The organism is Collimonas sp. (assembly GCF_035566555.1).
Lineage (GTDB): Bacteria > Pseudomonadota > Gammaproteobacteria > Burkholderiales > Burkholderiaceae_D > Collimonas.
The window spans coordinates 57,229-113,766 of sequence record NZ_DATMRB010000045.1; the positions used below are offsets into that span (position 1 = coordinate 57,229).

51 protein-coding genes (2 of these 51 cut by a window edge) are annotated in these 56,538 nt (G+C 61.9%); 25 read left to right on the forward strand and 26 right to left on the reverse strand.

Features of this window, described 5'->3' with window-relative positions; genetic code table 11:
* A protein-coding gene (purL, locus tag VNZ65_RS07055; protein WP_325667419.1) for a phosphoribosylformylglycinamidine synthase crosses the window boundary here: on the forward strand, positions 1–1,290 show its end. 2,742 nt of this gene lie to the left of the window's left edge; 1,290 of the gene's 4,032 nt are visible here — the last part of the coding sequence; its start codon lies beyond the left edge, outside the window; it ends in the stop codon at positions 1,288–1,290.
* 127 nt (positions 1,291–1,417) lie between these two features.
* Here the strand turns inward: purL and VNZ65_RS07060 are convergent, their stop codons facing one another.
* The 8 genes from VNZ65_RS07060 to VNZ65_RS07095 form a co-directional block, all read right to left on the reverse strand.
* On the reverse strand, positions 1,418–2,719 hold the full coding sequence (locus VNZ65_RS07060) for an ABC transporter permease (RefSeq protein ID WP_325667421.1): 1,302 nt from the start codon (positions 2,717–2,719) through the stop codon (positions 1,418–1,420).
* A gap of 54 nt (positions 2,720–2,773) precedes the next feature.
* On the reverse strand, positions 2,774–3,715 hold the full coding sequence (locus tag VNZ65_RS07065) for an ABC transporter ATP-binding protein (protein ID WP_325667423.1): 942 nt from the start codon (positions 3,713–3,715) through the stop codon (positions 2,774–2,776).
* 153 nt (positions 3,716–3,868) lie between these two features.
* Positions 3,869–4,660: a peptidylprolyl isomerase gene (locus VNZ65_RS07070; protein WP_325667425.1), complete on the reverse strand. Its 792-nt coding sequence runs from the start codon at positions 4,658–4,660 to the stop codon at positions 3,869–3,871.
* Between the two features lie 114 nt (positions 4,661–4,774).
* Complete coding sequence (locus tag VNZ65_RS07075; protein WP_325667427.1) at positions 4,775–5,053, reverse strand: BolA family protein; 279 nt, start codon at positions 5,051–5,053, stop codon at positions 4,775–4,777.
* Positions 5,037–5,669, reverse strand: a complete 633-nt coding sequence (locus VNZ65_RS07080; RefSeq protein ID WP_325667429.1) for a septation protein A — start codon at positions 5,667–5,669, stop codon at positions 5,037–5,039. Before VNZ65_RS07080 ends, VNZ65_RS07075 begins: the two co-directional genes overlap by 17 nt.
* Positions 5,670–5,708: 39 nt before the next feature.
* Entirely contained in the window at positions 5,709–6,110 is a 402-nt protein-coding gene (msrB, locus tag VNZ65_RS07085; RefSeq protein WP_325667431.1) for a peptide-methionine (R)-S-oxide reductase MsrB, read from the reverse strand.
* A 15-nt stretch (positions 6,111–6,125) separates the two neighbouring features.
* Positions 6,126–7,622 (reverse strand): protein adenylyltransferase SelO, encoded by a 1,497-nt coding sequence (locus VNZ65_RS07090; protein ID WP_325667433.1) that lies wholly within the window; start codon positions 7,620–7,622, stop codon positions 6,126–6,128.
* 76 nt (positions 7,623–7,698) lie between these two features.
* A complete protein-coding gene (locus tag VNZ65_RS07095) occupies positions 7,699–8,310 on the reverse strand; it encodes a DUF2239 family protein (protein ID WP_325667435.1) in 612 nt (203 codons plus the stop codon).
* A 205-nt stretch (positions 8,311–8,515) separates the two neighbouring features.
* On the opposite strand from VNZ65_RS07095, the gene VNZ65_RS07100 reads away from it, so the two are divergent.
* From VNZ65_RS07100 to VNZ65_RS07115, 4 genes are read left to right on the forward strand one after another with little or no spacing between them, the layout of a single operon-like run.
* Complete coding sequence (locus tag VNZ65_RS07100) at positions 8,516–9,460, forward strand: branched-chain amino acid ABC transporter permease (RefSeq protein WP_325667437.1); 945 nt, start codon at positions 8,516–8,518, stop codon at positions 9,458–9,460.
* A gap of 5 nt (positions 9,461–9,465) precedes the next feature.
* On the forward strand, positions 9,466–10,527 hold the full coding sequence (locus tag VNZ65_RS07105) for a branched-chain amino acid ABC transporter permease (protein WP_325667439.1): 1,062 nt from the start codon (positions 9,466–9,468) through the stop codon (positions 10,525–10,527).
* On the forward strand, positions 10,524–11,297 hold the full coding sequence (locus VNZ65_RS07110) for an ABC transporter ATP-binding protein (protein WP_325667442.1): 774 nt from the start codon (positions 10,524–10,526) through the stop codon (positions 11,295–11,297). The genes VNZ65_RS07105 and VNZ65_RS07110 overlap by 4 nt, the downstream gene beginning before the upstream one ends.
* The gene (locus VNZ65_RS07115; protein ID WP_325667444.1) at positions 11,294–11,989 is read left to right on the forward strand and encodes an ABC transporter ATP-binding protein; all 696 of its coding nucleotides are present in this window, start codon (positions 11,294–11,296) and stop codon (positions 11,987–11,989) included. The genes VNZ65_RS07110 and VNZ65_RS07115 overlap by 4 nt, the downstream gene beginning before the upstream one ends.
* Before the next feature lie 6 nt (positions 11,990–11,995).
* On the opposite strand, the gene VNZ65_RS07120 is transcribed toward VNZ65_RS07115, so the two are convergent.
* The 3 genes from VNZ65_RS07120 to hutC form a co-directional block, all read right to left on the reverse strand.
* Positions 11,996–12,796 (reverse strand): ferredoxin--NADP reductase, encoded by an 801-nt coding sequence (locus tag VNZ65_RS07120; RefSeq protein WP_325667446.1) that lies wholly within the window; start codon positions 12,794–12,796, stop codon positions 11,996–11,998.
* Positions 12,793–14,298 carry an MFS transporter gene (locus tag VNZ65_RS07125; RefSeq protein WP_325667448.1) on the reverse strand — a complete coding sequence of 502 codons (1,506 nt, stop codon included), beginning with the start codon at positions 14,296–14,298 and terminating at the stop codon, positions 12,793–12,795. The genes VNZ65_RS07120 and VNZ65_RS07125 overlap by 4 nt, the downstream gene beginning before the upstream one ends.
* 93 nt (positions 14,299–14,391) lie before the next feature.
* Complete coding sequence (gene hutC / locus VNZ65_RS07130; RefSeq protein ID WP_325667449.1) at positions 14,392–15,102, reverse strand: histidine utilization repressor; 711 nt, start codon at positions 15,100–15,102, stop codon at positions 14,392–14,394.
* Positions 15,103–15,393: 291 nt separating this feature from the next.
* Here hutC and hutU point away from each other — a divergent pair, with 291 nt between their 5' ends.
* The 6 genes from hutU to hutG all read left to right on the forward strand — a co-directional run bounded on the left by hutU (position 15,394) and on the right by hutG (position 22,852).
* Positions 15,394–17,091 carry a urocanate hydratase gene (gene hutU / locus VNZ65_RS07135; protein WP_325667450.1) on the forward strand — a complete coding sequence of 566 codons (1,698 nt, stop codon included), beginning with the start codon at positions 15,394–15,396 and terminating at the stop codon, positions 17,089–17,091.
* A gap of 48 nt (positions 17,092–17,139) precedes the next feature.
* Positions 17,140–18,687, forward strand: a complete 1,548-nt coding sequence (hutH, locus tag VNZ65_RS07140) for a histidine ammonia-lyase (protein ID WP_325667451.1) — start codon at positions 17,140–17,142, stop codon at positions 18,685–18,687.
* A gap of 75 nt (positions 18,688–18,762) precedes the next feature.
* A complete protein-coding gene (locus VNZ65_RS07145) occupies positions 18,763–19,332 on the forward strand; it encodes a HutD family protein (protein WP_325667453.1) in 570 nt (189 codons plus the stop codon).
* Positions 19,333–19,357: 25 nt separating this feature from the next.
* Complete coding sequence (gene hutI / locus VNZ65_RS07150; RefSeq protein ID WP_325667455.1) at positions 19,358–20,626, forward strand: imidazolonepropionase; 1,269 nt, start codon at positions 19,358–19,360, stop codon at positions 20,624–20,626.
* Entirely contained in the window at positions 20,623–22,014 is a 1,392-nt protein-coding gene (locus VNZ65_RS07155; RefSeq protein ID WP_325667457.1) for a formimidoylglutamate deiminase, read from the forward strand. The genes hutI and VNZ65_RS07155 overlap by 4 nt, the downstream gene beginning before the upstream one ends.
* Before the next feature lie 37 nt (positions 22,015–22,051).
* On the forward strand, positions 22,052–22,852 hold the full coding sequence (hutG, locus tag VNZ65_RS07160) for an N-formylglutamate deformylase (RefSeq protein ID WP_325667459.1): 801 nt from the start codon (positions 22,052–22,054) through the stop codon (positions 22,850–22,852).
* A gap of 20 nt (positions 22,853–22,872) precedes the next feature.
* On the opposite strand, the gene cls is transcribed toward hutG, so the two are convergent.
* Together cls and VNZ65_RS07170 are read right to left on the reverse strand one after the other, a co-directional pair.
* Positions 22,873–24,213 carry a cardiolipin synthase gene (cls, locus tag VNZ65_RS07165; RefSeq protein WP_325667461.1) on the reverse strand — a complete coding sequence of 447 codons (1,341 nt, stop codon included), beginning with the start codon at positions 24,211–24,213 and terminating at the stop codon, positions 22,873–22,875.
* 120 nt (positions 24,214–24,333) lie between these two features.
* Positions 24,334–26,439: a site-specific recombinase gene (locus VNZ65_RS07170; protein WP_325667463.1), complete on the reverse strand. Its 2,106-nt coding sequence runs from the start codon at positions 26,437–26,439 to the stop codon at positions 24,334–24,336.
* A gap of 115 nt (positions 26,440–26,554) precedes the next feature.
* Here VNZ65_RS07170 and aroQ point away from each other — a divergent pair, with 115 nt between their 5' ends.
* Positions 26,555–27,130 (forward strand): gamma subclass chorismate mutase AroQ, encoded by a 576-nt coding sequence (gene aroQ, locus VNZ65_RS07175; RefSeq protein WP_325667465.1) that lies wholly within the window; start codon positions 26,555–26,557, stop codon positions 27,128–27,130.
* Between the two features lie 22 nt (positions 27,131–27,152).
* Here aroQ and VNZ65_RS07180 read toward each other — a convergent pair whose 3' ends face one another.
* Positions 27,153–27,878, reverse strand: a complete 726-nt coding sequence (locus VNZ65_RS07180) for an SDR family NAD(P)-dependent oxidoreductase (protein ID WP_325667550.1) — start codon at positions 27,876–27,878, stop codon at positions 27,153–27,155.
* Between the two features lie 5 nt (positions 27,879–27,883).
* Positions 27,884–28,975 carry a patatin-like phospholipase family protein gene (locus VNZ65_RS07185; RefSeq protein ID WP_325667467.1) on the reverse strand — a complete coding sequence of 364 codons (1,092 nt, stop codon included), beginning with the start codon at positions 28,973–28,975 and terminating at the stop codon, positions 27,884–27,886.
* Between the two features lie 49 nt (positions 28,976–29,024).
* Between VNZ65_RS07185 and VNZ65_RS07190 the strand changes: the two genes are divergently transcribed.
* The gene (locus VNZ65_RS07190; protein ID WP_325667470.1) at positions 29,025–30,212 is read left to right on the forward strand and encodes a phosphatase PAP2 family protein; all 1,188 of its coding nucleotides are present in this window, start codon (positions 29,025–29,027) and stop codon (positions 30,210–30,212) included.
* Positions 30,209–30,826, forward strand: coding sequence for a CDP-alcohol phosphatidyltransferase family protein (locus VNZ65_RS07195; protein ID WP_325667472.1), 618 nt, complete (start codon positions 30,209–30,211; stop codon positions 30,824–30,826). Before VNZ65_RS07190 ends, VNZ65_RS07195 begins: the two co-directional genes overlap by 4 nt.
* On the opposite strand, the gene VNZ65_RS07200 is transcribed toward VNZ65_RS07195, so the two are convergent.
* The 4 genes from VNZ65_RS07200 to VNZ65_RS07215 all read right to left on the reverse strand — a co-directional run bounded on the left by VNZ65_RS07200 (position 30,777) and on the right by VNZ65_RS07215 (position 34,727).
* Entirely contained in the window at positions 30,777–32,570 is a 1,794-nt protein-coding gene (locus VNZ65_RS07200) for a bifunctional alpha/beta hydrolase/class I SAM-dependent methyltransferase (RefSeq protein ID WP_325667474.1), read from the reverse strand. The two genes, VNZ65_RS07195 and VNZ65_RS07200, sit on opposite strands and share 50 nt — an antisense overlap.
* A gap of 5 nt (positions 32,571–32,575) precedes the next feature.
* Positions 32,576–33,475: a phosphatidate cytidylyltransferase gene (locus VNZ65_RS07205; RefSeq protein ID WP_325667476.1), complete on the reverse strand. Its 900-nt coding sequence runs from the start codon at positions 33,473–33,475 to the stop codon at positions 32,576–32,578.
* A gap of 106 nt (positions 33,476–33,581) precedes the next feature.
* Positions 33,582–34,193 (reverse strand): hypothetical protein, encoded by a 612-nt coding sequence (locus VNZ65_RS07210; protein ID WP_325667478.1) that lies wholly within the window; start codon positions 34,191–34,193, stop codon positions 33,582–33,584.
* A 90-nt stretch (positions 34,194–34,283) separates the two neighbouring features.
* Entirely contained in the window at positions 34,284–34,727 is a 444-nt protein-coding gene (locus tag VNZ65_RS07215) for a CHRD domain-containing protein (protein WP_325667480.1), read from the reverse strand.
* Between the two features lie 156 nt (positions 34,728–34,883).
* Here VNZ65_RS07215 and VNZ65_RS07220 point away from each other — a divergent pair, with 156 nt between their 5' ends.
* The 4 genes from VNZ65_RS07220 (at position 34,884) to VNZ65_RS07235 (ending at position 39,913) form a co-directional block, all read left to right on the forward strand.
* Positions 34,884–35,162 carry a zinc ribbon domain-containing protein gene (locus VNZ65_RS07220; RefSeq protein ID WP_325667482.1) on the forward strand — a complete coding sequence of 93 codons (279 nt, stop codon included), beginning with the start codon at positions 34,884–34,886 and terminating at the stop codon, positions 35,160–35,162.
* Between the two features lie 40 nt (positions 35,163–35,202).
* A complete protein-coding gene (locus VNZ65_RS07225; RefSeq protein WP_325667484.1) occupies positions 35,203–36,153 on the forward strand; it encodes a cation diffusion facilitator family transporter in 951 nt (316 codons plus the stop codon).
* A gap of 316 nt (positions 36,154–36,469) precedes the next feature.
* Positions 36,470–38,662 (forward strand): TonB-dependent siderophore receptor, encoded by a 2,193-nt coding sequence (locus VNZ65_RS07230; protein ID WP_325667486.1) that lies wholly within the window; start codon positions 36,470–36,472, stop codon positions 38,660–38,662.
* Positions 38,663–38,677: 15 nt separating this feature from the next.
* Complete coding sequence (locus VNZ65_RS07235) at positions 38,678–39,913, forward strand: PepSY-associated TM helix domain-containing protein (protein WP_325667552.1); 1,236 nt, start codon at positions 38,678–38,680, stop codon at positions 39,911–39,913.
* Positions 39,914–39,959: 46 nt separating this feature from the next.
* Here VNZ65_RS07235 and VNZ65_RS07240 read toward each other — a convergent pair whose 3' ends face one another.
* From VNZ65_RS07240 to VNZ65_RS07270, 7 genes are all read right to left on the reverse strand, one after another.
* A complete protein-coding gene (locus VNZ65_RS07240; RefSeq protein WP_325667488.1) occupies positions 39,960–40,973 on the reverse strand; it encodes a GGDEF domain-containing response regulator in 1,014 nt (337 codons plus the stop codon).
* Positions 40,974–41,015: 42 nt separating this feature from the next.
* The gene (locus VNZ65_RS07245) at positions 41,016–42,074 is read right to left on the reverse strand and encodes a chemotaxis response regulator protein-glutamate methylesterase (protein WP_325667490.1); all 1,059 of its coding nucleotides are present in this window, start codon (positions 42,072–42,074) and stop codon (positions 41,016–41,018) included.
* A 137-nt stretch (positions 42,075–42,211) separates the two neighbouring features.
* Positions 42,212–44,494 carry a hybrid sensor histidine kinase/response regulator gene (locus VNZ65_RS07250; protein WP_325667492.1) on the reverse strand — a complete coding sequence of 761 codons (2,283 nt, stop codon included), beginning with the start codon at positions 44,492–44,494 and terminating at the stop codon, positions 42,212–42,214.
* Positions 44,491–45,192 carry a chemotaxis protein CheW gene (locus VNZ65_RS07255; RefSeq protein WP_325667494.1) on the reverse strand — a complete coding sequence of 234 codons (702 nt, stop codon included), beginning with the start codon at positions 45,190–45,192 and terminating at the stop codon, positions 44,491–44,493. The genes VNZ65_RS07250 and VNZ65_RS07255 overlap by 4 nt, the downstream gene beginning before the upstream one ends.
* 93 nt (positions 45,193–45,285) lie before the next feature.
* Positions 45,286–46,530, reverse strand: coding sequence for a CheR family methyltransferase (locus tag VNZ65_RS07260; protein WP_325667496.1), 1,245 nt, complete (start codon positions 46,528–46,530; stop codon positions 45,286–45,288).
* On the reverse strand, positions 46,530–46,988 hold the full coding sequence (locus tag VNZ65_RS07265; RefSeq protein WP_325667498.1) for a chemotaxis protein CheW: 459 nt from the start codon (positions 46,986–46,988) through the stop codon (positions 46,530–46,532). Before VNZ65_RS07265 ends, VNZ65_RS07260 begins: the two co-directional genes overlap by 1 nt.
* A gap of 90 nt (positions 46,989–47,078) precedes the next feature.
* The gene (locus tag VNZ65_RS07270) at positions 47,079–48,710 is read right to left on the reverse strand and encodes a methyl-accepting chemotaxis protein (protein WP_325667500.1); all 1,632 of its coding nucleotides are present in this window, start codon (positions 48,708–48,710) and stop codon (positions 47,079–47,081) included.
* 499 nt (positions 48,711–49,209) lie between these two features.
* Between VNZ65_RS07270 and VNZ65_RS07275 the strand changes: the two genes are divergently transcribed.
* From VNZ65_RS07275 to VNZ65_RS07305, 7 genes are all read left to right on the forward strand, one after another.
* Positions 49,210–50,850 (forward strand): methyl-accepting chemotaxis protein, encoded by a 1,641-nt coding sequence (locus tag VNZ65_RS07275; protein ID WP_325667501.1) that lies wholly within the window; start codon positions 49,210–49,212, stop codon positions 50,848–50,850.
* A gap of 30 nt (positions 50,851–50,880) precedes the next feature.
* Positions 50,881–52,680: a methyl-accepting chemotaxis protein gene (locus VNZ65_RS07280; RefSeq protein WP_325667504.1), complete on the forward strand. Its 1,800-nt coding sequence runs from the start codon at positions 50,881–50,883 to the stop codon at positions 52,678–52,680.
* A 226-nt stretch (positions 52,681–52,906) separates the two neighbouring features.
* Entirely contained in the window at positions 52,907–54,043 is a 1,137-nt protein-coding gene (locus VNZ65_RS07285; RefSeq protein ID WP_325667505.1) for a class I SAM-dependent methyltransferase, read from the forward strand.
* Positions 54,044–54,358: 315 nt separating this feature from the next.
* A complete protein-coding gene (locus VNZ65_RS07290; RefSeq protein ID WP_325667507.1) occupies positions 54,359–54,679 on the forward strand; it encodes an Hpt domain-containing protein in 321 nt (106 codons plus the stop codon).
* A 150-nt stretch (positions 54,680–54,829) separates the two neighbouring features.
* Entirely contained in the window at positions 54,830–55,240 is a 411-nt protein-coding gene (locus tag VNZ65_RS07295; protein WP_325667509.1) for an OsmC family protein, read from the forward strand.
* Between the two features lie 18 nt (positions 55,241–55,258).
* The gene (locus tag VNZ65_RS07300) at positions 55,259–55,810 is read left to right on the forward strand and encodes an NADPH-dependent FMN reductase (RefSeq protein ID WP_325667511.1); all 552 of its coding nucleotides are present in this window, start codon (positions 55,259–55,261) and stop codon (positions 55,808–55,810) included.
* 12 nt (positions 55,811–55,822) lie between these two features.
* A protein-coding gene (locus VNZ65_RS07305; protein WP_325667513.1) for a DnaJ C-terminal domain-containing protein crosses the window boundary here: on the forward strand, positions 55,823–56,538 show its 5' portion. Its footprint extends 205 nt past the window's final position; 716 of the gene's 921 nt are visible here — the first part of the coding sequence; its start codon is at positions 55,823–55,825; the stop codon falls past the right edge of the window.

A 56,538-nucleotide genomic window follows, 5' to 3' on the forward strand; every position in this document is an offset into this window, starting at 1 on the left:
GACGGCGGCTTGTTCACCACCTTGTGCGAAATGGCGTTCGCCGGCCACAGCGGCTTGTCGATCAATCTCGATATCCTGACCATGGAAAGCGAGCACGCAGCCGACTGGGGCGATTCCAAGAACTGGACCGGCCAGGTGGCCGAACGCCGCAACGAACTGACCTTGCGCGCACTGTTCAGCGAAGAACTGGGCGCCGTGCTGCAAGTCCGCGCCGAGCAAAAGTCGGAGGTCATGAACGTGCTGCGCAGCTTCAACCTGGGCGCCTGCAGCCACATCATCGGCAAGCCGAACACGCGCGACGTCATCGAATTCAGCCGCGACGCCAAGACCATCTACAGCCAGACCCGCATCGACCTGCAGCGCCTGTGGAGTGAAACCAGCTGGCGCATCGCCCGCCTGCGCGACAATCCAGCCAGCGCCGATGCCGAATACGACCGCATCCTGGATGCCGCCGATCCCGGCATCACGCCGAAGATCCCGTTCGACCAGCAAGAGAATATCGCCGCGCCTTTCCTCAACCTGGCAGCCAAGCCACGGGTAGCGATCCTGCGCGAGCAAGGCGTCAACTCGCATGTGGAAACCGCGTATGTGATGCATCAGGCCGGCTTCACCGCGGTCGACGTCCACATGAGCGACCTGATTGCCGGCCGTGCGCGCCTGGACGACTTCAAGGGTTTCATCGCGGTCGGCGGCTTCTCCTACGGCGACGTGCTGGGAGCGGGCGAGGGCTGGGCCAAGACCATCCTGTTCAACGCCAAGCTGGCCGAGCAGTTCTCGCTGTTCTTCCAGCGCGGCGATACGTTTGCGCTGGGCGTTTGCAACGGTTGCCAGATGATGAGCAACCTGAAAGCCATCATTCCCGGCGCCCAGGCATGGCCTAAATTCACCCGCAACAGGTCGGAAAAATTCGAAGCACGCTTCTCCATGGTGCAAGTCGAAGCTTCGCCTTCGATTTTCTTCCAGGACATGGCCGGGACCCAGAGCGCGATTGCCATCGCCCACGGTGAAGGCTTTGCCGACTTCTCGCAGACCGGCGATATCAAGGAAGCGCTGGTGGCCATGCGTTTCATCGACAACAAGGGCCAGGTCAGCGAAGGCTATCCGTACAATCCAAATGGTTCGCCGCAAGGCATCACTTCGGTGACGACTCCGGACGGCCGTTTCACGGTCTGCATGCCGCACGCCGAGCGGGTATTCCGTACCGTCCAGCAGTCGTGGCATCCCGAGTCGTGGGGTGAAGATTCACCTTGGATGCGCATGTTCCGCAATGCGCGCAAGTGGGTCGGCTAAACCCGGCACACTGCGGGCCGGCGCTGCATTACGCGGCGTCTGCTGTCTTCTGGTAAGAACCTGATTTTCAAAAAAAGCAGCCCTGTATCAAGGGCTGCTTTTTTTTTGCCAAAATCCGGCTTGCTCCTTATTCTTTGAGTGCGTCGCGCCGGAAGCGCCACACCGCCAGGGCGCCGAACAGCGCGGTAAACCCGAGCAGCGCCGCCATCGCCGGCAATGCCGCCTCAAATCCTAGTCCGCGCCAGGTCATGGCGTCCAGGCCGTCCACCGCCCAGCGCGTCGGCACCACCAGTGTCGCCGTCTGCAGCCATTGCGGGAACAGGAAGGTCGGGACCCAGGCGCCGCCCAGCATCACCATGATCAGGGTCGCGAACATGGCCAGTCCGCGCGCTGCTTCCGGGGTCTTGCCGAAAGCCGCCACCAGCAGGCCGAAGCTGGCGGTGACCAGAGCGAAGCAGATGCCGACGCCGATGAAGCCGGGCAGGCTGCCGGCGATCTGCACTTTCAGCACCAGCATGGCGAACAGGAAAATCACGCAAAGGATGGCGAAGGCGATGATGGCGCTGGACAGGGCGCGCGCCAGCAGCACCGTATTGAGCGTGATCGGCGCCGCCAGCAGGCGGTTCCACAAGCCCATGCGGCGCCACAGCAGCACGGCGATGCCGGCGTCGATGCCCATGAACAGGATGAACTGCACGCTCATGCCGGCGAAGGCGTGAGCGTAGCCATTGTATTTCTGCAGACCGGAAGTCAGCGCCTGGTCGCTGGTGGAGTAGGGTACCGACAAGCCCACTTGCTCTGACTGCGCTGCTTGCTGGTCGGCGCCGCCTTCTTCTTTCTTGGCGGCGCGCGACTGGTATTCCTTGATACTGCTCAGCATCTTCAGCAACTCCGGATTCTGCGTGGCGTTGCGCTGCAAGGCGTCGATGCTGGTGTTCAGGTAGGAGTCGACAGCCTTGATGTCGAACATTTCGGCGCTGACGTCCTGCATCACGTATTGCGTCAGCATGCCCTTCACCATTGCCAGCACCGCTTGCTGCGATGGGTCGTAGTAGAAGGTGATCTCGGGCTTGTTGCGGCCGCCGAAGAAGGCATTCTTGGCGGCCGCGCCGAAGCCGGCCGGCAGCACCACCGCCACGCTCAGCTTGCCGTGGCGGACCCTGTCCTGGGCTGCCGCCAGCGGCAGTTCCTGCACATTGAGCGTGCTGTCGCTCTTGAGTCCGGCAGCGATCTTCCGGCTGGTGCCGCTGTCGTCGAGCTGGACCAGGGCAATGTCGATCTTGCCGTTGCTGACCGCGCCGGAGCCACCGAACAGATAACCGAAGAAGGCGCCCAGCACGATCGGCATCAACAGGCTGATCAGCAGGGCGCGGCGGTTGCTCAGGTACAGGATCAGGTCCTTGCGGACCAGGGCGGTGAGGGCGCTCATGGGCGGTGCTCCGAAACGGAAGAAGAGAGGGAGAGGCTGCGGGTCTGCCGGCGCTCAGTCGCGCAGGCTGCGTCCGGTCAGGCCGAGGAAAATGTCTTCCAGCTTGGCCTTGGCGGTCATGAAATGCAGCGGCGGCTGGCCGCTGGCGGTAAGCCATTGCAGCAGCGGCAGCGCATCGTCCGTCGTTCGCAGGCCGATCTGCAAGCTGCTGTCTTTGCCGGTGACAGCAGTGACGCCGGGCTGGCGGCCGATCTGCTCCAGCAGGATGGCGTCGGCCGGCTGCGCCAGGTCGACCTGCAGCGCTGCTTGCGCCGGCAGCCGCCGGTACAGTGCCGCCGGGGTTTCATCGGCCAGTACTTTGCCGTGGTCGATGACGACGATGTGATCGGCCAGCCTTTCGATTTCTTCCATATAGTGGCTGGTGTAGATCAGCGAACGGCCCTGCTGCTTGAGTTGCTCAAGGCTGTCGAAGATAGCGTTGCGGCTTTGCGGATCGACGCCTACGGTAGGTTCGTCCAGGATCAGCAGCTGCGGATCGTGCAGCAGCGCAGCCGCAATGTTGAGCCGGCGCTTCATGCCGCCGGAGAAACTGCTCGGCTTGTCGGCTGCGCGGTCGCTCAGGTTGACCAGCGCCAGCACTTCGCTGCAGCGTGTCTTCAGATGGCTGCCGCCAAGGCCGTAAAGTGCGCCGAACAGTTTCAGGTTTTCGTTGGCTGACAAGTCTTCGTATAGCGCCAGCTCTTGCGGCACCAGTCCGATCTTGTGCTTGGCTGCGCTGTTGCCGGCGTTGACGGCGATGCCGTCCAGCAGTACCTGGCCGGCATCCGGCCGCAGCAGGCCGCAGATCAGGCTGACGATGGTCGACTTGCCGGCGCCGTTGGGGCCGATCAGGCCTAGCGTCTGGCCTTGCCGGACCTGAAATGAAACATCGTCGACCGCACGCCTGTCGCCGTAGGATTTGCAGAGGCTGGATACGTTGAGCAGCGTGGCGACCATCGTGCAATCCCGAATTTGAGTTGCCTCATTGTAATTGCTTGTTTCAATTCCCTCAACATCGATTGCATAAACCATGCGGGCATAAAAAAACGCTCCGAAGAGCGTTTTTTATCGGCGATGCTTTGCCAGACTTGCTTGTTTTATGCGAAAGACTTATTGAATCTTCGCTTTTGCACGCAGATCTTGCTGGTAAGCCTGCAGTTTTTTCTGTTGCAGTGCTTCAGTGATTTGCGGCTTGACTTCGGCCAGGGTCGGGATCTTGGCAGGACGGACTTCGTCCAGCTTGATGACGTGGTAGCCGAACTGGGTCTTGACCGGTGTGTCAGTCAGTTGACCTGGCTTCAGCGCTACCAGCGCATCGGAGAACGGCTTCACGAACGAAGCTGGCGTTGCCCAGCCCAGATCGCCGCCGTTGGCTGCCGAACCTGGATCCTTCGATTGCTTGGCCAGATCTTCAAACTTGGCGCCGGCTTTCAGCTTGGTGATGATCGATTTCGCATCGGCTTCGTTCTCAACCAGGATATGCTGCGCGTGGTATTCCTTGTCGCCGGCCTGTGCCTTGAACTTGTCGTACTCAGCCTGGATGTCGGCATCCTTGATCGGGTTCTTCTTGATGAAGTCGGCGACCAGGGCGCGGATCAGGATCGATTGGCGGGCGATGTCGGCTTGCGCCTTGACGTCAGGGTTGTTGCCCAGGCCCAGCTTGTCGGCTTCCTGAATCAGCACTTCGCGGTTGATCAGTTCATCCTTGACCATGTTGCGCAGTTCAGGGGTGTCTGGTTGACCGCCCTGAGCGCCGCCTTGAGCGGACAGCTGCTTGATCATCATGTCGGCGCGCGACGAAGGAATAGCCTTACCGTTCACGACTGCCAGGTTTTGGGCCATAACAGGCAATGCAGCAGCTGCAAAAAGTACCACCAGTAAACGTGAAGGTTTAAATGTCATTATCAAATCCTAATTTGGGGAGGTTGTTAATAAATTAATTAATGCGAACCAAGGCAGAATAACCGAAGTGTATTTGCAGGGCAATTATTCTTTCCGATTGCATATAGATATGTTCTACGCAGTTTTTGTTTCAGATGGTGCCAGTGCAGTGATAGCCAGTGCATGAATTTCAGCGTGCATCATATCAGCCAGGCAATCATACACCAGCCTATGCCGTTTTAAGCGGTTTTGTCCTTCAAAAAGCGCGCAAACTATTCGTACCCGGTAGTGTCCACCGCCTGAGGCGGCGCCGGCGTGTCCCACATGCAGCGCCGACTCGTCCTCCACTATACATTCCACAGGCGCAAGTGCAGCTGTCAATTTGTTACGAATGGTATCAAGCCTTGGGTTCATCTGGGTCCTTGATGTATTTGGAGAGCAGGATGCTTTGGCCGATGACGAAGGCGAACATCAGGCCCATGCCGCCGAACAGCTTGAAATTGACCCAGGTCGCGGTAGGGTAATTGAAGGCGATGTACAGGTTCAAACAGCCCATGAAGGCGAAGAAGGCGATCCAGGCAAAGCCGACCCGGGCCCAGATCGGTTCCGGCAGGGCCAGCTGTTTTTCCATCATGGTGCGGATCAGGTTCTTTTTCAGCAGCAGTTGGCTGACCACCAAGACCACGGCGAAGGCCCAGTACAGCACGGTCGGCTTCCATTTGATGAAGGTCTCGTTATGGAAGTAGATGGTGGCGCCGCCGAACACGGTAATGATCAGCAGCGAGACCCACAGCATGGCATCGACTTTCTTGCGGCGCAGCAGCAGGTAACCGATCTGCGCCACCGTGGCGACGATCGCCACCGCGGTCGCCAGCAGCACCGGCGCTTGCGCGGCGGTGACCACGCCGCCGGAAACGAAACCGGAGAGATAATTGCTGACCAGCGCTTGCGCGGCCTCGGGACTTCCTTCGCTCCATTTGAAGATGCCGAAGAAAAGTATTACCGGGAAAAGGTCGAACAGGAACTTCATGTGTTTGCTGTGCTTTCAGTCAGGATATAGGTGGGTAAATCAGCTTGCCGGGTCGAACCGCAGCGAGGCCGAGTTGATGCAGTAGCGCAGGCCGGTGGGCGGCGGACCGTCCGGGAACACGTGGCCCAGATGGGCATCGCACACCTTGCATAAAATTTCAGTGCGCATCATGCCATGAGTGCGGTCGACGCGCTCTTCTACATTGTCGGGATTGATGGCTTTGAAGTAGCTCGGCCAGCCGCAGCCGGAATCGAATTTGGCGTCCGATTCGAACAAGGGCGTGTTGCAGCACACGCAGGTATAGATGCCGTGTTCGTGATGGTCCCAGAAGCGGCCAGTGAAAGCCCGTTCGGTCGCTGCATGGCGGGTCACTTCGTACTCCATCGGATCCAGTTCGGCGCGCCATTCGGCATCGGTCTTGACGATTTTGCTGCTGCTCATGTTTAAAGTTCCAATCTAAGACGAACAGCTGACTTCGAGTCCGCGCGCCCAGTCAGGAGGCAATTCGGCGTACTTTGCATGCTGCAGCTGCTCATCAAACGGGTTTTCAAGAATTTCCAGTAATTTCCTGACTTCCGAGAAGTCCTTGTTTTGCGCCTGTTCGATTGCAGTTTGCGCCAAATAGTTTCGTAATACATATTTGGGGTTGCAGCCATCCATTGCAAGCTTGCGGCTGTCGTCCCGGCTATTTTCCAGTTTCAGGCGCGCCCGGTATTGTAACGCCCAGGCGTCGAATGCCGCACGGTCCAGGAACAAGTCGCGCAAGGGGGCGTCGGCGCCGGCATCGTCCATCCGCAAAGCGCCCAGCCGGCGGAAAAACAGTGTGAAATCGACGTGGCTGGCTTGCATCAGCGCAAACATGGCATCCAGCAGCTTGTCATCGTCAGCCTGCTGCGTCGCCAGTCCCAGCTTGGCATGCAGCAATTCATCCAGTTTTGCCCCGTATTGCGCCTGATAGCCGCTCAGCGCCGCTTCCGTCGCCTCGACGCTGCCGATCAGCGGCAGCAAGGCCTGGCCCAGCGCAAAGCAGTTCCAGTGGCCAATCTGCGGCTGCTTGTTATAGGCGTAGCGGCCCTGCTGGTCGGTATGATTGCAGATATGGCTGGGGTCGTAGGCTTCCATGAAGCCGAACGGGCCGTAATCCAGGGTCAGCCCCAGGATCGACATATTGTCGGTATTCATGACGCCATGCATGAAGCCGACCGCCTGCCAGTGCGCCATCAGATGAGCGGTGCGGCGGGTTACCTCGGCCAGCAGTGCCTGGTAAGGATTATCCGCGGCCAGCAATTCCGGATAAAAACCGGCGATGACGTAATCAGCCAGGGTCTTCAGGGTGTCGTGCTGGTTGTTGTAATACCAGTGCTCAAAGGAGCCGAAGCGCACGAAGCTTGGCGCCATGCGCGTCACCACCGCAGTGGTCTCGGGCCGCTCGCGCATCGCCAACTGGTCGGAGCCGATGATGGCCAGGGCGCGCGAAGTAGGGATGCCCAGCGCCGCCATCGCTTCCGAGCACAGATATTCACGGATCGACGAGCGCAGCACGGCGCGGCCGTCGCCCATGCGCGAGTAGGGAGTCGCGCCGGCTCCCTTGAGCTGCAATTCCATGCGTCCGCCATTATTGGCGGCGACGTCGCCCAGCAAGATGGCGCGGCCATCGCCCAGCTGGCCGGCCCAGACGCCGAACTGGTGGCCGGAGTAGACCGCCGCCAGCGGTTGCGAACTGACGGCTATGCGATTGCCGCTGAGTGTCTGGATCAGTTCGCTGCTTGCAAAGGCTTCAGAATTCAGCCCTATCAGCTGCGCTGCGGACAAGCTGGCATCCACCAGATATGGCGATGGCAGCGGCGTTGGCGCCAATCGAGTGTGAAAGGACGCCGGCAGGCCTGCAAAGGCGTTGGCGAATTGCAGGTGTTCCGGCGTGGAGCTTACTGGGATGGCCAAATCAGGGTTCATTGCTCGCATCGAAATTGTGTCAGTCTCCAAGTATCGCATGGCTGGCACTGCTGCGACTGTTCAGGGCTAGTGCCGGCTACGCTTGTGTCGAGAAAGCGCGGCTTGCCAATACCTTGATATGATCGCGCACATCCGGTGCCCATGTCTCAATCAGTAACTCGAATCCAGCCTGATCGCTGGCAAACAAGGCCCGTGCAGCTTCCTCGAAATTCGCGCTGTTGCCGGCCATCGCCGACATGAAGCGATAGGCATATTCCTGGGCGCGGCGCAGCTGGTCGCGCTGTTCGCTGTGGCGGCGGGCGTCTTCCACCAGCTTGCGCAAGGCTACCGAGGCGCCGCCTGGCTGGGCGTTGAGCCAGTCCCAGTGGCGTGGCAGCAAGGTGACTTCGCGGCCGATGACGCCCAGTTTGGGGCGGCCCGGTCCGCGCGCCGGCTCATGGCTGTCGGCGTTTGCCGCAGGCGCGGCGGTGCTGGCTTCGCCGGCCGTCAGGCGCCGCAGCACTTGCTCGGCGCTGCCGCGAAAATCCACTTCGACCTGCTCGCTGGTGAGGTCGTCGAAAATCAGGATGGTCGCGCTGTCGTTGCGGTCTATGAGCTCCTTTGCTTTCAAGGCCACCAGCGCCAACTGGCCGGCGGCGATGCGTTGCGATCCGGCGAAGGCGATTACCGGGGTGATCAATCTGCTCATGGCGTAGTGGCTCTCGTAAATGAAGTAAGTGCACAATATTACCATGGTTTAATTTGCTTGGTAAAAATATCTGTGATTTAACCCTATGCCATTGCCGGCATGGCTGGCTTGCCGCGCGCGTCCAGCCCGGCTCAGCTGGCGAACTGACCATCGGCTCCTGGACAAACCGGTAGAATGCCGGACCTGAGCATCACATATCCGCACAATGGAATTTACCCTCATCACTTTGCTGAACGGCCTCAGTTACGGACTGCTGCTATTCCTGCTGTCGTCCGGCCTGACGCTGATTTTCAGCATGCTGGGCGTGCTGAATTTTGCCCATGCCAGTTTCTATATGCTGGGCGCTTATTTCGCCTACGCCATCAGCATCCAGCTGGGATTCTGGCCGGCGCTGCTGCTGGCGCCGTTGCTGACCGGCTTGCTGGGCGCGCTGGTGGAACGGGTCGGGCTGCGCCATGTGCGGCGCCATGGCCAGGTGGCGGAACTGTTGTTCACTTTCGGCCTGTCTTATGTGGTGGTCGAACTGGTGCAGCTGGCGTGGGGCAGGTCGGCGCTGCCGTATGCGATTCCGGCGCAGCTTGATGGCCCTTTGTTTACCTTGTACTCCACGGCATTTCCGGCCTATCGCGGTTTCATGATGCTGCTCGCGCTGCTGGTATTGCTGGCGGCGGGCTGGCTGCTGAAGCGCTCCCGCATCGGCATGCTGATCCAGGCGGCGCTGACCCATCCGCAGATGCTGGAAGCGCTCGGCCACAATGTGCCGCGGCTGTTCACCCTGGTATTTGCCGCCGGCTGCGCGCTGGCCGGCCTGGCCGGCGTCGTGGGCGGTAATGCCTTCGTCACTGAGCCGGGCATGGCGGCCGGCGTCGGCAGCATCATTTTCGTGGTGGTGGTGGTCGGCGGGCTCGGCTCGCTGAAGGGCGCTTTCATCGCGTCGTTGCTGATCGGTATTTTGCAGACCTATGCCGTGGCGCTGGACGTTTCCCTGTTGAGCGCTCTGGCGCACTGGGGCATCCAGATTGCTCCGGATGCTGTCGGCTATCCCTTGTTGCGGCTGACACTGGCCCAGGTAGCGCCGGTCCTGCCGTATCTGCTGCTGGTGCTGGTCATGCTGCTGCGTCCGCGCGGCTTGTTCGGGCTGCGGGATTGATGCCTATGGCGCTTTCTTCCTGGCGCGGCAAATCGCTCTGGCTGGCGTTCGCCTTGCTGCTGGCGGCGCCGCTGCTGTTTGCTCAAAGCGCCGCGCTGTCGATCCTGTCGCAATGCGGTTGCATGATGATCCTGGCGCTGTCCTTCAACATGCTGCTGGGGCAAAGCGGCATGCTGTCCTTTGGCCATGCCGTCTACTCTGGCCTGGCGGCTTTCGCCAGCGCACATCTGATGAACGAGCTGGCCGGCAGCAGCGCAGCCGCACTGTTGCTGGTGCCTTTGGCCGGCGGCGTGGCCGGCATGCTGGCGGGCGTGGTGTTCGGCTATGTCGCTACGCGCCGGTCGGGCACCGCGTTGTCGATGATCAGTTTGGCGCTGGTGGAATTGGTGGCCGCTGCCGTGCTGATGTTGCCCGCCTGGTTTGGCGGCGAGAGCGGTGTCAGCACCAACCGTGTGCTGGGCATGCCGCTGTTCGGCGTCGATTTTTCCTCACAGTTGCAGGTCTACTACCTGATCGCATTCTGGCTCTTCGTCAGCACGGCCGCCATGTACGGCCTGACGCAGACGCCGCTCGGCCGCATCGCCAACGCGGTACGCGACAATCCGCAGCGCGCAGCCTTCATCGGCCACGACCCGCGGCAGGTGCGTTACCTGATGTTCATGCTGTCGGCCTTCTTCGCGGGGGTCGGCGGCGCGCTGACTGCGATCAATTTTGAAATCGTCAGCGCCGAGAACCTGAGCCTGCTGCGTTCTGCGCAAATCCTGCTGTTCACCTTCATCGGCGGCATCGGCTATTTCTTCGGGCCGATGATAGGCGCGATTACCGGTGTGCTGTTTTCTTCTTTGCTTTCGGCTTATACCCGCGGCTGGCAGCTGTATCTGGGCTTGCTGTTTGTGCTGATCGTGCTGTTTGCGCCGGGCGGCATCGCCGGCGCCTGGATCAAGCTGCTTGCCGGCTGGCGCCAGATGACATTGCGCGGTTGGCTGCGCCTGGCGGGCGGGTTGTTGACTGCATTCGGCGCCGTGTTCCTGATTGAAATGCTGTACCGGCGCGCGGCGATCCTATGAGCGATCAATTGCATCCGCCCGTTCTCGAATTGCGCAATCTGCACAAGCAGTTCGGCGCCGTGCGTATTATCAACGGCGCTGCTCTGCAGTTGCGGCAAGGGGAAAAGCTGGCGCTGATCGGCCCTAACGGCGCTGGAAAATCGACCCTGTTCAACCTGATATCGGGCGCCATCGTCCCCGGTAGCGGCGAGCTTCTGCTGCGCGGGCGCGAGATCGGCGGCATGACGCCGTTCCAGATCAGCCGGCTGGGGCTGGCGCGCAGCTTCCAGATCACCAGCATCTTTCCGCGCCTGAGCGTGGTGGATAACTTGCGGACGGCGGTGCTGGCGGCGCATGGTTATCGCTATACCTTCTGGCGGCGCCTGTCCGGGCTGGGCAAAGTCAATTATCGCATCGAGGAATTGTTGCAGCAATGCGGCTTGCAGGCGCATGGCGCAACGCTGGCCGGCGATCTCAGCTATGCCGTCCAGCGCGCGCTGGAGATCGGCATCACGATTGCCGGCGACGCCAGCCTGATATTGCTGGATGAGCCGACCGCCGGCATGAACCGCGACGAGGCCGCTGCTGCGACCGAACTGATCCGGCGCGTGAGCGCAGGCAAGACCCTGCTGCTGATCGAGCACGACATGGACGTCGTGTTCGGCCTGGTGGACCGCATTGCCGTGCTGGTCGATGGCCGTATCATCGCTTGCGACACGCCGGCGGCGATCCGCGCCAATCGCGCCGTGCAGGAAGCCTATCTCGGCGCCGTGGAGGCACAGCAGCCATGAGCGCCTTGCTTGAAGTGCGCGGCTTGCATGCCTTCTACGATCAGGGGCAGGTACTGCATGGCGTCGATCTTGAGGTCGGCGCTGGCGAAATCGTCAGCCTGCTGGGCCGCAACGGCGCCGGCCGCTCTACCACCTTGAAGGCGCTCATGGGCATGTTGCGTTGTAGCGGCTCAGTGCGGCTTGACGGCGCGCAGCTGGCCGGCCTGAAAACATTCCAGATCGCTCGCCATGGCATGGCTTACGTGCCTGAAGAGCGGGCGGTGTTCCCGGCGCTGACGGTGCAGCAGAACCTGTTGCTGGGGCAGCTGCGGCCGGAGCCTGCAGCCTTGGAAGAGGTGTGGCGCCTGATGCCGCAGCTGGCCGTGCGCAGGCATGTCGCCGCCGGCCTGCTGTCCGGCGGCGAGCAGCAGATGCTCAGCCTGTGCCGCAGCCTGATGGGCAAGCCGCGCCTGCTGATGGTGGACGAGCCGACGGAAGGGCTGGCGCCGGACATGGCGCGAATTGTGGCGCAGCATTTGCTGACGCTGCGGGCGCAGGGGCTAGGCGTATTGCTGGTGGAGCAAAAACTCGGCATCGCGCTGGAAATTTCTGACCGCGTGCTGGTGATGGGGCATGGCCGGATTGTGTTTGGCGGGACGCCGGCACAGCTGCATGCCAATCCCGCCGTGCGGCAGAAGTGGCTCGAAGTCTAGTATTGGTTACCAGTAGTCTTCAGTCACAAACTGCCCCGGCACGGCCCGCCGGCAAGGCCGCAATCCCCGCTGGTGCAGGATCTCGCGTGTTTCGGTGATCATTTCGGGATTGCCGCACATCATGATGCGCGATGCTTCCACCGTGATAGGCAAGCCAGCCGCGGCTTCCAGCGCGCCGCTGGTCAGCAGGGCAGTGATGCGCCCCTGTAGGTTGCCGGGCGCGGCTACGGTATCGCGCGTGGTAGCGCGGATCAGTTGCAGGCGCGCGCCGCCGGCCGCCAGTTGCGGCCGCTGCGGCAGGGCCGCCAGCAATTCCTGGTAAGCCAGTTCTTCGGCGTTGCGCACGCAATGCACCAGGATCAGGTTGCGGAATTTCTGCCACGCCATCGGATCTTGCAGGATAGAGATGAAGGGACCGAGTCCCGTGCCGGTGGCTAGCATCCACAGATCCTCGCCGTCGACAAAGCGGTCGGCGGTCATGAAACCGTAGCTGAATTTTTCCACCAGCACGGGATCGCCCGGTTTCAGGTTTTTCAGCTGCTCGGTGAACTGGCCGCCCGGGACCTGCACCAGGAAATACTCCAGCTCATTTTCACTGGCGGCGGAGGTGACCGAATAAGCGCGCCAAAGGGTTTCTTCGCCGACCGTCACGCCGAGGCGCGCGAACTGCCCCGGCGTGAACTGATAGCCGGCCGGGCGCGTGGTGCGGAATGAAAACAGCTTGTCGGTCCAGTTGCGGATGCTGGTGACGGTTTCCGTGGTGGCCTTGAGCGGCGAGACCGCTGGTTTGGGAGGCGTGCTGCTCATGGCAGAGGTTCCTGTAGTGGCTGATCGTGTTGCGTGCTGCGGCCGGCGCCGGGGGTTGCAGCTGCCGGGGTCTTCAGGCGCAGCGCCTGGCGTACCGTGAAAAACGCCAGCAGCGGCGCCAATGCAAAGCAGATGAATAGCCATTGTGCCGCATTTGCCGCTCCTGGCAAACCGCCCGGGTCGGCCAGTCCGGACAGCGATGTCACCATGCCCGCGAGGGCGGCTCCGGTGGCGGTGGCGAACAGCTGCACCGTGGTCAGCGAATAAGCGGCCAGGTTGCCTTCGTCGGCAGGCGCGCTGCTCAATATGCTGGCCATCAGATGCGGCATGCCCATGCCGATGCCGAAGCCGACCAGTATCAGTGCGACGCACAGCGGCAGCAGGCCGTAGCTGTCCAGCACGGCGGCCGACGGCAGCATGAACGACAGCGCCAGCAGGGCGGCAATCACCACCAGCGGCCCGGCCTTCATGACAAACTGTGCGCGGGCGCCGCTGTAGCTGGAGAACAGCAGCGCCGCCAGGGTCCAGCCGCAGGACATGATGCCGGTCAGGTAACCGGCCAGCAGCGGCGAGTGGCCCTGGATCATCTGCAGGAAATACGGTACGTAGATTTCCGTGGTCAGTCCCAGGATCATCAATATCATGGTGGCGTACAGGGCGCCGATGCGGCTGCGCAAGGAAAATGCGCCGCTCGGCAGCAAGCGCGCGCCAGGGCGCTGTTCCAGGCGGGCGATCAAGGCGATCAGGGCGATGCCAAAAACAATGCCGGCTATATTCATGGCGGTGCTGCTGAACAGGCTGGCGGCGGACACGGACAGCACGGCTGCCGCCAGCAGCAATATCTTGGCCAGCGGAATGCTGTCTGCCTTCTCGTCGGCCCGCGTTTCGGCTGGAATTTTCAGCGTGAATTGCACCAGCAGCGCGAGGATGACTGCCGCCGGCAGCAGCGACCAGAAGGCGCCGCGCCAGCTGCCGGCCTGCGCAAACATGCCGCCGATCGCCGGTCCGGACAAGGTGGAGATGCCCCACATGCCCGACATCAGCGCCATCGCGCGCGACCATAGCGGCGGCGCAAACACCACCCGTATCATGGCGTAGGACAGCGCCACCAGCACGCCGCCGCCCAAGCCCTGGATAGTGCGCGCCAGCAGCAGCCACACCATGTGCGGCGCCAGCGCGCAGCCGGCTGAGCCGATCGAAAACACCAGCAGGGCCAGCAGGCTGGCGGAGCGGTAGCCCAGCCATTCCACCAGCCTTGAAGCCAGGCCGGCGGCGATGATGGAAGCCACCACGAACAGCGAGGTGGCCCAGGCATAGTATTCGAGGCCGCCGATATCTTTCACCACCGACGGCAGGATGGTGGTGACGATGTAGACATTGGTGGCGTGCATGCCGATGCCGCCGGCCAGGGTCAGCGAGCGCAGTGCATTGCGTCCCGACAGCAGGTCTGACCAGCTGGCTGGCGGCGGATCGGTGTTGATAACGGTAGGTGCAGGCGACATGTTTTAGTCTGTCCAGATGGGTGCTGATAAGTTGTCATGGCGAGCGCAGTCGCTATCGGCGCCATGCACCGATCGTACGCGTCGCATCTTGTATTAGAAGCCGCCGGTAAACTGATACCTTGAACCGGGATGCCACAGCGTGACCGAAGTGGCTACCGTATCGTGCACCCAGGTGCGGCGCGACAGCAGCAGGCAGGGCTCGCCGGCTTCCATCTGCAGCAGCTTGCGCATGGCCGCTTCCGGCATTTTCGATTCGATGCTGTATTCGGCACGGTCAAGCGGCGCGATCTGCACCATGTAGTGGTTCGGCGTCACCAGGTGAAAATCCTGCTGCAGGTAGTCAGGAAACAGTTGCGGATTGGTGTAGCGGTCTTCCAGCTGGATCGGGATATCGTCGGCGAAGTGCACGATCACCGAATGGAATGCCGGTCCGGCGTCCAGCCCGAGCGCTTTCAGCGCCACCGGCGTGGTGCTGGCTTCCAGCGTCAGCACCTGGCTGCGGTAGCGATGGCCGCGCGCCACCAGTTCGTCGTCGATACTGCGGATTTCTACCAGAGTAGACTGGTATTTTCCCGGCGCGACATAGGTGCCGGAACCCTGGATGCGCACCAGCAGCTGGTTGTCGGTCAGTTCGCGCAGGGCGCGGTTGACGGTCATGCGCGACAGGTTGAACTGGATCATCAGTTCGCGTTCGGACGGGATCAGGTCGCCCGGCTTCCATTCGCCGCCGCGGATCTGCTGCAGCACATGGTCTTTGACTTGCTGGAATGCGGGAATTGCCTTTTTTTCTATTGCGCCATGCATATGCCGGCTCCTACTCAATAAATTTTCATCACGGATACTAACTCAGTTACCAGCGCAGTTGCCGACCAGCCAAGTATGCAAGTTCAAGCGCACTTGAAGTCAACATCTTTTTTGCAGGGTAGCGTATCGCGGCCCATTCGGGATAGCCGGAATCTGCTAACGAGTATGTGTAAATTCGATTGACTAAGTTGTATAGGCATTATATTTTACTGGACTATACAACTTGTTGTTTATTTTCGGGCGGTCAGGATAGCAAATCGGCGCACCGACATTTTTAAGGAGATTAGCCACATGACAACCAATACTGATCCACGGCGCGACCCCAGCCGCACCATCCGCGCCGCCCGCGGCACCACTCTGACCGCCAAGAGCTGGCTGACCGAAGCGCCGCTGCGCATGCTGATGAACAATCTCGACCCGGAAGTGGCCGAGCGGCCGAACGACCTGGTGGTGTATGGCGGCATCGGCCGTGCCGCGCGCGACTGGGCCTGTTTCGACAAGATCGTCGAAGCCCTGACTAATCTGAACGAAAACGAAACCCTGCTGATCCAGTCCGGCAAGCCGGTCGGCGTGTTCCAGACCCATGCCGATGCGCCGCGCGTATTGCTGGCCAATTCCAACCTGGTGCCGAAATGGGCGAACTGGGAGCACTTCAACGAACTCGACCGCAAGGGCTTGTTCATGTACGGCCAGATGACCGCCGGCAGCTGGATCTACATCGGCAGCCAAGGCATCGTGCAGGGCACTTTTGAAACCTTTGCCGAAGCCGGCCGCCAGCATTTCGGCGGCGATCTCTCCGGCCGCTGGATCCTGACCGCCGGCCTCGGCGGCATGGGCGGCGCCCAGCCGCTGGCGGCAACCCTGGCCGGCGCGGCGTCGCTGACTATCGAATGCAAGCAGTCCAGCATCGATTTCCGCCTGCGCACGCGCTACCTCGACAAGCAGGCCAAGAACCTGGACGACGCCCTCGACCTCATCAAATACCACACCGAACGCAAGGAAGCGATTTCCATCGGCCTGCTCGGCAATGCCGCTGAGGTGCTGCCGGAGCTGGTGAAGCGCGCCAAGGCCGGCGGCATCAAGCCCGACCTGGTGACCGACCAGACCTCGGCGCATGACCTGATCAACGGCTACCTGCCGCTCGGCTGGAGCGTCGAGCAATGGGTGGCGGCGCAAAACGATCCGTCGCAGCAGGCGCGGCTGACCGCCGATGCGGCCCATTCCTGCGCGCAGCATGTGCAGGCGATGCTGGATTTCCATGCGATGGGCATCAAGACCGTCGACTACGGCAACAACATCCGCCAGGTCGCCTTCGACCAGGGCGTCAAGAATGCCTTTGACTTCCCAGGCTTTGTGCCGGCCTATATCCGGCCCCTGTTCTGCGAGGGCAAAGGGCCGTTCCGCTGGGTGGCCCTGTCCGGCGATCCGGAAGACATCTACAAGACCGACGCCAAGATCAAGGAGCTGTTCCCGCAAAACAAGCACGTGCACCGCTGGCTGGACATGGCGCGCGAACGCATTTCCTTCCAGGGCTTGCCGGCGCGGATTTGCTGGCTGGGCCTGGGTGAGCGGCACATCGCCGGCCTCGCTTTCAATGAAATGGTGCGCAGCGGCGAGCTGAAAGCGCCGATCGTGATCGGCCGCGATCACCTGGATACCGGCTCGGTCGCCAGCCCTAACCGCGAAACGGAAAGCATGAAGGACGGCACCGACGCCGTCTCCGACTGGCCGTTGCTGAACGCCTTGCTGAATACCTCCGGCGGCGCCACCTGGGTCTCGCTGCATCACGGCGGCGGCGTCGGCATGGGTTATTCGCAGCATTCCGGCATGGTGATCGTCGCCGACGGCACCGATGCCGCCGCCAAGCGCCTGGCGCGGGTGCTGGTCAACGATTGCGCGTCCGGCGTCATGCGGCATGCCGATGCCGGCTATGAAGCGGCGATCGAGTGCGCCAAGCGCCACAATCTGAACCTGCCGATGATCAAGTGACTGGCTTTGCCATAAAATCGACTTCTGCAATACGCTAATCTGAAAGAAATGAATATGAAAACAACGTTGACTCTGCAACCGGGAAAAATGACCCTGGCAGAGATTCGCAGCATCTGGGCCGAAGCCGTTCCGCTGGCCTTGCCGCCATCCGCCTACGACGCCATCAATGCGTCTGCCGCCACCGTGGCGCGCATCGTCGAGCGTGGCGATGCCGCCTATGGCATCAATACCGGCTTCGGCAAGCTGGCCAAGACCCGTATCCCGGACGAGCAGCTGGAACTGCTGCAGCGTAACCTGATCCTCTCGCATTCGGTCGGCACTGGCGACCTTATCGACGATGGCGCCGTGCGCCTGATCCTGGCCATGAAAATCGCCAGCCTGGCGCGCGGTTTTTCCGGCATCCGGGCACAAGTGATCGATACCCTGCTGGCGATCTACAACGCCGGCATCATGCCATGCATCCCGGTCAAGGGTTCGGTCGGCGCTTCCGGCGACCTGGCGCCGCTGTCGCACATGACGCTGGCGATCCTGGGCGAAGGCCAGGTGCGGGTCGACGGCAAGCTGGCCGATGCCAAGGAAGCGCTGGCCAAGGCCGGCATCACGCCGATCGTGCTGGCGGCCAAGGAAGGCCTGGCGCTGATCAACGGCACCCAGGTCTCTACCGCGCTGACCTTGAACGGCCTGTTCCTGGCCGAGCGTGTGCTGGAAGCGGCTACCGTCACCGGTGCGCTGGCAGTGGATGCAGCGCGCGGCAGCGATGCGCCTTTCGATCCGCGCGTGCATGAAGTGCGCGGCCAGCCGGGGCAGATCGCCACGGCCAAGATCTATCGCCAGCTGCTGAGCGGCAGCGCGATCCGCCAATCGCACCTGGTCAACGACGAACGTGTGCAAGACCCATACAGCTTGCGCTGCCAGCCGCAGGTGATGGGGGCCTGCGTCGACATCATCGGCAACGCCGCGCGCACCTTGCTGATCGAAGCCAATGCCGTGACCGACAATCCGCTGATCTACGCCGAGCACGATGAAGTCATTTCCGGCGGCAATTTCCATGCCGAGCCGGTGGCTTTCGCTGCCGACACGCTGGCGCTGGCGATTGCCGAGATCGGCGCCTTGTCGGAACGCCGCATCGCACTGCTGATCGATTCCTCGCTGTCCGGGCTGCCGCCGTTCCTGGTGCAGTCGTCCGGCCTCAACTCCGGCTTCATGATCGCCCATGTGACGGCTGCCGCGCTGGCCTCCGAGAACAAGGCGCTGGCGCATCCGGCCAGCGTCGACAGCCTGCCGACTTCCGCCAACCAGGAAGACCACGTCAGCATGGCGACATTCGCCGGCCGCCGCCTGCATGAAATGGCGCACAATACAGCGACCATCGTGGCGATTGAATTGCTGGCGGCGGCGCAAGGCGTCGACTGCCACCTGCCGCTGACCACCTCGCCCATGCTGACCCAGGTGCACCAGCGTCTGCGCGAACTGGTAACGTTCTACGACAAGGACCGCTTCTTCGCACCGGATATCGAAGCCGCCAAACAGCTGGTGCTGCAAGGCGCAGTGAGCGACAGCTGCAAGGCCTTGTTTGCCGAGCTGTACAGCCGTTAAGCAAGCAAGAGGCGGACCGGGGAGCGCAGCGCCGCTCCCGGCCGGAACTATGCCACGCGTTTATAGAGCGAGCACATGAAACTGATCGAGTTTGAAGACTTGCCAGCGACGCCCTGGAAGAACGGCGGCGGCGTCACGCGCGAGCTGCATTGCCAGCCGGCGGGAGCGTCCTTCGACGATTTTTTATGGCGCGCCAGCATCGCCGACGTCAGCCGGTCCGGCGCCTTTTCCAGCTTTGCCGGCGTCGACCGCATCATCACCTTGCTGGAAGGCGAGGGCATGGACCTGGTTTCCGACAGCGGCAATCACGTATTGCTGTCGCGCCTGCAGCCGCATCGCTTTCGCGGCGAAGACCACGTCACGGCGGAACTGGCGGGCGGCGCCTGCCAGGATTTCAACCTGATGCTCAGGCGCGGCGCGGCCGCCGGCGAAGTCCGCGTGTGGTCCATTGATCAAGACCTGGAGCAGGGCTGCAACCTGCTGTTTTGCGTACAGGGACGCTGGGACGTGCTGGCGCAGGACGGCGAACACGCCACCCTGGAACCGCGCCAGAGCCTGGTCTGGGAGCAGCGGCCGGGCCAGGTGTCGCTGCGTTCCCTGAGCGCCGGCAGCATCCTGATCGGCGTCAACATCAATCTGCAATAGTGGAATAATGGAATAGGAAAACAGCATGGCGCACAGTTTATCCAAGCAAGCCGATGGCATCTGGTCCAACGCCAGGATCGCCGCCAGCGGCGATCCTGGCCAGGTCATTCTGGACGGCGCCATGGTAGTGCGCGGCGGCCTGATCGCCTGGCTTGGCGCCGCGGCTGAGCTGCCTGCCGAATACAGCAACGCGGACCTGGCACGGCACGATGCCGGCCAGCGCTGGATCACGCCGGGCCTGATCGATTGCCATACCCATCTCGTATACGGCGGCAACCGCGCCGACGAGTTTGCCTTGCGGCTGGCCGGCGCCAGCTACGAGGAGATCGCACGCAGCGGCGGCGGTATTGTGTCGACAGTGCGGGCGACGCGTGCAGCGGACGAGGACAGTCTGTTCCTGCAATCCGCGCGGCGCCTGGAAGCCTTGCTGGCGGAAGGCGTCACTACAGTTGAAATCAAATCCGGCTATGGCCTCGATCTGGCCAGCGAGCGCAAGATGCTGCGCGTGGCGCGTCGCCTCGGCGAACACTATCGGGTCACGGTGTACACCACCTTTCTCGGCGCCCATGCCTTGCCGCCCGAGTACCAGGGCCGCGCCGACGACTACATCACGCTGGTGTGCGAGGAAATGCTGCCGGCACTGCATGCGGAGGGCCTGGTCGATGCGGTCGACGTGTTTTGCGAGAACATCGGTTTTTCGGTAGCGCAGAGCGAGCGCGTATTCGCTGCCGCTGCCGCGCTCGGCTTGCCCGTAAAAATGCACGCCGACCAGCTCTCGAATATCGGCGGCACGCAGCTGGCGACGCGTTTCAAAGCCATCTCGGTGGATCATCTCGAACACCTGAATGAAGCCGATGTGCTGGCGATGAAGGAAAGCGGCACAGTTGCCGTGCTGCTGCCCGGCGCCTATTACTTTATCCGCGAAACCAGGCAGCCGCCGCTGGAACTGTTGCGCCGCCACGGCATACCAATCGCCGTTTCCACCGACAGCAATCCCGGCACCTCGCCGACCACTTCCTTGCTGCTGATGCTGAACATGGCTTGCACGCTGTTCCGCATGACGACAGCGGAAGCCTTACTGGGCGTTACCAGCCATGCCGCACGGGCCTTGGGCAAGGACGGCAGGCACGGCTTGCTGGCCGCAGGGCGCGCCGCCGATTTTGTGCTGTGGGATGTGGAGTCGCTGGCGGAACTGGCCTACTGGTCGGGACGCAATCCGTGCCACACGATAGTGCGCGGCGGCCGCTTCAGCCCGGCGCCGCCGCGGATAATTGATCAAGGAGCACATCCATGAAACCCGTCATCCGACAATTGATTGCCGACCGCGCCTTGCTGGCGGATGGCTGGCGCAACAACGTCCTGCTGGAGTGGGACGAACAAGGCGTCCTGACTTCGGTCCGCCCAGATGCAGAAACCTTAGCCCTGGCGCCGCGCGCCGCCGCGACGGTCTTGCCCGGCATCGTCAACCTGCATTCGCATGCGTTCCAGCGCGCCATGGCCGGGCTGACCGAATATCGCTCCAACCCCAGCGACAGTTTCTGGAGCTGGCGTACGTTGATGTACCAGTTTGCCGCTAAATTGTCGCCGGCCGACCTGAAGGCGGTGGCGCTGCAGCTGTATATCGAAATGCTGCAGGCCGGCTATACCTCGGTGTGCGAATTCCACTACCTTCATCATGACCGCGACGGCAAGCCTTACGCCAACCCGACAGAAAACCTGGTGTGCCTGATCGAGGCCGCCGAAGAAGCCGGCATCGGCCTGACCTTGCTGCCGGTGATGTATCAGTACAGCGGTTTCGGCGCCCAGCAGCCGCATGCGGGACAGGCGCGTTTCATCAACTCGCCGCAATGGATGATGGCAGCCCTGCAGCGGCTGCAGGCCGACCATCCGCAGCATGCCGGCTTGCGTTACGGCGTCGCGCCGCATTCGCTGCGCGCGGTGTCGCCGCAATCGCTGCAGCAGCTGCTGGCGGAACTCAGGCAGTGGGATGCGCAGGCGCCGGTACATATCCATATCGCCGAGCAGCGCAAGGAAGTGGAAGACGGCAGCGCCGCCCTGGGCGCGCCGCCGGTGGCCTGGCTGCTGGACAACATGGCGGTCGATCGCCATTGGTGCCTGGTGCACGCTACCCACATGACGCCGCAAGAAACCGCCGGCCTGGCGCGCAGCGGCGCCGTCGCCGGGATCTGCCCGACCACCGAGGCCAATCTGGGCGACGGTATCTTCAACGGTGTCGAGTATGCGGCTGCGCATGGCGCCTGGGGTGTCGGTTCGGACAGCCATATCAGCACCAGCCTGAGCGAAGAATTGCGTTTGTACGAATACAGCCAGCGCCTGCAGCATCGCCAGCGCAACATGCTGGTCGGCGAGCATGCCGCTTCGGTCGGCGCTTACCTGTATCGCCAGGCCTTGCACGGCGGCGCTACAGCGAGCGGCCGTAAAGCGGCGGGATTGCAGGTGGGGCAGCGCGCCGACTTGCTGGTGCTGGACCAGCAGCATGCGGATCTGGAAGGCAAGCAGGGCGATCAGCTGCTGGACAGTTTTGTGTTTTCCCACCATGGCCAGACGCCGGTGCGAGATGTGATGGTGGGCGGCCATTGGGTCATCAACGACCGCAAGCATCGCCTGCAAGAAACCAGCCTTGCCGCTTATGCGCGCAGCATGAAGAGCTTATTGGCTTAATATTGGCTTAACCTGCGACATTCTATCGAGTTCAATTATGGAAAAATTCCTGTTTCATCGCGGCAGCCTGCCGCTGCTGGTATCGATGCCGCACGCGGGCGAACATATTCCCGACGATATCCGGGCTGGCATGAGCGCGCCGGCGCTGGATATCGCCGATACCGACTGGCATATGCCGCAGCTGTATAGCTTCCTGCAGGAACTCGGCGCCTCGGTACTGGTAGCGACCCATTCGCGCTACGTCATCGATCTCAACCGCCCGCGCGACAACGTCAATCTCTATCCCGGCCAGGACACGACCGGCCTCTGTCCGGTGGACACCTTCCACAAGGAGCCCTTGTACCAGCCAGGCAAGGAGCCGGACGAGGCAGAAATACAGCGCCGCATCGCGCACTACTGGCAGCCTTATCACCAGCAGCTGCAGCAGGAGCTGCAACGCCTGCGCGGCGAGCACGGCGTCGCCATGCTGTGGGATGCGCATTCGATTGCTTCGGTGGTGCCGCGCTTCTTTGAAGGACGGCTGCCGGACCTGAACCTGGGCACGGCCTCGGGCACGTCCTGCGCACCGGAACTGGAACGGCAGCTGCTGCAGGTTGCGGTCGAGGCCGATGGCTACAGCCACGCCTTGAACGGCCGTTTCAAAGGCGGCCACATTACGCGCCACTACGGTAAGCCGCAGGACAACATCCACGCGATCCAGCTGGAGCAGGCGCAAATCACGTATATGGAAGAGCAGCTGCCGTTTGCCTTCAATCCGCAAAAGGCCGCCAAGGTGCAGCCGGTGTTGCGCCGCTTCATGGACGTCATGCTGGCCTGGGCTGACGCCCATCGCGCCTGAATAAGCGCATCTTAGCCGGCCTACAGCCAGTATCCCAGCGAGCGCGCGGCCCATTCTTTGATGCGGTCGGAAAACGGCCGCTGCTGCCATTGCTCCAAGGTGATTTGCAAGGACCCGCGCACATCTTCGCGGAAAGCCTTTTCCATCTCGCGCCCGAACTGGTCGTCGATGACGATCACGTTGGCTTCATAGTTGTGCAGGAAGCTGCGGATGTCCATATTGGCCGAGCCGACCGTGGACCAGCTGCCGTCGATCACCGCGGTCTTGGCGTGCAATACGGAGACCTGCAGCTGGTAGATGCGGATGCCGGCGCTCAGCAGCTGGGTATAGAACGACTGGCCGGCATGGAACACCAGGCCGCTGTCGATCACGCTGGGCAGGATCAGGCTGACATCGACCCCGCGCCTGGCGGCGGCGATCAGTGCATCCGCCAGCTGGCGGTCCGGCGTGAAGTAGGGTGTGGTGATGTGGATGCTCTTGCGTGCCTGCTGTATCGCCAGGATATAGGCTTTGTAGAGGCTGTAGTCGCCGTCCGGCTGGCTGCTCAGCACGTGCACCGTCTTGTCGCCGGCCGCTTCCAGCTTGGGAAAGTAATCCAGGTCAGGTAGATCCTCGGCGTGCTGGTTTCCCCAGGTTTGCAGGAACAGCAATTGCAGCGACGCTACCGCCGGGCCTTCTATCCGCACATGGGTGTCGCGCCAGCCGACCGGGCCGGCATCGCTGCGGTGGCGCGAACGGAACAGGGAGCTGTTGGCGTAGGCGGCACTGATATTGACGCCGCCGGTGAAACCGACCTTGCCGTCCACCACCAGGATCTTGCGGTGGTCGCGATGGTTCAGCTGCCAGCGGCCGAAACGTTTCAGCGGATTGACCGGATTGAACTCGACCAGGCGGATGCCGGAAGCTCGCATGCGCTCGAAAAATTCGGTCGGAGTGCCGATGCTGCCGACGCTGTCATAAATGATGTTGACCTGCACGCCGGCGCGCTGCTTCTCTATCAGCAGGTCGGCAAAGCGCTGGCCGAGCTGGTCCTGGTCGAAAATATAGGTTTCAAAATTGATCGTGCTGGTGGCCTGGCCGATGGCTTCGATCATCGCTGTCATGGTCTGCGGGCCGTCGAACAGCAGGCTGACCTTGTTGCCCTTGATGAGCGGACTGCCCGTGACCGCTTCTTCCATGGCCGCTAGCGCGTTCAGGCGCGACGAAGCATTCGCCGGCCCGCTGCTGGGCGTGGCGGGCTGCGGCAGCGTGGCGCTTAGCTGGCTGACATCGGGCAGGGTCGAGCAGGCCGCGGCCAGGAGGCACAGCAGTACGAGGGAAAAAAAACGAAAAGAGGGCAGCAAGGGCGGATCATTCAACATGTAAATTCATCTCTCGCGGCGTATTCATGATTGTTGCCGTTCGGATACTACCTTGTTGCTGCGCTTTTTGCTTGAATTCGTGTGAATGCGCAGGCCGGATCGGCCGGCCTGCGTTTGCCCTCAGGCGCTAGGGCTATTCCCGCTGTCCTCTGGAATCGGGACTCTCTTCGGTGGAATGAAGAAATCCTTGGGGCCTTTCAAAAAGCGCGAGAACACGGCCTTGGCCAGGATCCAGCCATGGCGGAAGCGCACCTGGCGTGCACGCAGCGCCACGAACAGCGCCAGCGAGAAGCTGACCCAGAGATTGACGGTGCCGATGGCGAGCACGCCGACCACGGAAACGACCGCGGTATGCCAGCCCATGTGATTGTCGAGGCCAACCAGTGCAGTGGCGAAGTTGGCCGCCGAAAAGGTGATGTGGCGGATATCGATCGGCAGGCCGAGCATGAAACCGATGGTGCCGATGGTGCCGAGCAGTATGCCGAAGTAGAAATTCCCCATCAGACCGCCCAGGTTGTGCTCCAGGTACTCGCCGAACCTGGCCAGGCGCGGCTGGCCCAGCAGCTTGCCCAGCCAGCGTGCGCGCGCCACCCGCTTGGCCATATGGGTGTAGAGGGCCTTGTTGTCGTAGTAGCCGGAAATCAGGCCGGCCAAGAACAGGCAGACGCCGGCAATCGCGGCATGGAACAGCGCCAGGCTGGCGAAGGGATCGATGTCCTGCAGCAGATGGGCAGCCTTGTCGGGCGTCACCAGGTGGTGGCCGAACAGGGCGTGGTAGCCGAGCGCGATCAGGTAGGCCATCGGGAAGGCCAGCAGCAGGTTGCCTGCCACCGCGATGAACTGGGTGCGTATCACCTTGGCGATCAGTTCCACCAGGCTGTCGATATCGATATTGCGGCCGTCGCGGCTTTGCAGGCCGGACGCGATGCGCGAGGCGGTCATGGCCGGCTGCTTGGTGGCGACCGTGAAATGCAGCACATGGATCAGCATGAAGCCGAGCGAATAATTCATGCTGAACAGGAAGGCTTCCACCAGCGGCGCCGCGCGCAGGTAGGAGGCCAGGATTTTCAGCATCGCCATGAAGCCGATGATGAAGCCGGCGCCGGCGGCGGAGCGGAACATGGCGCCGTACTCGCTGCGGTCTTCGGCAATATAGTGTTCGCCGGTGCGGCTGGCGTTTTCGGTGACGTTGCGCGCCAGCAGGTTGATATTGTCGGTGAACAGCTCACGTACCGCGTACTTGCGGTTATGTCCTTCGATCAGTTCCCGCCCCAAGGCAAGCGCTTCTGCCTCGTCGAGCGCGACCGGGCCTTCCTGCTTTTCGGTGTTCGGCGCGCTGATGCTGACTTCGCCGACGTCGACCAGGTTCAGCAGCTTGCGCAGGCGGGCGATGCTTTGCTCCAGCCTGACCAGCAGATAAGTGAGCGAGACGCTGCTGCCCATGCGCAGTGCATTCTTGCGGATCTTGAGGACGATGGTGTCGCACTGGTCGAGCATCACCGCCAGGTGGCGGGCGTCTTCCAGCGGCGGCAGATCGGCCAGCGGCACGGCGGAATCGGCTGCCGCCAGATGGTGGCGGTAGCTGTTCAGATACAGGTGCAGTTCGACATTCTGCATCAGGAACGGCGATTCGAATTCGTCGATGCTGGGATACAGCCTGAGCAGCGCCGGCTCCAGGCCCATGGCGCTGATGCGGTAGGAAAGGGTCTGGATCGCTTCCAGCAGTTCGCCGACGGTCTTGTGGCGGTCGATGGCGTCGCTGGCGGCATTGTTGTCGGCGTCGGTATAGGGCGCGGCCTGGCTCAGCAGGTCGAACAGGCTGAACCAGTCGTCGTTCGGCACAGCGTTGATCCAGATATAGTCGGTTTCGGCCGGCAACAGGCGGTCGAGGCAGTCGCGCAGATAATTTTCATCCAGCGCCGGCGGCAGCATGCGAAACGACAGACGCTGGAACAGTTCGGTAAAAAAGCCTGCGTTCGGCAAGATCCCGGTGTCGGTGTAAAGGCTGATCTGGCGCCGCGTCGAAAACAGCCGTAGTACATAATGGCGCAGGGCGCTCGCCTGGGCCGGCTCGCCATGCAACAGCTGCACCAGTATCCGCAGGTTCTCGGCCGCTTCCGTGGCAAGCTCCGGCTTGCGCGGACGCAAGGTCTTGATCAAGGCTACCAGATGACTGATGTCGTCGGTGTTGGGATCGGCGGCGATGAGTTTTAGTGTTGACAGCATGTAAAGTTTTATAGAATACGAAGTCGCTAGTGTACGTTCAGTTTAACTGGGCCGGCTTGCTGATATGAGCGGATCTTATGCGATTATGATGTTTATGAATGTTAAATAAAGAAATATGAGAACTACTATCTGGAAATTCCACGGTAAATTACTGGCCTGCCTGTCAATCTTTCTGCTGCTGGCGGCCTGCCAGCATTTGCCGCCGGCGCCGCATCCGGCTGATGCCGCAGCGGCTGACCATTTGCTGCAGCTGATAGCTCAGCGCCTTGACGTTGCCCCCATGGTGGCCAAGGCCAAATGGAATTCCGGCGGCGCCGTCAACGACCCGCCGCGCGAGCAATTGATCCTGGACGCCGTTACAGCGCAAGCGAGCGGCTTGGATGCAGTTTTTGTACGAAGGTTCTTCCAGGCTCAGTTTGATGCCGGTAAAGCCCTGCAGCTCGGCTTGCTGGCGCAATGGCGGCAGCAGGGCGCCGGCAAGTTCAGCGACGCCCCGGATCTCGGCCGCGATGTGCGGCCGCTGCTGGACAGCCTGACGCCGCAATTGATCGCTTCATTACGCCAGATGCAGCCGCTGCTGACCGAGCCCGGGATGAGGAGTTATATCGAAAACCGTTCTGCCAGTATCGTGCGCGCCGATTTTGACGGTTTGCCACGCCGCATGGCGGTGGCCGGGCTGTTCGCCAATTAATCCGGGGCGCTGCCAGGCCGTTTCATTTCCTGATCATGCGCCGCAATGGCGACGGCAGGCAGTTGAAGAGGCTGACCAGCCAGCGCATCTGCCAGGGAAAAATGCAGCGCGCCTGGCGCTGGGCGATGGCTTGGGTGATATGCGCCAGCGCTTGCCGTTCGGTCAGCAAAAATGGCTTGTGGCTGGCGTCGCCGTGATTCAGCGCGCGTAGCTTGGCAGTGTCGATATAACCCGGCACGATGGTCGTGACCGCAATCGAGAATGGCGCCAGTGCCTTGCGGTAGGTGTCGCACAAGGCGATAACCATGCGCTTGCTAGCGCTGTACAGCGAAGCGCCCGGGTAGTCGTGCAGCAAGCCGGCGATCGAGGCAATCGCCACCAACTGTCCCGCGCGCTGCTGCAGCATTTTAGCGGACGCCAGCTCGAACGCGTGATTCAGGCCGCTCACATTGGTTCGCAGCATCTGCAGCGCAGTGGCGGGATCGAGCTGGATGCTGGGCGTGTTGAAATAGAGGCCCGCCGTCACTATCAGCAAATCTAGCCCGGGGCCTGAAAAATCATCGATGGCTGCCGCCAGCGCGTTCTTGTCGGCGATGTCCAGCTGGTAGGCGCCGATAGCAGGATAGCGCTCGATGAGCTGCGGATCCAGGCGCTGCAGATCGCGGCCGCAGACGGCGACCTGCGCGCCAAGCGCCAGATAGTGCTGCGCCAGCGCCAATCCTATGCCGCTGGTGCCGCCGACAATCATGATCCTCACGCGCTGCCCCGGTTATGCTTGGTGGCGTTGCGCATGTGCTGCTTGTGGTTGGCCTCGGGCTTGGCAAAGGCTTCCAGTCCGCGCTGGTAGCCGTATTGCCATTGCTCTTCCACATGCGCCAGATAGGTTTCGTAGCGCGCCGGCATCAACAGGCGGAAGCGGTTCCTGGTCCAGGAAATCTTCTTTTGCATGCCGCGTTTCTGGAACACCTGCTCGACATCGGAAGCGTCAATCCAGACATCGGCAAACTGGCCGTGCACGTGGCGCAGCCGCTGGTTGCCGTCGACCCCCAGCACGGCGCGCCAGGCCGGAATCGCCAGCGCCTGGCTGAATGGCGCTTTCAATTCCATGATGACGCGTTGCGCCAGCCGTTTTGCCAGTTCGATAGGAAACAGATCGACCACGCCGCCGGTATAGTGGCTGGCCTGATGCGTGTGACAGCGGAAATAGAACATGTCTGATATGGAAATCCGCACCGCGTCGCCGATCGGCATGCTGGTGTCGGTCAGCAATTCCGGCGCGATGGCGTTGTCGCCCCACTGCGGCGCGCTCAGCGGCGAGGACATGCCGGCCAGCAGCGCGGCGGTGCGGGCGTCGCCGAACACGGTCTCGGCGAACAGCTTGCGCTGCTTGCGCGGCTGGCCGACCTGGTCTTTGGAAAACAGCATTTTGCCGCCGACGATCGCTACTGCAACCGCGGGGTCGGATTGCGGCCTGGGCAACGGCAGCTGGGCCGGGATGTCGAAGAAATAGTCGCCGAACAGATCGGGAATGACATGCGCGCGCTTTGCCGTCAGGCCACGCTTGACGGCGTGCGCGAACGAGCGGCCGATGGCGGCCTTCGGCGTCGATTGCAAGCCGCACAGGAACTGGTACATGGCAGGCGAGCTGATCCAGGCCTTGCGCTGGGCATCGTCAGGCAGCGCCTGGATCACCGCGGCAGCGATGGCGCCGCCGCAGCTGGCCAGCAGCAGGTCCGGCTTGTTGCCGCTGTCGACGGCAGCGGCGTACATGCCGAGATAGTAGCCGAAGCGAAAGCCGCCGCCGGCCATCACCATGCAACATTGATATTTTTCGGTTTGCGTCATGAGCTAGAATAATGCACTAATTTCACCCTTGGTCATAAGGACCTATCTGATGGTAGCAGCCGCAGCGATCACCTGGCAGATGCGTGGGCGCCACTTTATCATCAATTTCCTGGTCTTCGCCTTGTGCTATCCGCTAGCCAACCTGCTGGCGGCGCATAGCAACATCACGCGCAACGTCGCATTGCCGTTTGAAAGCGCGCTGCCGTTCGTGCCATGGATGATTATTCCTTATCTGAGTTCGGGAATCTTCTTTGCCGCCAGTTTCGCCTGGGTGCGTACGGCCGACGATCTGCGCGTGCTCAGCCAGCGCCTGCTGCTGGCGACCGTGGTGGCGACCCTGGCGTTCGCCATCTATCCGCTGCAGTTCAGCATGGCGCGGCCGGCGGTCGGCAACCCGCTGTTTACCGCCTTGTTTGAATTCCTGTCCGTGGTAGACCGGCCGTATAACCAGCTGCCCTCGCTGCACGTCGCGTTCTGCTTCATCTTCTGGCGCGCGTTGCAGACATCGTTTGTGCCGGCGCTGACGCGTATCCTGCTGACGGCATGGCTGGCGCTGGTGGCGATCGCCACCGTGTTTACCTATCAGCATCAATTCCTGGATGTGGTCGCCGGCCTGATGCTGGGGCTGGCGGCAACGCTGCTGGTGCGTCACGGCAGGACGCAAGCCAACGTGGCGCTGTATTATCTGCTGGCCGCGGGCATCACGCTGCTGGTTGGCGTGCTGGCCTTGCACAGCACGCTTGCCATGTATCTGACTGCCAGCCTGCTGCTGGTCAGCCTCGCCTACGCCAGGCCGGACCGCTTCTTTCTACATAAACGGCAAGGCCGTTATCCGCTCTGGATCTGGCTGTTATATGCGCCATACCTGCTCGGCTATTGGCTGACCTGGTGCTGCGTGCGCTGGCGCGAGCGGCAGCGCACGCCATTCATTGAAATCAGCGAGCGGTTGTGGATAGGGCGGCGCCTGACTGCTGCCGAAGCGAAGAAGTTGCCGCCGCAGCCAGTGGTCATCGATCTCGCCAACGAACTCAGCGAAACGCCCGCTTTGCGGAGCGGCGATTACCACTACTTTCCTTTGCTCGACCTGCGCCTGCCGGATGCCGCCATGACCGATGAAATCGTCGAGCTGCTGTTACGGCAAATCGGTGAAGGGCGCTCGGTCTACCTGCATTGCGCGATGGGCTACAGCCGTTGTACATTGATTGCCAAACACTATATGGAAAAAACTGCCAGATGACTTTCTCGATCTATCAGCTCAAGCCAAAATTCCAGCAACTGCTCAGTCCCTTGCTGAAAGGGCTGGTGCGGCTGCGGGTCACGCCGAACCAGATTACGGTGCTGGCGCTGCTGCTGTCGATGGCCTACGGCGTTGCGCTGGCGCTGTTTCCGCAGTGCTTGGGGCTGTGGTACGGCTTGCCGCTATTCCTGTTGCTGCGCATGGGCTTGAACGCTATCGATGGCATGTTGGCCAGCGCCACCGGACAAAAGACCCGTTTGGGTGCGCTCTTGAATGAAATGTGCGATCAGGTTTCGGATGTCGCCCTGTACCTGCCGTTTGCGCTGCTGGCCGGCATTAGTGCGCCGTTGCTGGTCATCGTGCTGATGCTGGCCTTGCTGGCGGAGTTTGCCGGCGTGCTGGCGGCAACCATAGGCGCGCCGCGCCGCTTTGACGGCCCGATGGGGAAGAGCGACCGCGCCTTCGCATTCGGCCTGCTGGCCCTGTTGTCCGCAGCAGGGGCGGCGCCGCATTGGCTGAATGCGGTGCTGCTGCTGATACTGGCGCTGTCGCTGTGGACCGTGGTCAATCGCCTGCGCCAGGCTCTGCGCTTTTCCGCGCCACCGACACCGTAAAAATCCCGGCGATGCCGATCTGGCTGGTGGTCTTCCGGCAGTCGATGCTGGCTACCAGCGCATCCATTTCCGCTTGCGGCCGCGGCCGCATCAGCCACGGCGCGCCGCGATGATTGGTCAGGGTCTGGGCGATCATGTCCAGCTGCGGATGCCAGGGCTGGCCGGTATAGATCAGATGGCCGCCTCTTTTCAGCTGGCGCGCGATGCCTTGCAGGGAGCGCAGCACCATGGCGTTTTCGCTGAACAGCTCATACAGGCCGGAGACGATCACGATGTCATACGGCGGTTCGTCGGACGGATAGCTGGCAGGATCGAAGGCGTCGCGCTGCTGGTATTCGATAGCGCTGCGCAGTTGCAAATGATCGGCCAGTTTCCGCGCCTGCTCCAGGTTATGCGCATCGAAGTCGCGCAAGGTGACTTCGATGGCCTTGTCCTGGAAACGCTTGACGCTCTCCAGTACGTAGCGCCCCGAGCCGGCAGCGACGTCGAGTATGCGCAGCGGCTGCTCGCCTTGATGCTGGATGATCCGCTCGGCCAGCAGCTGTTGCAGCTGCATCTTGCGTTGCCGGATGCCGCGCCAGCCGATGGCGTCCAGATAGCCGCGGTCAATCGTCTTGCCGATCAGCAGGCCGCCGCCGGCCTGGTTGCGGTACACGTAATCGAGCGAAGCGCCTGAATCGAAACCATGCGTTTTGCCGATCGCCATGCCATTGCTGAGCGATCCCAAGGTGCCGAGCATGGCGCGCTGGATGCCATAGAAGGCCTTGCCGATGGCGCTGCTGGTGCTGCCGTTTTGCAGCGCCGCGTACTGGCTGGCGCTATGGCTCTGCAGGTCTGCGTTATGGTAATAGTGCGGCGGCAGTGGATCCAGCAGGAAGCATTCGTGAATGAATTTGCGGCTGGCCTCGATGGCTTCGCTGGTGTCGCGTTCGTAGAAAATCGCGTGGTAGCAGTCCTTCAGCAGGATGTAGCGTTTCAGCGGCGACGACAGCCGTTCGAAGAAAGCTTTCTGCGGCGCCTGCTTGACCACGAAATCCTTTTCCGCCGCCAGCATCAGGATTGGCGTGTCGATGGCGGCGGCGTCCTGCACGATGCGCCTGGCGGTATCCGCCAGATCCAGCAATACGCGCGCCGAAATGCTTTTGGCGATCAGCCTGTCCTGGTCGTAGCTCCTGGCTTGCTCAGGCGAGTGTGTCAGCATCGAAGAGCGGATATAGCTGGTGACGAACAAATCCGGCTTGAAGCAGGTTGCCAGGCGCAGCGCCGGCTTGGCCAGCGGTACATACAGATTGATGTCGAAGGCCGCGGCGGCCATGATCACGCCGCGCACGCGCGGCGCGTAATCGTGCAGCCAGGTCGCCGCGATGACGGCGCCGACGCTGTTGGCGACGATCAGCATGTTTTCCGGCTGGATGCCGTGGCGCAGCTGAATGTGCAGGATGAACGCATTGAAATCCTGTACCAGTATCTCGAAACCCGGGGCATCGCCGCGTTCGCCCGGCGAATGGCCGTGGCCGCGCGCATCCCAGGCAAAAGCCCAGTCTTCTTCGTAGCCGAACTGTTCCACCAGCGGCTGGATCCGCCCGGAGTGCTCGGGGCCGCGATGCAGGAAGACCAGAGCCCGCTTGACGCCGTCGGCACGGCTGATCTTTGGCTCCCATGTACGATAGAACAAACGCGTTTGATCGACGCTGTCGAAGCCGGATTCAATCTGGGTCCATGCAGTGGCGCTCTCAACTTTCATCCTGATCATCCTTGATGTGAAAAGTACATTGCGAAATACAGCAAAGGCGCCGTAACTACCAGGCTGTCGACACGATCCAGAATGCCGCCATGGCCTGGAATCAGACTGGAAAAATCCTTGATGCCCAGAAACCGCTTGGCGGCCGAAAACAACATGTCCCCGGCGAAACCGCCGAGCGACATCAATAATGCCAGGAACAGCAATTGCGGCAGGCCGGCCAGGTGCAGGTAGCTGCCCAGCATCACGGACGCCAGCATGCTGACCAGCATGCCGCCACACAGGCCCTGCCACGTCTTGTTGGGGCTGATGCGGGCAGCGATCGTGTGCTTGCCCAGCGTTTTCCCGGCGATGAACTGGCCGATGTCATTCAACGCCGTCAGCGCAAACAAATAAAACAGCCAGGCGATCCTGGTTTCTTCCGTCAGCGGCAGATGCATCAGCTGGACGATGAAGCTGAGTCCGCAACAGGTCGAGAAAAACAGCAGGAGCAGCAGCTGATCCGTTTGCCGCCGCCACAAGAAATAAGCGAATTGCGCCAGCGTCATCCACGGCAGCAGAAGCAGCGCAAGCTTGGGTTGTTGCCAGCTCAATACGGCGGCCAACGCCAACGTCGCCGTGCAGCGAAACAAGAATAGCCCGCGTGAACTGCGGCAGTACCGTGTCAGTTCACGCAGTGCCAGGACGCAAATCAGGAGCGCAAGCAAAGCGGGACCGGCCGGGTAGAACAGCAGGCCGAGGCTGACTAAAGGGAAGATCAGCCACCAGGCATTGATCTGCAGGCGCAGCTGGCTGTGCGCCGCCGCCCTGGTTTTGTAGGCGGCGCCCAAGGACGCCATCGCCAGCATCAGGTACAGGATCAGCATGGCGGAGACTGTGGAAGAACCGACGACCAGCGATGAAAGCACGGGAGCCCTTGTTGTCGAGTAGTGCGGTATCAGGAGTATATGCCGGGCGCTTGCTTTATTGTCATTATATTGTTGCCGGCTGCGCATGCTCCGCTGTACATATGCGTTAGCAATGCGCCCAGAACATCCTGGTTTGCAGATCGTCGCGTTCGCGCCGCATGCGGTCGTGCACATAGTGCAGCTGGCGGCGGTGCAGCATGCCGTTCAGCCACTCGTAGCGGCGTCCCAGGGCAGGGCAGTCGACCGTCGGTTCCGTGCCGATGGAGGTGACCGGTTCGATCACGCCTCCCGCCGGCGCCGCTTGCGCCAGCGCCGGCGGCGGCTGGCGGAAAGTCTTTTCAACAGTGGCGCGGTCGTAGCCGGGAATCACGGCGTTATCGGTAATCTGCAGCGGCTTGACCTTGCTGCCTTGAGGGCAGCCTTTGTCGGTGTAGACGATCTTGCCGTCGACAATGCATTTGGCGATGGTGTTGCCGGCTTCAGCCGGCGGCGCGGCAGCCATCGGCGGTGAACTGGCGACCGGCGGCGTCAGCGCTTGCGCAGGCGCTGCCGGAGCGGTCGCCTGCACAAGCGGCTTGGCAGTGTCGGCTGCCTGGGCATGCACGGCTGGGGGCTTGCCGCCAGCAGGCTTGTTTGTGCGGTCGATCGCATACAAGGCGGCGCTGGCCAAGGCGATCGCAAACAGGAATGCGGCAAAAATCCTGAGGGTTGGATGCATAGGCGGGTTTAAAAAATGATGTGGATTGCGCTTGCTGCCGCATGTCGCAGGCAGCAAGCGCACGGCCGCTAGAGCGCCAGGAAGGCTGGATCAGGGCAGTATCTGGCCGCGGATTTCGCCGCCGGGATTGCTGGCGCTATGGACGTTGACGTAGAGCTTGCCGGCCAGGTAGCTGGCGTACTGGGCATCGGTGAACTTGGTGCCGGCCGGGACTTCCCAGGTGTCATCGCCGACCTTGGTCAGGGGCACCAGCACCGGACCGTTCACGCCAAGCGCGCCTTCGTGGATGTGGGCCATCTTTCCCTGGATGCCGCGAGTGTTGATGGTGCCGCTGACGGTTTTATCCGAGGCGATCTTGATGGTTGCGCTGCCGCTCGCCGCCGAGTTGGTGGGCGGGACTTCATGGGCGCCGTCCAGTGTCACTTCGCTGATATGGTTTTGGTCCATCGACATGCTTGAACATGCTCCCAGCAGCAAAGCCAGGGTGAGAGAAGCGAACAACGATAGCCCTACTTTTTTAAGCAGCTTAGTCATTTTTTTTCCTTGGTTTTGTTTAGGGAGAAGCAAGTATTAGTTTAGTCCGCTTTTGGCCCAGTGAAATATTTTATGTATCTGCTTGACCTTGAAGTAACTACAGGGTTTTTAATGGAGTCATGTCAATTCGGCATCCTAAGCGTGAAGGAGCATCAAATGAGTTTTCTCAAGAATCTGCTGAACATGGGGCATCACGGCGGCGGTAATAACGCGCAGCAGCAGCGCAGCAAGCATCACGGCGGCAGCCGCCAGAACGACTGGGAAAATGTCCCGGCCAATCAAATTAATTGCCTCGGTTGCAATTCAGGCAATCCGGCCGGCGCCCGTTTTTGCCAGCAATGCGGCAATCCGCTGCAGCCGAAAAACTGCAGCGCTTGCGGCGCCGCGAAACTGGCCGGGGCGAAATTCTGCGCCAATTGCGGTAGCCAGCAATAACGCTGTACATTACATCAACGCAACTTCAAGGACGGTATCCATGAGTGCAGGCCATACACATGCTTTACCCAGCGCCGGCAATGAGAGATATATCTGGATTGCGCTCGGCCTGACTTCGACCTTCCTGGTGGTCGAGGTGATCGGCGGACTGGTCACCGGCAGCCTGGCGCTGATATCCGATGCCGCCCACATGCTGACCGACACCATGGCGCTGGCGATCGCACTGGCGGCGATCCGCATCGCCAAACGAGCGGCCGACGCGCGCCGCACCTTTGGCTATCATCGCTTCGAGATCCTGGCGGCGGCGTTCAATGCCGTGCTGCTGTTCCTGGTGGCGATCTACATCCTTTATGAAGCCTACCAGCGCTTCCGCAACCCGGCCGAGATCCAGTCCACCGGCATGCTGGTGATCGCCACCATCGGCCTGATCGTCAACCTGATCAGCATGCGCCTGCTGAGCAGCGGCAAGGATGCCAGCCTCAACGTCAAAGGCGCCTACCTGGAAGTCTGGAGCGACATGCTGGGTTCGCTCGGCGTGATCGCCGGCGCCTTGCTGATCCGTTATACCGGCTGGACCTGGGTCGATTCGGCGATTGCGGTGCTGATCGGGGTGTGGGTGCTGCCGCGTACCTGGATACTGCTGAAGGAAAGCATCAATATCCTGCTGGAAGGCGTGCCTGAAGGCATGGACATAGAAAAAGTGCAGGCGGCGATGCGCGCCGTGCCGGGCGTGCTGAGCGTGCACGATTTTCACTTGTGGGCGGTCACCAGCGGCAAGGCCAGCCTGACGGCGCACGTGGTCTACGATGCGGCGTATTCGGCAGAGCAGCAGTTGCTGCCGGCGCTCAAGGAAATCCTGGCGTCGCAGTTTGCGGTGTATCACACCACCTTGCAGTTCGAGACCCTGCCTTGCGCCCACACCGAGGATGGCTGCAACTATAGTGCGCCGGCGCATTCGCACGACGAATCCGAGGCGCACGTCCACGGCTAGCGCCACCTTTTTCCCTTGCAGCGGATGCGCACTGGTCAGTGCGCATTTTTTTGCGTTAAGGCCATGACCATGCGGCTGCGATGGCTTCTTTAGAAATTGATTGATAATAGCAATCATTCGCATTATTATTCTGTTTTTCAAAGATACTCCCTTTTGCCGCCCATTTCCCTTGCAAGCCGGATGTTCGTATCCGCGGCTGTTCTCAGCTGCGGCGGCAAGCCATGGACGGGAGCGTGCGAGGAAGTTTCCAAAGCGGTGTCTGCTTTCAAAAAAATATAAATAGCGCTTAACGATAGATAGTCTCGGGGAATACAGAATGACAACCAACACCACGGCGTGCACTACGCCTGTGCCTGCTTTTTCATCTAAATCGCGCAATCCGCCAGTCTTGCGCGCCATGAGCCTGGCGGTGGCGCTGACCTGGTCGGCAGCCACGCCGCAACTAGCGCTGGCGCAGCAGGCGGCGGCAGCCGCCGATGATGCGGCATTGCCGGAAGTGGTGGTGACGGCCGGCAGCGACCGCCAGAAGCCGAGCGAGAAAACCGGCAGCTACACCGTGCGCAACAGTAATTCGGCGACCAGGATGGACATGTCGCTGCGCGAAACGCCGCAGTCGGTGTCGGTGGTCACGCGCGCCAAGATGGACGATTTCAAGCTCGACAGCGTCGACCAGGTGCTGGCCGGCACCACCGGCGTCACCGTCGAGAAGGTGGAAACCAACCGCACCTATTTCACCGCGCGCGGCTTCGATATCACTAATTTCCAGTACGACGGCGTCGGTATCCCGCTGACTTTCGGCCTGCAGAACGGCGACCTGGATACCGCCATCTATGACCGTGTAGAGATAGTGCGCGGCGCCAACGGCCTGACTTCTTCTACCGGCAATCCATCGGCCACGGTCAATTTCGTGCGCAAGCGCCCGACTTACGATTTCCAGGCAGCTACCGGCATCAGCTATGGCTCCTGGAACACGCGCCGCATCGACGCCGACGTCTCCGGCGCGCTCAACAGCGCCGGCACCGTGGCGGCGCGGGTGGTGGCGGCGCACGAGGATGGCAACTCCTACCTGGACCGCTACCAGCCGAGCAAGGATATCTTTTACGGCGTGATTGAAGCAAACCTCAGCAGCGATACCTTGCTGACCCTGAGCTACAGCTATCAAAAGAACGACGGCAAGGGGGCGATATGGGGCGCCTTGCCGCTGTATTACAGCGACGGTTCGCCGACCGACTACGGCAGGGGCACCAGCACCGCGGCAAACTGGTCGCGCTGGAATTCCGAGGAACAGCGCGCGTTCATCGAATTGAATCATCATTTCGACAATGACTGGCAATGGAAGACCACGCTCAGCCATAACAAGCTGACTACCGACGGCAAATTGTTCTATGTCTACGGCACGCCGGACCGCACGACCGGTACCGGATTGTTCAGCTATCCGTCGCTCTACAACTCCGACAACCAGCAGACCGTGATCGACAGCTACCTCAGCGGCAAGTACATGCTGGGCGGCCGCCAGCATGACCTGACCGTCGGCGCCAGCTGGTCGCGCGCGACGCTCAATGACATATCGCATTACGGCCAGGGCATAGGTACGCCGCTGACGGCCAGCGGAGCGTTTGACGGCAGTTATCCGGAGCCGGCCTTCGATGCGTCGACTGACGGCAGCAGCTACACCGACAAGCGCAAGACCGCGTACGGCGCCACGCGCCTGAACCTAGCCGATGATCTCAAGCTGCTGCTGGGCGCTAATTACACGAGTTCCGATACTACCGGCATCGCTTACGGCGTCAGCCGCCAGAGCAGCGCCAGCAAGGCCACGCCGTATGCGGGCCTGGTGTACGACCTCGGCAAGAATGTATCGGCCTACGCCAGCTACACCGAGATTTTCAATCCGCAATACCAGACGGACAGCAGCGGCGCGACCTTGAAGCCGCTGGAAGGCAAGAGCTATGAACTGGGCTTGAAGAGCGAATTCTTCAACAAGAAGCTGAATGCGTCGGCGGCGCTGTTCCGGGTTGAACAAAGCAATGCGGCGGAGCAGGCGGGTTATATCGGCGCCAAGGCTTACTACCGTGGCATCCAGGCGCATTCGGAAGGGTTGGAACTGGATCTTTCCGGCGAGCTGGCGCAAGGCTTGCAGGCCAGCCTCGGTTATACGATCATGACGATCAAGGATGCGGATGGCAATTCGGCCAGGAATTACGTACCGAAAAAATTGCTGCGCATGGCGCTGACTTACCAGGTCCCGCAGGTCGAGAAGCTGCGCGTCGGCGCCAGCGTCAACTGGCAAGGCAAGACCAGCCAGCTGCAGACGCCAGCCATTACCACCGTGCAGGAAGGCTATGCCTTGCTGAACCTGATGGCGCGCTACGATATCAGCAGGCAGCTGAGCGTCATTGCCAACCTCAACAACGTCACCAACAAGAAATACATCCAGAGCCTGTACGCCTCGCAAGGCTATTACGGCGCGCCGATCAACGGCAGCCTTGCGCTCAACTGGAAATATTAAGAGCACATCATGGTCTTGCGTCCTCTTCTGGTACTGCTGCACCGCTGGTTCGGCCTGGCGGCTGCGGTGTTCCTGTTCATTGCCGGCGCTACCGGCGCCGTCATTTCCTGGGATCACGAGCTGGATGCCTGGCTCAATCCGCAGCTATTCCATGCCCGCAGCGCTGACCGGCCGGCGCCGGGCCAGCTCCTTCCAGGCCTGGAGCTGGCGAACCGGGTGGAGGCCCAGGACCCGCGCTTGCGTGTCACTTACGTGATGACAGAAAGCGAAGCGGGGCATACCAGCAGCATGATGGTGGAAGGGCGCGTCAATCCAGCCACCGGCCAGCCTTACGACCTGGGTTTCAACCAGCTCGCGGTCGATCCCGTCACGGCTGAAATACAGGGCAGGCGCATGTGGGGCGCCATCTCGCTCAGCCGCGAGAACCTGCTGCCGTTCCTGTACAAGCTGCACTACACCATGCATCTGCCCGAGGTCGGCGGCATTGAGCTCGGCACCTGGCTGATGGGCATCATCGGCATCGTCTGGACGCTGGACTGCTTTATCGCCCTGTGGCTGTCGTTTCCGAACTGGCGCAGCTGGCGCAAGTCTTTCGCGTTCCGCTGGCGCCAGGGCGGCCACAAATTGAACTTCGATCTGCATCGTTCTGGCGGCGTCTGGCTTTGGGGATTGCTGCTGGTGCTGGCGGTGACCTCGGTTTCCATGAATCTGTATAACCCGGTCATGCGGCCCATCGTGCAAACCTTCTCGACGCTGACGCCGGATCCGTTCGACAGCCGCAAGCCGGTCGCGCCTGCGTTGGCGGCCAAGACAGAGCCAGGGGTCAGCCGTGAGCGGGTGGCGCAGCTGGCTCGCGAGGACGGCCAGCGCCGCGGCTGGAGCGTGCCGGTCGGCGGCGTGTTTTATTCTTCGGCCTTCGGATTGTACGGCGTCGGCTTTTTCGAGGCTGGCAACGACCACGGCGATGCCGGTCTGGGCAACAGCTGGCTGTATTACGACGCCGGCGACGGCCATGCGGCTGGCGCAAAAATTCCCGGCAGCGGCAGCGCCGGCGACATTTTCATGCAAGCACAGTTTCCCTTGCATTCAGGACGCATCCTTGGCCTTACCGGACGCATCCTGATTTCGCTGATGGGAGCGGCGGTGGCAATCCTGAGCGTGACCGGCGTGATCATCTGGGCCCGCAAGCGGCGCGCCCGCGCACTGGCTGCGCGCCAGACGGCTGCGGCCGGGCGGGCCCGAACCGCCTGAGGCAAGCAGTGCCTGGATTGCAGATCCAGGCGCTGTCTTGGCCCGTTTACTCCTGAGCGATCTCAACCCGGTTCTTGCCGCCGCGCTTGGCGCGATACAGAGCCTGGTCGGCGGCTTCCACCAGTTTTTCCTGCGAACTGCCGCGCTGCGGCACGATGCTGGCGCCGCCGATGCTGATGGTGACGCGGGCGTCGTTGTTGGAGGTGACATGCGCAATGCCTAAAGCGTGCACCGCCGCCTGCAGCTTGTCGGCCTGGGTCTCCATGTGTTCGCGCGACATCGACGGCAGCACCAGCACAAACTCTTCGCCGCCGATGCGCGCCGCCAGGTCGGTCGGACGCCGGGCAAAAACGCCTATGCTTTCCGCCACCTGCTTGAGGGCGGTATCGCCCGCCAGATGGCCGTAGGTGTCGTTGTAGAGCTTGAAATCGTCGACATCGATCATCAGCAGCGAGAGCGGACTTTGCTCGCGTTCGGCACGCTTCCATTCGGCGCTGAAATACTCGTCGAAATAGCGGCGGTTGGCGAGCCCGGTGAGGCCGTCGGAATTGGTCAGGCGCTGCAGCTCCAGATTGGTTTCCAGCAGCTGCTGCTGGCTCTGCCGCAGCGCGCGGTAGGCTTCATCACGCTGCAGCAGATTGACGTAGGAGCGCGAATGATAGCGGATGCGCGCCACCAGTTCGATGGTGTCGGGCAGCTTCACCAGATAGTCGTTGGCGCCGGCGGTGAAGGCCGCGCTCTTGACCGCCGGGTCTTCGCGGGTCGACAGCACGATGATGGGGACGTTGCGGGTGGCCGGGTTGGCGCGGTACTGGCGCACCAGGGTCAGGCCGTCGATGCCGGGCATGACCAGGTCCTGCAGGATCACAGTCGGCCGGGTTCTTTGCGCCGCCTCGATGGCTTCGTCGGGATGGGCGCAGTAGTGGAAATCGATGTTGATCTGGTTGGCCAGCGCGCGCCGCACGGCTTCGCCCACCATGGCCTGGTCGTCGACCAGCAGCACCATCACCGGATAGTCGTCTGGCGGCTGGTCGCTGTCGAGATTTAATTCTGTATGCATGGCTTGCTCCATATCTGAACTCAGTGCTGCTATTGTTTGTCGCTATTGTTTGCTGATCAGACTGACCAGCTTATCTGCAATCCGGTTCACCGGCAGGATGGCGTCGGCGGCATTCATCTGCGCCGCTGCCTTCGGCATGCCATATACTGCGCTCGAATCGCGGTCCTGGGCAATCGTGTAATAACCCTTGTCGCGCATGGCTTTCAAGCCCAGCGCGCCATCGCGGCCCATGCCGGTCAGCAGGATGCCGATCGCCTTGCCGGCCCAGGTTTCCACCACGCTCTGGAAAAATACATCGATCGAGGGCCGGTAGGGATAGCCGCTGGGCTGCTCGGTGTAACCCAGCTGAAACGGCCGGGTCAGGCGCAAATGGTCGTCGGTGCCGGCCAATAATACGGTGCCGGGGGTCGGGCTGTCTCCCGCCAGCGCCAGCCGCACCGGCAATGTCGACTGGCCGCCCAGCCAGTCGGCCATGCCGGCCGCGAACTGGGCGTCGACATGCTGCACCACCACCAGCGCCGCCGGAAAATCCGCCGGCAGTTGCGAGAGCAGGGTTGCCAGCGCCGCCGGCCCGCCGGCGGAAGCGCCGATGGCCACCAGGTACTTGGAATTCGGCGCCTGTGGCGACGACTTGCGCGGCGTCGCCATGGCCGGGGCTGGCGCCGGTTTCTCGGGGACGGCCGTTGTCTCGGGCGCCGCCTGCCGTTGATTGATCAGTTTTTCGATCGAATCGATCTTCGCCAGCAAGGAATTGACGCCGTTGCGCGGGTGGCTGGCGAGCGAGCTCGGGGTGTCGATCGCATCCAGCGCGCCATAGGCCATGGCGTCGTATACCGCCGAGACGTTGGCGCCGACGTCGCCGGTGACCACCAGGATCGCGCACGGCGTATGGGCCATGATGTGGCGCGTGGCGCCGACGCCGTCCAGCACCGGCATGATCAGGTCCATCAGGATCAGGTCCGGTACTTGCCAGGCGCATAATTCGATGGCGCGCTTGCCATCCTCCGCAATCCAGATGATTTCGTGGTCCTGGCGCAGCGCCAGCGTGCGGCGCAATGCTTCGACCGCAATCGGGGCATCGTTGACGATACCTATTTTCATTATCCAGGATTCCTTTGCTAGAAACGTGCGTCATCACGGCAGTAGGGCTTGCTACTCATCAGGTAACAATGAATGACTGAAAATATACACGCGTTCATCAGGTTCTTTGGAGAAAAATAGGCACTCAATGCTGAAAACTAGGAATCATGCGCCGCGCCGATCAGGTCCTCAACCGCCTCCAGCAAGGTCTCGTCGTGGAAACTGGCCTTGGCCAGATAGTAGTCGGCGCCGGCTTCCAGGCCGCGCTGGCGATCTTCGGGGCGGTCCTTGTAGGAGACGATCATCACCGGAATCGCTTTGAGCTGCAGGTTGCTTTTGATCAATGTTACCAACTCGATGCCGTCCATGCGCGGCATGTCGATATCGGTGATCACCAGGTCGAACGGTTCGCTGCGCAAGGCGTTCCAGCCGTCCATGCCATCCACCGCGATCCTGACCGTATAGCCGCGGCTGCTGAGCAGCTTGCGTTCCAGTTCGCGCACCGTGAGCGAGTCGTCCACCACCAGCACCCGCTTGCTGGCCTGCAGCTGCAGCTGGCTGCCGCCTTCGTGGATCTTGTCGAGCTGGCCGTGGGCGATCAGCTTGTCGACCGAATGCAGCATGTCCTCGACATCCAGTATCAAGACCGGCGTACCGTCTTCCATCAGTGCCGCCGCCGCCACATCCTTGATCTTGCCCAGCCGTGTATCCAGCGGCTGCACCACCAGCATGTGCTCGCCCAGCAGGCGGTCGACCTGCAAACCGTAAGTCTGGTGCATGTCGCCAATCACCACCAGCGCGATGCCGTCGTCGCTGGCGGCGCTCTCCTTGCTTTGCAAGATCTGGCTGGCCGCCACCAGGCCGATCTGCCTTGCTTCAAAAGCGAAGTGCTGACGGCCTTCCAGCATTTCGATCTGCTCCTGGTCCAGCACCATGGTGCGGTTCACATATGCCAGCGGGAAGGCGTAGGGTTCGCCGCCGATGCTGACCAGCAGGCTGCGCACCAGCGACAGGGTCAGCGGCAGCTGCAGCTGGAAGCGCATGCCGCGGCCGCTCTCGCTGAAAATCTGAATGGTCCCGCGCATGCGCTTGAGCATGTTGTGCACTACATCCAGGCCGACCCCGCGCCCGGAGATTTCGGTGACCGTATCGCGCATGCTGAAACCGGGCAGCAGCAGAAAGTGCAAGAGCTCGGCATCGCTCAGGCGCGCCGAGGTGGCGTTGTCGACCAGGCCGCGCGCCACGACGGCGGCGCGCAGTTGTTCCAGGTCGATGCCGTTGCCGTCGTCGCTGACGGTAATCTGCAGCAGGCCGGCGTGATGGCGCGCAGTCAGTCCGATCACGCCTTCTTCGTCCTTGCCGGCGGCGCGCCGCTGCGGCGCTGCTTCGATGCCGTGATCAAGCGCATTGCGCAGCAAATGCACCAGCGGCGCCTCCAGCTGCTCCAGGATATCGCGGTCGACCTGGGTGGCCTCGCCGCTGATTGCCAGCCTGACCTGTTTGCCGAGGCTGCGTCCGAGGTCGCGCACCATGCGGTCGTAGCCCGCCACGCGATCGGCGAACGGCCGCATGCGGGAGGCCAGCGCCTGGTCGTACAGCCGCTGGGCGCGGCTGCTGTTGCGACGTTCGAAGGATTCCAGTTCCGCCAGCCGTTCCGCCAGCATTTTCTGGCAAGCGTCAAGCTGTTGCCGGGAATCCTGCAAGGCTGCGAACTGGGCCGAGGCGACGCCGTTTTCGCGCAGCGCTTCGTGCAATGTCTCGTGCAAGGTTTCCAGAGCTTGCGCGGCGCCGTGCTGCAGGCGTTTGAGGCGCAGCAGGGACTCGTTGAAGGCCGGCAGCCAGCGCGATTCCACCAGCGATTCGCCGGACAGGCTGACCAGCTGGTTCAGGTGCGCGGCGGTGACCCGCAACATGCGGTCGGCGTTCTCGGCTTTGTCTTGCTGAAAATCGCCGGCCGGCAGCAATTCGCTGACCACCGCTGCTGGCATGGTCGGATTGGCCGTGGGAACTTGTGTGTCGCGGGCGTCGTCGTCGGCTTGCAGCAGGCTGTTGTGCAAGCCTTGCAGAAAGCTGTCGATTTCCTTGCGGCCGTCGCCGGCCTGCCACAACTGCAGGTCTTCCGCGCTCTTTGCAATCCGCTGCAGCAGGTCGACCCCATGCAGCAACTGGTCGATGCGGCGCGGTCCGAGCTGGATTTTGCCTTGTTGCGCCGAAACGAAACAGTCTTCCATCACGTGCGTGACATCGACGCCAGCCTGTATGCCGACAATCCGCGCCGCGCCCTTGATTGAATGGGCCGCGCGCATGCAGGCTTCCAGATCCTGCGGCGAGGCGCTGCGTTCGATCGCCAGCAGGCCGCTGCTCATCACCTGCGCCTGGGTTTCCACTTCCTGCCGGAACAGGTCCAGCATCGAGGCGTCGCGCATGTCGTCGGCGTTCATGCCAGGCTCCGATCCAGCGTGTGAAACAGCAGTTCCTGGTCCAGCAAGCCGACGCTGTGGCCATTCCATTGGACCACGGCGCTGGTGAAATGCCCGGCGGCGCGGGTCAGCGTGGTCGGCACCGGCTGCTGTTCGGAAAGGGCGACGCGCAAAGTGCCATGCACCTCATCGGCAGGAAAGGCGGTTGCCTGGCCGTTGCGCCTGACGATCAGCATGCGCCCCAGCAGTTCCTGGCGGCCTGCGGTCTTGGCGCTGGCGGCAATGCCGAGCATCGCCGCCAGTGAAATACAGGTGACCAGGGCGCCGCGAATATTGGTAATGCCCAGCACCACGGCATTCTTGCGATGGGGCAGGCTATGGATGCCGCGCAGCTCTGTGATTTCTTCGAGCAGGGCGGTCGGCAATGCAAGCCATTCTTCGCCGATACGAAACAGCAGCCACGAACTGAGGCCGGCGCCTTGTTCCTGCGCCGGTTCGGCCTGCTCGCTCCAGCCGTCGGCCATCTGCTCCACCTGCAAGCGATCCAGCAACTCCGCGGCGGCGCGCGCGTGTACCGGGCAGTTGCGGCAATCGATATGCTGCGCCAGTCTTTCGCAGGAAGCGTCGCCGCGCACGCCGATACGGTTCCAGCAATCGTCGATCACTTGCATGGCCGTATTGCCGGCATCGCTGGCAGGCTGCTTCATCACATCGCTCATGATGGCTTATCCCCATGGCAGCTGCTGCTGCCGACGGCTGGCAGCAGCGAACGGCGACGGCATGGCGAGTGAAAGTTCAGGGCTTGATTCATGTCAGGACGGATTGTTTTCGGTCGAACGCCGCGCGCGCTGCTGCAGCAGCTTGGCGCCGGCGTGGTCGCCCAAGGTTTGCAGCAAGGCTGCCAGGTGCGTCATGGCGTCGGCGTGGTTCGGCTCCAGGTACAGGGCTTTGCGATAGCAGTCGGCGGCAGCCTGCTTGCGGTCCGCGGCGTCGTGGATCACACCGCTCAGATAGTAAGCGGCGGCCGAGGCGCCATGCTGCCTGATGAATTGTTCGCATATGGCGGCGGCTTCTTTCAGCTTGCCCTGGTCAGCCAGCAGCTGAGCCGTCGCCAGGCTCGCTTGCGCCGGCGGCTTGGCGGAATTGCCGGTGGCGGTCCTGGCTCTGGCAGGAGTGCCCCTTGCCGCGGTTGTTCTTGGCGCTGGCGCCAGCGGCACATAAGCGACAGCGGGCGACAGCGCCGTTCTGGCGGCCTCTTGTTTCGGCGCTCCCTGCCGGAAAGCGAATGCCATCGGCGCCTTGATCGGGGTCAGCTCATGCAGCATCATCAAGGCGCTTTCAGCGGGGCCGACGAACATCAGGCCCTCGGGCGCGAGGCGCCGGATCAGGATGGTCACGGCCTGGTGCTGGGTAGCGCGGTCGAAATAGATCAGCAGATTGCGGCAAAAGATGATGTCGTAAGGCGCTTGTGCGGCCAGCAGATCGGCTGCGAACAGATTGCTTTGCGCGAACCTGACCTGCTGCCGTACCGTTTCAGATAAAGCATAGCCTTGTTCGTTGAGCGCAAAGTAGCGGTCGCGGAAACTCAGGTAGTCGCCGCGAAACGAATTCTTGCCGTATACCGCCTGGCGCGCCACATGTAGCGATTGCGGGCTGATGTCGATCGCATCGATCTGGAAATGCGGCGGCGGCACGCCGGCATCCAGCAGGGCCATGGCGATCGAATACGGCTCTTCGCCGGTAGAGCAGGGCAGGCTGAGGATGCGTAGCGGCTGGCTGGCGCTGATCAGGCGCGGCCAGCGCTGCTGCAGTTGCGCCATTTCCAGGAAGGCCTCGCGATTGCGGAAGAACCAGGTCTCCGGCACGATCACGGATTCAATCAGCTGCAGCTGTTCCTGCTCCGATATCTGCAGCAGCTGCCAGTAAGCGTCAAGGTCTGCCACGCCGCAACTGCCCTGGCGTTCCTGCAGGGCGCGTTCCAGCATGGGGCGGCCTATGGACTGGATATCCAGCCCCATGGTGCGTTTCAGCATGGTTTCGAATTTTGCCAGCGGCATTATGTCTCCATGCCCGGGAACAGCTGGGCTCGTACTGCCGGCGGCAGCAGGTCTTGCACTTGCACCGATTGGATCAGGCCGCGCGCATCGTCTGTGACCGGGCCCAGGTAGGGCGCCTCGCCATGATCCAGTCCGCTGTCGCGAAATTCCGACGATGCACGGCGCATGATCTCGCTGGCCTTTTCCAGCACCAGCCCGAGCAGGCGGCTATCCGGTCCCGGCGCCGGGTAGTGCACCAGCACGATGCGGGTGCTGAGGCGTTGCCGCGACGGCTTGCCGGTCGCCAGCTGGCTGAGGTCGATCACCGGCACCGACTGGCCGCGATAGGTGAACACGCCGGCCACCCATGGCGCAGTCGCCGGCATCTGTTTCAGCTTGACCAGCGACAGTACCACCGCGACCTGGCGGGTATCCAGCGCGTAGTGGTCCTGGCCGATTTGGAACAATAGAAAAAGCATGTGGCTGGCTATCTTTTCTTGTATGCAGGTGTACAAAAATGTTCGTTGTCGCAGGCAGTGCCGGCCGCACCTCGCCGGCCGCACTTTGCGTTAGACGGCTTTCAGCTTGAAGCGCGAGACGCCATTGCGCAGGCCGTTCGCCGTCAACGTCAATTCATCGATCGCCTGGCTCGACTGGCGCAGCGATTCGACGCTTTGCTGGGCGGCTTCGCTCAATTGACCCAGCGCCTGGCTGATCTGCTCGGCGCCCACTGCCTGCGCCTGTACGCCTTCATGAACCGACTGGAAGCGCGGCGTCAGCGCCTGCACCTGCTGGATGATCTGCGACAGCTGGGCGCCGACGTTCTGGACGTCGGCAATGCCGCGCCGGACTTCTTCGGAGAACTTGTCCATGCCCATCACGCCGGCCGACACCGCTGACTGGATTTCCTTGACCATCTGCTCGATGTCGTAGGTGGCGACGGCAGTCTGGTCGGCCAGGCGGCGGATTTCGATCGCCACCACGGAAAATCCGCGGCCGTATTCGCCGGCCTTTTCCGCTTCGATGGCGGCGTTCAGCGACAGCAGATTGGTTTGCCCGGCAACCTTGGTGATGGTGGTGACCACCTGGTTGATGTTGCTGGCCTTCTCGTTGAGGATGGCCAGCTTGGCGTTGACCGAGCCGGCCGCATCCATCACGTGGTGCATGGTGTCTTCCATCTGCGTCAGGCCAGCCTGGCCGGCGCCGCCCAGGCGCGCGGCTTCTTCCGCGCCGGAAGAGACCTCGTTCATGGTGCTGACCAGTTCGCGTGAAGTCGAATAGATCTCGCGCGAAGTGGCGCCGATCTCGGTGGTGGTGGCCGCGGTTTCGTTGGCTGTGGCCTGCTGCTGCTTGGCGGTGGCGGCAATTTCCACCACCGAGGTGGTGACCTGGATCGCCGATTTTTGCGCCTGCCCCACCAGGCCGGTCAGTTCGTCCGACATGCGGTTGAGGCCGACTTCCAGCGCCTGGAATTCATCGTGCCGGTTCAGATTGAGCCGCTGCGACAAATCGCCGGAACGGATCACTTCCAGCGCCGCCACCAGCTCTCCCATCGGCCGCGTGATGGCGCGCAACAGGAAGAAGCCGCATATGAGCGCCACCACCAGGGCGATCGCCAGCGCCGTCAGCAGCGTGCTCTTGGCGATAATCACGGCAGCTTCGATCTTGTCGACCGAGCGCACTTCAGCCTGCTGATTGAAGTCGCGCAATACGGTGGCGGCATTGCGGCCGCGCTGCCAGGCCGGCTCCAGCTGCTCGATCAGCAAGCTGCGCGCCTGGGCGTTCTTTTGCGTGTCGTCCAGTCGCAGCACTTCCGACATCAGACGCACATATTCGATGCGCGCCTGCTTGAACGCGTTGAAATTGAGCCGGTCTTGGGATTCGAAAATGGTTTTTTCATAGTCGTCGACCAGTTTGTCCATTTTCTCGTTATCGGAGAGCAGGGTTGCCAGGTCCTGCTTGCGCTGGTCTGGCTGGGTATCGACAGTAATCACTTGCAGCACCAGCAGATAGCTCTGGAACCAGGTTGAGCGGATCCCCGTGCTCAGTTCCAGGCCGGGCATGGAGTCTGTCTGGAAGCTATTGGTTTCATGTTCGATCGCCTGCAGCTTCAGGTAGCTGATGCCAGCCATGAAGCCCATCAGCAGCAGGATCACGCCAAAACTGACCAGCATCCGTTGTCGAATAGTCCATTGCTTCACGTGTTGTCACTCCTGTCGTTGATTGATGTTCACCGAACTCTCGTTTTGAATCCGAGAATGTCGCGAAATTGTTCATGTAGCAACTGCGCCGGAATGCCATCTTTCTAAGCGGATACAATAAACCAGACAGATCGAATGTGGGGAAAATTCGGCGTCGGCGAGGCTGGGCAGCGCGCGATTATTGCAGATTTTTAGCTTCACGTTTGTGGCACATTGTTAAATGTCGGAGGTAACATTTGAAATGTGCGGCGCTACCCTCGGCGCCTGCCAACTTGCTCGAAATTTGACATTTGATCCTGGCTTCCGCGGATTTGCTTTCCTCCCAGCCTTGCCACGGCCAATACACAAGGGAAACCGGATTTTTCTTGCCCGGCCCTTCAGCTTTGCCGCAGCGCTGCCGTTAATCCGGAGGATGACGAGGCGCTATGCCCCGTATCCGTGCCGGCGCGTCGACGCTGCACGTTACCGATAACAGCCATGGCAAAACGGGGACACATTCATGAACAAGCTATCTTTTACGCAAAAACTCTGGCTGCCGCTGCTGATCAGCCTGCTGGCGTTGTTTGCCGTTTCCGTATTCAATGCGTACCAGGCGCGGCAGATCCGGCTGGACGAGCGTAAAAGCGATTTGATCAACGTCTCGCATACCGCCATGAGCGTGATCAAGGAGTATGGCGCGCTGGCCGCCAGCGGCGCGCTCGGCAAGAGCGAGGCGCAGCAGCAGGCGCTGGCGCGGCTGAAAGCCATGCGTTATGGCAAGGACGGCTATTTTTCGATCTCGACTTCCAGCGAAATGATGGTCATGCATCCCATCAAGCCCGAGCTGGACGGCAAGAAGATGAGCGATTTCAAGGACCCGGCCGGCAATCTTGTGTTCGTCCTGATTTCCAAGGCCGGCAGCGAGGCTGGCGGCGGCTTCATCAACTATGTCTGGCCGCGCATCGGCGCTGCCGAGGCGGTGCCCAAGCTGTCGTTCGCCATCGGCTACCAGCCGTGGGACTGGATTTCTACCACCGGCATTTATGTCGACGACCTGGACCAGGCCTTCATGCAGTCTTTGTACCAGGCCGGCGCAATATTGCTGGCGGTGGGATTGGTCCTGGCGTTGCTGGTGGCGTATTCCAACCGCAGCATGCTGCAGGCGATCGGTGGCGATCCTGCGCGCGCGGCGGAGATCGCCAACCGCATTGCCGAGGGCGACCTCAGCCTGGATATCGCCACCCGCCAGGGCGACCGGCACAGCCTGGTGTATGCCATGAAATGCATGCGCGCATCGCTGCTGCAAACCATTTCGCATATCAAGAGTTCGGCCGACACCATCGCCACGGCGTCGTCGCAGATCGCCAGCGGCAATCTGGATCTGTCCAGCCGCACCGAACAGCAGGCCGGATCGCTGGAAGAAACCGCCTCCGCCATGGAGCAGCTGACCTCGACAGTCAGGCAGAACGCCGAGAATGCACGCCAGGCCAACCAGTTGGCGGTCACCGCTTCGCAAGTAGCGACGCAAAGCAGCGTGGTGGTGGCGCAGGTGGTGGACACCATGGGCAACATCCGCAATGCATCGCGAAAAATCGTCGACATCATCAGCGTGATCGACGGCATCGCCTTTCAGACCAACATCCTGGCCTTGAATGCGGCGGTGGAAGCGGCGCGCGCCGGCGAGCAAGGACGCGGCTTTGCCGTGGTGGCGTCCGAGGTGCGCAACCTGGCGCAGCGTTCGGCTGCCGCAGCCAAGGAAATCAAGGTATTGATTGACGATTCGGTCAGTCAGGTGGGCAGCGGCAGCAAGCTGGTGGAGCAGGCCGGGAGCACCATGGGCGAGGTGGTCAGCAGCGTCAAGCGCGTCACCGATATCGTCGGCGAGATTGCCACCGCCAGCCAGGAGCAAAGCATTGGCATCGAGCAGGTCAACCAGGCGATCACGCAGATGGATGAAGTGACGCAGCAGAACGCCGCGCTGGTGGAGCAGGCCGCTGCCGCAGCGGCATCGCTGCAGGAACAGGCCGCCAGCCTGGCGCAGGTGGTGAGCGTCTTCAAGACTGACAGTCATGACCATGCATTGGCGCCTGGACACGGTGCCGGCGCTGTGATGCCGCAGCAGTCCTCCACCTGGGATGGCGGCCGGCGCATGGCCGCCTAGGTTTACCTTCATAGTGAAAGTGCGCAAGCAATGAAAAATCTGAGTCTGAAAGCAAAATTGTGGCTGGTGCTGGCGGTCATGTGGATAGGATTGCTGCTGCTGGCCGGCTGGTCTGCCCTGAATACCCGCGACACCATGATGAGCGAGCGCGAGGCCGGCCTGAAGAATGTGGTGCAGACTGCTGCCGGCATCGTCAAAGGCTATGCCGACGAAGTCGCCGCCGGCAAGATCAACCTGGCGCAGGCGCAGAGTCAGGCCCTGCAGCGCATCAGCAGCATGCGCTATGCCCAGGACAATTACGTGTTTGTATTCGATTCCCGGCCTGTGGTGCTGATGCATCCGACCAGCAAGGATATCGTCGACAAGAATGTCGGCGAACGCAAGGATACCGACGGCAAGCTGTATTACGTTGAAATGGTCAGGGTCGGCAAGCAGCAACAGCAAGGCATTGTGCATTACATGGGGCGCTTGCCTGGCACCGTCGATACCCGCGCGGAAAAGATCAGCCAGGTTAATTACTTCGCCCCATGGGACTGGTTTCTGGTGTCGGGCGTGTTTGTCAACGATGTGCAGGCGGCTTTTTACGACAACCTGCTGAAGCAGCTGCTGATCATGTTCGTGATCGGCGCCACGGTGACGGCCACCATGCTGCTGATCATCCGCAGCGTTACCCGCAGCCTGGGCGGCGAACCGGGTTACGCGGCCGGGATTGCCGCCAGGATCGCTGCCGGTGAACTGGACTTGCCGGTGCTGGTGGACGAGCGCAACCGCGGCAGCCTCCTGTATGCGATGCGGCAGATGCAGCAACAGCTGGCCGCCGCCATCAGCGAGATCCGCGACGGCACCCAGCATATCGGCGCTTCGATCAGGGAGATTTCCGCCGGCAACGGCGATTTGTCGGCGCGTACCGAGCAGCAGGCGGCTTCGCTGCAGCAGACCGCCGCCAGCATGGAACAACTCACCGCCACCGTGCGCCAGAATGCCGACAACGCCAGGCAGGCTGGGCAACTGGCGCAGAGCGCATCGGACATTGCGGCGCAGGGAGGCGCGGTAGTGGGGCAGGTGGTGCACACCATGCAGGGCATTACCGACAGCTCGCGGCGCATTGCCGACATTATCGGCGTGATCGACGGCATCGCCTTCCAGACCAACATCCTGGCCTTGAACGCCGCGGTGGAGGCCGCCAGGGCTGGCGAACAGGGGCGCGGCTTCGCCGTGGTGGCCGCCGAGGTGCGCAACCTGGCGCAACGCAGCGCCCAGGCCGCCAAGGAAATCAAGGAATTGATCGGCGACTCGGTCAGCAAGGTCGACGGCGGTTCAGAACTGGTCAGCCGGGCCGGCCAGACCATGGACGAAATCATGCAGGCGGTGAAGCGCGTCACCGATATCATGGCTGAAGTGACGGTGGCGTCGGAAGAGCAAAGCAGCGGCATAGAACAAGTCAACCAGGCAGTGACGCAGATGGATCAGGTGACGCAGCAGAATGCCGCGCTGGTGGAACAGGTGGCGGCAGCAGCCAGCTCGCTGGAAGGGCAGGCGCAGCGGCTGCAGGATGCGGTCTCGGTGTTCCAGGTCGGCGCCGTGGCAAGCCAGGTTTTGCCGGCGCCTGCAGCGATACGCACCGGCGCCCGGCGCGCACCGGCGCCGTCAGCAACCAGGCCGGGGTTGCTCAAGCGCGCTCCGGCAACGGCGCTGAAAGTGGTCGCAAGCACTAAACCGCGTGCCAGCACAGGTGCGCCGCTTTGGCCCGCGGCAACATCGCCGTCCCTGCGAAAAGCGCCTGCCGTCAAGCTGGCCGGTACCGACAGCGACGACTGGGAAACATTTTAAGGGGGGGGGCTCGCCAGGCAGGCTGCCGTGAAATACTGGCCGAAAGAAAAGGTCCGGCGCCGCGGCCAGGAGGTATACTTGGGAGAAATATCTCGCCTGCTTCGTCAGGCGAGCCTGCAGATGGTGTTTTTGCAAACATCGCGCCTGCCTTCCTCCCCTATACAGATCGAGATCACTCCATGCACTTGACTTCCACCTTGCCAGCGTCGCCGCCGGCACCGATCCTATGATTACCGCCGAACAGCCGCTGATCCACTGGATCGAGAACGATCAGGAATGCTCGGCGCACTGGCGCTCGGAAAGCGGCAACCCGGCGCCGAAGCGGGTGGTGATCGCGGACGACCGCATGACTGCCGACAGCGCCTACCGCCTGGCCTGCGAAGGCACCGGCATGCTGTGGCGCGGTGATTTCCAAAATGCCCGCCAGCTGCTGCAGGCGCTGGCGCGGCGCGCCGAACCGAAGCCTAAAAAACGTCCCAAGCTGCCGGCCACGCCGGCCGATGCTTTCAATCTGCATCGTCAGGCGCAATCGCAGCGCGCCCGCACGCTCGGCATGCTGCTGCTGCCGTTCGACGCGAACTACAGCATCCCCTTGCGCCGCGCGCCCGATGTGCAGCAGGCTTGCAATGAGGCTTATGGCGCCTCGACAGAGCCATTCGTCGCTTCCCTGCGTGAGTTGCTGGGCCTGGTCGGCGCCCACGAATGGCGCAAGAAAGGCGTTGAAATTCCGGCGCTGGGCGAACGCATCCATCCGCACTACGGAGTTTATTCGCCGGTACGCGGCGAGTACATCGGGCTGGTAGCAGAGGCGCAGCTGCCTTCCACCAAGCTGGCTTTCGATATCGGCACCGGCACCGGCGTGCTGGCGGCATTGCTGGCCAAGCGCGGCGTCGCCAGGATCGTGGCGACCGACATGGACCCGCGCGCGCTCTCCTGCGCCAAGGAAAATCTGTTGCGCCTGAACCTGGATGGCCAGGTAAAGCTGGTGCAGGCCGACCTGTTCCCCGAGGGGCGGGCGCCATTAGTGATCTGCAATCCGCCGTGGATTCCGGCACGTCCCAGTTCTCCCATCGAACACGCGGTCTTTGATCCTGACAGCCGCATGCTGCGCGGTTTCCTGAGCGGGTTGGCGGCGCATCTGGAGCCTGGCGGCGAAGGCTGGCTGATCCTTTCCGACCTCGCCGAGCACCTGGCTTTGCGTACGCGTGCCGAGCTGCTGGCGGCAATCGCGGCGGGCGGACTGAAAGTACTGGGGAAGATCGATGTGCGGCCGCAGCACCCGAAAGTATCCGATGCGACCGATCCCTTGCATACCGCGCGCGCCGCTGAACTGACTTCCTTGTGGCGGCTGGCGGCGGCCTGATCGTCCCGGGGCGATGGCGTCACGCGATGACGCCGGATCGACAGCGCGGACGGCTGACGCGGGCAGATGATTGTGAAGCGGAAAGTATTTGCCGGAAATTCGCTTGCGGCATGCGGTTTTACCCGCGAATTGTTGTTACCTAATGTTAAAGATTGTGAATTATATAAGTCTGCTATTGCTGCAATCAGTCTCCAAATCTAGGCTATCTCTATTCATCTGGCTGTAAAAGATGAACAGAAGGTCGCACGACCTTTTTCTGCGGTACTTGTAAAAGGTAACAGCGATGTCGCGCGATAATCACTAGAAGTGGATGAAATGAACAAAAGCAAGCCTGGGCCACTGCAGCCGGAACCGCTATTGCCTTTGAACGATTCCGAGCTCGGGCTGGATGACCTGTTCCTGGCCAGCGCCAGGCAGGACCTGATCAGCATCGAACTGGCGCTTGAGTGCCGCGACTATCGCGCCATCCAGCACACGGTGCACAGCCTCAAGGGAGCGGCCATGATTTTCCGGATGGCTGCTACCGTCAACGCCACCCAGCACATCGAAGCCGTACTGAGCCAGGGGCCGGTGGTCGACCATGCCCGGCTGAGCGCCGCCTGCAGCGCCCTGCGCCAGCAGATTGAACGGTCTTGAACATGTCATGCGATCGGCTTGTGCAGGATTAATTTTCCATCGCGCTTATCCCGCCCTTATCCTTCTCTTCCAAAACGGCTATAGTCTCCATATCAAATCCGGCCACGCAATGTGACCGGAGCCGGCATCTGAAACCGATATGGAGAGTGTATGGCGTCTGTTCACCTGCAAAGCGCTAGCGGCTTTGTCCAACAAATCCAGGCCCGCTCGCACCAGTTGCGTGCTGACGAACCGCTAGACAACGGCGGCACCGACAGCGGCCCTGCGCCTTACGAGCTGCTGCTGGCCGGCCTGGCTGCCTGCACCTCGCTGACTTTACGCATGTATGCCGACCGCAAGCAATGGGAGCTGGGCCTGATCGATGTCCGCCTGCGGTTTTCGCGCGACGAGCAAGGACGGGAAAAAATCGACCGCACAGTCGCTTTCGGCGCTGCGCTGAGCGAGGTGCAGATCGGCCGGCTGGCTGAAATCTGCGAAAAGACACCGGTGACCAAGACCATTCGCCAGGGCACGCCGATTGCCACCACCTTGCAGCAGACCAGGCTTGAGATAGACAGCTAACGTTGGGGAGACACGGGCATGACCAAAATTGTCGGAGTAGCAGGAAGCTTGCGCAGCGGCTCCTTGAATGCCGCCTTGTTGCGGGCGGCGGTAGACCTGATGCCGGCCGGGGCTGGGCTGGAACTCGGCACCATCAAGGGCATCCCTTTGTATGACGGCGATCTGGAACAGGCGGAGGGCATCCCGGCGGCGGTGGCGTTGCTGAAGGAGCAGATTGCGGTGGCCGACGCACTGCTGCTGGTGACGCCGGAATATAATAATTCGATACCGGGCGTGTTCAAGAATGCGCTCGACTGGCTGTCGCGGCCGGCGGCCGACAGCGCCCGTATTTTCAGCGGGCGGCGGGTGGCCGTGATCGGCGCCTCGCCGGGCGGATTCGGCACTATCCTGGCGCAGAATGCCTGGCTGCCGGTCTTGCGCACGCTCGGCATGGAGCCTTGGTTTGGCGGCCGCCTGATGGTGTCGCGCGCCGGCAAGGCGTTCAATGAAAACGGCGAGCTGGTGGACGAACAGGTACGCGACCAGCTGCGGGAATTCAATCGGAAGTTCGTTGAGTTTTTGAGAAATTGAACGAAGGATGAAATGAAATTCAAAGATTACTACAGCGCCCTGGGCGTCGAACGCACCGCCAGCACGGCTGAAATCAAGCAGGCGTATCGCAAGCTGGCGCATAAATACCATCCGGACGTCTCCAAGGACCCGGCCGGGGAAGAGAAATTCAAGGAAATCGCGGAAGCGTACTCGACTCTGAAGGATACTGAGAAGCGCGCCGCCTACGATCAGCTGGGCAGCCATCAGCCTGGTGAAAACGTTGAGCCGCCGCCCGCCTGGCAGCAGGGGTTCAGCGATGGCGGCACTTCCTTCGGCGATGTCGACATGGCCGATATCCTGGCCGCTTTTGCCGCATCGCGCCAGGGTGGCCGGCCGCGGCCGAGCAGGGGCGAAGACTATGAAGTCAACACGCCCATCACGCTAGAGCAGATTTACGAAGGCGGTGAAACCGATGTCCGGCTGAGCATGCCGGAGTACGATGAGCACGGCAAACTGCACCGGGTGCCGCGCACTTTCCGGGTGCGCATACCGAAAGGTGCGGAAGACGGCCAGCGCCTGCGCCTGTCGGGCAAGGGCGGGCAGGGCAGCGACGGCGGCAAGCACGGCGACCTGTATGTGATGATGAAGCTGATCCCGCATCCTCTGTACCGGGTGACCGGCAAAGACCTGTATTTCGATTTGCCGCTGACGCCGTGGGAAGCAGTGCTGGGTGCGGTCGTACAGGTGCCGACGCTAGGCGGCAAGGT

Bases quoted from the DNA above. Each gene is read 5' to 3' on its own strand.
- VNZ65_RS07060 (WP_325667421.1), bottom strand. From the start codon at position 2,719: ATGAGCGCCCTCACCGCCCTGGTCCGCAAGGACCTGATCCTGTACCTG.
- VNZ65_RS07065 (WP_325667423.1), bottom strand. From the start codon at position 3,715: ATGGTCGCCACGCTGCTCAACGTATCCAGCCTCTGCAAATCCTACGGC.
- VNZ65_RS07070 (WP_325667425.1), bottom strand. From the start codon at position 4,660: ATGACATTTAAACCTTCACGTTTACTGGTGGTACTTTTTGCAGCTGCT.
- VNZ65_RS07075 (WP_325667427.1), bottom strand. From the start codon at position 5,053: ATGAACCCAAGGCTTGATACCATTCGTAACAAATTGACAGCTGCACTT.
- VNZ65_RS07080 (WP_325667429.1), bottom strand. From the start codon at position 5,669: ATGAAGTTCCTGTTCGACCTTTTCCCGGTAATACTTTTCTTCGGCATC.
- msrB (WP_325667431.1), bottom strand. From the start codon at position 6,110: ATGAGCAGCAGCAAAATCGTCAAGACCGATGCCGAATGGCGCGCCGAA.
- VNZ65_RS07090 (WP_325667433.1), bottom strand. From the start codon at position 7,622: ATGAACCCTGATTTGGCCATCCCAGTAAGCTCCACGCCGGAACACCTG.
- VNZ65_RS07095 (WP_325667435.1), bottom strand. From the start codon at position 8,310: ATGAGCAGATTGATCACCCCGGTAATCGCCTTCGCCGGATCGCAACGC.
- VNZ65_RS07100 (WP_325667437.1), top strand. From the start codon at position 8,516: ATGGAATTTACCCTCATCACTTTGCTGAACGGCCTCAGTTACGGACTG.
- VNZ65_RS07105 (WP_325667439.1), top strand. From the start codon at position 9,466: ATGGCGCTTTCTTCCTGGCGCGGCAAATCGCTCTGGCTGGCGTTCGCC.
- VNZ65_RS07110 (WP_325667442.1), top strand. From the start codon at position 10,524: ATGAGCGATCAATTGCATCCGCCCGTTCTCGAATTGCGCAATCTGCAC.
- VNZ65_RS07115 (WP_325667444.1), top strand. From the start codon at position 11,294: ATGAGCGCCTTGCTTGAAGTGCGCGGCTTGCATGCCTTCTACGATCAG.
- VNZ65_RS07120 (WP_325667446.1), bottom strand. From the start codon at position 12,796: ATGAGCAGCACGCCTCCCAAACCAGCGGTCTCGCCGCTCAAGGCCACC.
- VNZ65_RS07125 (WP_325667448.1), bottom strand. From the start codon at position 14,298: ATGTCGCCTGCACCTACCGTTATCAACACCGATCCGCCGCCAGCCAGC.
- hutC (WP_325667449.1), bottom strand. From the start codon at position 15,102: ATGCATGGCGCAATAGAAAAAAAGGCAATTCCCGCATTCCAGCAAGTC.
- hutU (WP_325667450.1), top strand. From the start codon at position 15,394: ATGACAACCAATACTGATCCACGGCGCGACCCCAGCCGCACCATCCGC.
- hutH (WP_325667451.1), top strand. From the start codon at position 17,140: ATGAATATGAAAACAACGTTGACTCTGCAACCGGGAAAAATGACCCTG.
- VNZ65_RS07145 (WP_325667453.1), top strand. From the start codon at position 18,763: ATGAAACTGATCGAGTTTGAAGACTTGCCAGCGACGCCCTGGAAGAAC.
- hutI (WP_325667455.1), top strand. From the start codon at position 19,358: ATGGCGCACAGTTTATCCAAGCAAGCCGATGGCATCTGGTCCAACGCC.
- VNZ65_RS07155 (WP_325667457.1), top strand. From the start codon at position 20,623: ATGAAACCCGTCATCCGACAATTGATTGCCGACCGCGCCTTGCTGGCG.
- hutG (WP_325667459.1), top strand. From the start codon at position 22,052: ATGGAAAAATTCCTGTTTCATCGCGGCAGCCTGCCGCTGCTGGTATCG.
- cls (WP_325667461.1), bottom strand. From the start codon at position 24,213: ATGTTGAATGATCCGCCCTTGCTGCCCTCTTTTCGTTTTTTTTCCCTC.
- VNZ65_RS07170 (WP_325667463.1), bottom strand. From the start codon at position 26,439: ATGCTGTCAACACTAAAACTCATCGCCGCCGATCCCAACACCGACGAC.
- aroQ (WP_325667465.1), top strand. From the start codon at position 26,555: ATGAGAACTACTATCTGGAAATTCCACGGTAAATTACTGGCCTGCCTG.
- VNZ65_RS07180 (WP_325667550.1), bottom strand. From the start codon at position 27,878: ATGATTGTCGGCGGCACCAGCGGCATAGGATTGGCGCTGGCGCAGCAC.
- VNZ65_RS07185 (WP_325667467.1), bottom strand. From the start codon at position 28,975: ATGACGCAAACCGAAAAATATCAATGTTGCATGGTGATGGCCGGCGGC.
- VNZ65_RS07190 (WP_325667470.1), top strand. From the start codon at position 29,025: ATGGTAGCAGCCGCAGCGATCACCTGGCAGATGCGTGGGCGCCACTTT.
- VNZ65_RS07195 (WP_325667472.1), top strand. From the start codon at position 30,209: ATGACTTTCTCGATCTATCAGCTCAAGCCAAAATTCCAGCAACTGCTC.
- VNZ65_RS07200 (WP_325667474.1), bottom strand. From the start codon at position 32,570: ATGAAAGTTGAGAGCGCCACTGCATGGACCCAGATTGAATCCGGCTTC.
- VNZ65_RS07210 (WP_325667478.1), bottom strand. From the start codon at position 34,193: ATGCATCCAACCCTCAGGATTTTTGCCGCATTCCTGTTTGCGATCGCC.
- VNZ65_RS07215 (WP_325667480.1), bottom strand. From the start codon at position 34,727: ATGACTAAGCTGCTTAAAAAAGTAGGGCTATCGTTGTTCGCTTCTCTC.
- VNZ65_RS07220 (WP_325667482.1), top strand. From the start codon at position 34,884: ATGAGTTTTCTCAAGAATCTGCTGAACATGGGGCATCACGGCGGCGGT.
- VNZ65_RS07225 (WP_325667484.1), top strand. From the start codon at position 35,203: ATGAGTGCAGGCCATACACATGCTTTACCCAGCGCCGGCAATGAGAGA.
- VNZ65_RS07230 (WP_325667486.1), top strand. From the start codon at position 36,470: ATGACAACCAACACCACGGCGTGCACTACGCCTGTGCCTGCTTTTTCA.
- VNZ65_RS07240 (WP_325667488.1), bottom strand. From the start codon at position 40,973: ATGCATACAGAATTAAATCTCGACAGCGACCAGCCGCCAGACGACTAT.
- VNZ65_RS07245 (WP_325667490.1), bottom strand. From the start codon at position 42,074: ATGAAAATAGGTATCGTCAACGATGCCCCGATTGCGGTCGAAGCATTG.
- VNZ65_RS07250 (WP_325667492.1), bottom strand. From the start codon at position 44,494: ATGAACGCCGACGACATGCGCGACGCCTCGATGCTGGACCTGTTCCGG.
- VNZ65_RS07255 (WP_325667494.1), bottom strand. From the start codon at position 45,192: ATGAGCGATGTGATGAAGCAGCCTGCCAGCGATGCCGGCAATACGGCC.
- VNZ65_RS07260 (WP_325667496.1), bottom strand. From the start codon at position 46,530: ATGCCGCTGGCAAAATTCGAAACCATGCTGAAACGCACCATGGGGCTG.
- VNZ65_RS07265 (WP_325667498.1), bottom strand. From the start codon at position 46,988: ATGCTTTTTCTATTGTTCCAAATCGGCCAGGACCACTACGCGCTGGAT.
- VNZ65_RS07275 (WP_325667501.1), top strand. From the start codon at position 49,210: ATGAACAAGCTATCTTTTACGCAAAAACTCTGGCTGCCGCTGCTGATC.
- VNZ65_RS07280 (WP_325667504.1), top strand. From the start codon at position 50,881: ATGAAAAATCTGAGTCTGAAAGCAAAATTGTGGCTGGTGCTGGCGGTC.
- VNZ65_RS07285 (WP_325667505.1), top strand. From the start codon at position 52,907: ATGATTACCGCCGAACAGCCGCTGATCCACTGGATCGAGAACGATCAG.
- VNZ65_RS07290 (WP_325667507.1), top strand. From the start codon at position 54,359: ATGAACAAAAGCAAGCCTGGGCCACTGCAGCCGGAACCGCTATTGCCT.
- VNZ65_RS07295 (WP_325667509.1), top strand. From the start codon at position 54,830: ATGGCGTCTGTTCACCTGCAAAGCGCTAGCGGCTTTGTCCAACAAATC.
- VNZ65_RS07300 (WP_325667511.1), top strand. From the start codon at position 55,259: ATGACCAAAATTGTCGGAGTAGCAGGAAGCTTGCGCAGCGGCTCCTTG.